The following is a 57,671-nucleotide window of genomic DNA, read 5'->3' on the forward strand; positions in this document are numbered from 1 at the left end:
ATGGTCATCCGGGATATGGGTCTTTCTGTAAACGCCCAGAATAGAACCGTCTGCATCGATCATAGCAACAGAATTAAACAGCCGGTTTACATCTCTTTCATAAAAGCTTACCGGGATCACTACTCCAAGGCTTGCACAGACTCTCTGGAAATATCTCACTGCCGGATTTTCCATTACAGGCGTTGCAAACTGATAGTAATCATATCTGCGCTCCTGGCAGAAATACTGACGTTCAAACAGCTCTGGAAGAAGGATCACCTGAGCTCCTTCCGCTGCTGCCTGACGTACCAGAGCCTCTGCTTTTTCTATGTTTTCTGCTACATTTCTGCTGCAGCGCATCTGGACTGCGGCACATCTTACGTTTCTCAATTTTCGTTTCTCCTTCTTTCACTGGACCCGATATTCCCAAATCCATTTGATCCGTTGTTTTTACAACATTTTATAATGTTTCATCCATTTTTATTTTCGTTGGCAACTTTTGCGGTTACTGCTGGTTGCCGAATTTTACTTTCCACAGCCTGAAGGGATCTGCTGGGTAATACAATGGATATTTCCGCCACCTATGATGATGGCCTGTGCATCAATCGGGCAGATCTTCCGCTCCGGGAACAGCTTTCCTAAAATATCGCAGGCCAGCTTATCATGCTTATCCTGAAACTGAGGAACTAAAACTGCTTCATTTGCAATATAGAAATTTACATAACTGGCTGCCAGCCGTTCTCCTGCTTCTCTGGTATCTTCTCCCGGCTCAAAAGCAAGACCTTTTAAATCTTCTTCCTGGATGCATACCGGCTTTTCAGGAATTGGCAGTTTATGGATCACAAACTTTCTGCCCTTTGCATCTGTCTCATTTTCCAAAATCTGGTAATCTTCCATGGAAAGGGCATACTGTAGATCTTCTTTATCATCGGTCCAGGCTAAAACTACCTCTCCCGGCTTTACAAAGGCGCACACATTGTCCACATGCTCATTGGTCTCGTCCTGCCAGATGCCGTTTTTCAGCCAGATCACCTTTTTTGCACCCAGATATTCACAAAGCTTCTTTTCAATCTCTTCTTTTGTAAGGCGTGGGTTTCTTCCAGGACTTAAAAGACATGCCTCTGTTACTAACAGCGTTCCTTCTCCGTCACTGTGAATGGAACCGCCTTCCAGGACAAAATCTCCTGCATCATATACAGGATAACCAAGAGCATCGCAGACCGCCTCTGCCGCAGCATCGTCCTTTTCCCAGCTTGCATAAAGGCCGTCTACCTCACCGCCCCAGGCATTGAACTGCCAGCTGATGCCCCGGACTTCCTTCCGGGCATTTTTTACAAAGGTAGGTCCTACATCTCTGGCCCAGGCATCGTCTGTTTCTATGGGAAGAATGTGGATGTTTTCTGACTTTCCAGAAAAAGCCGCTTTCGCAGACTCGATGGAAGAAGGACCAGCAAGCATGAAAACATCTTCTCCTTCTGCTATGGCCTCTGCGATCTGTGCAAAAGCTTTTCTGGCATCTCTGGCTCCATAAGCCCAGGAACCGGGGCGCTCCGGCCAGATCATAATGGTGCCTTTGTGAGGTTCAAATTCCCCAGGCATGTGAAATCCATCTGATGCCGGCAATGTTTTTAGCCGTTCCGCCTGCACCGTTTTATTTATCTTATCCATTTCACCGGTCATATCCGTCTTTTCCATCATCTCCATTATGCCAGTCTCCCCTTAAAGTCTTCATATCCAAAAGTGCGGATCATCTCGCAGTCCCCGTCCTCTTTCATCACAGCGATCCCAGGAAGGGGAATACCGTTAAATGTATTATTTTTCACCATGGAATAAATAGCCATATCCTGAAAATACAGCTTATCTCCCACCTGAATCTGTTTATCAAAGGAATAATCCCCGATCACATCTCCCGCCAGACAGGTACAGGAGGAAAGACGGTAGGTAAACTCCTTTTCTCCTGAAACTCCGCTGTCCTTTAATGGCGGTCTGTATGGCATTTCCAGCACATCCGGCATATGGCAGGCAGCAGAAGCGTCAAGGATCAGCACAGAAAGTCCATTTTCCACAATATCCATTACCTCAGTCACCAGATAACCGGCATTTAAGGCAATAGCTTCTCCCGGCTCCAGATACACCTCTACTCCATAAGTATCTCTTATATGACGAATGCATTTTATAAGCAGCTCTCTGTCATAATCATCTCTTGTAATATGATGACCACCGCCCATATTCAGCCATTTTATCTTAGAAAGCCATGGGCCGAACTTTTCTTCCACTGCTTCCAGTGTTTTTGCCAGATCATCTGCATTCTGCTCGCAAAGCGTATGAAAATGCAGGCCGTCCAGAGCCTCAAAAAGCTCCGGCTCTGTTGCAATCTCACAGTCAAATACCTCTTTTGTAACACCAAGTCTTGAACCAGGAGCACAGGGATCATAAATAGCATGATCCCCCTGAGTGGAACACTCCGGGTTGATGCGCAGTCCCAGGCTTTTTCCTGAGACTGCGTCTTTATGGCGGCGAAGCTGGGCAAAGGAATTAAAGATAATGTGGTCACAGATCTCTCCCAGTTCTTTTATATCTGCATCCTTATAAGCCGGGGCAAACACATGGTTTTCTTTCCCCATTTCTTCTTTTCCAAGTCTGGCCTCATACAGGCCGCTGGCTGTGGTGCCGTCTAAATACTGCCCGATCAGAGGATATTCATAAAAGCAGGAAAAGGCTTTCTGGGCCAGCAGGATCTTACAGCCTGCTTTTTCCCGGACATCCCCCAAGATCTCCAGATTTTCTTTCAGTTTCTTCTCATCGATCACATAACAGGGAGTGGGAAGCTGATCCATTCTCATTTTCAAGTTCTCCCTATTCTACGATCTGAGGATCTTCGCATACCTGCCATGGAAGTCCCCACTTATTTAAGGCGTCCATAAATGGATCCGGATCAAATTCCTCTACGTTAAACACGCCGTCTTTTTTCCATGCACCGGTAACTACCATCATAGCGCCGATCATAGCCGGAACACCGGTTGTATAGGAAATTGCCTGGGAACCAACCTCTTTGTAGCACTCCTGGTGGTCGCATACATTGTAAATGTAAATGGTCTTTTCTTTTCCGTCTTTTACACCATTAAAGATACAGCCGATATTAGTCTTTCCTACAGTTCTTGGACCTAAGGAAGCAGGATCAGGAAGCAGTGCCTTTAAAAACTGGATCGGTACGATCTCCTGTCCCTGGAACTGGATCGGGGAAGTGGAAAGCATTCCTACATTTTCCAGGCATTTCATATGGGTTAAGTAGCTCTGTCCAAAGGTCATAAAGAAGCGGATCCGCTTAACTCCCGGGATATTTTTTGCAAGAGACTCGATCTCTTCGTGATGAAGAAGATACATATCTTTCTTTCCTACTTCAGGGAAATCATATTCTCTCTTGATCTCCATTGGCTCTGTTTCTACCCAGTGGCCGTTCTCCCAGTAGGAGCCATTTGCAGATACTTCACGTAAATTGATCTCAGGATTAAAGTTGGTAGCAAATGGATAGCCATGATCTCCGCCGTTGCAGTCTAAAATATCAATGGTATGGATCTCGTCAAAATAATGCTTTAATGCATAAGCAGAAAATACGCTGGTAACACCCGGATCAAAACCGCTTCCTAACAGGGCGGTAAGACCAGCCTCTTTAAAACGGTCATTCAGATCCCACTGCCAGGAATAATCAAAGTATGCAGTAAATCCTTTTTCCTTGCAGCGTTTTTCGTAAATTGCTCTCCACTGTGGATCATCTGTATTTTCAGCCTCATAATTGGCTGTATCAATGTAGTCTACACCTGTACGAAGGCATGCTTCCATAATAGTAAGGTCCTGATAAGGAAGAGCCACGTTTAATACTGCATCCGGCTTATAGGAGCGGATCAGTGCCTCAAGTTCTTCTACCTTATCTGCATCCACCTGGGCGGTTGTGATCACCGTATCTGTTTTTCCTTCTAACTGTGCCTTTAAGGCATCACACTTTGATTTTGTGCGGCTTGCGATCATAAGTTCTGTAAATACACCGCTGTTCTGGCAGCACTTATGTACTGCTACGGAAGCTACGCCTCCACATCCGATCACCATTAATCTGCTCATTTGTTATTTTCCTCCTCTTCTAACAGGTCCTCCACATATTTTGGCAGCATGAACGCGCCGGTATGGAGATTGGTTGTATAGTACCATGTAGGTATATGAAGTTCATTCCACTTTTCCGCCTGAAGATCATTTAACGGATGATACTTCTTTGACGCAAAGCCGAACAGCCAGTAGCCGGACGGACAGGTTGGAATATGGGCCTGATACACACGGCTTACAGGGAAAGAACGGTATACTTTCCTGTGCATGCTACGGCAGGCAGCTTCATCTTCATCATAAAAGGGGCTTCCATGCTGATATACCATGATCCCGTCTTCCCGCAGCGCATTGTAGCAGCTGCCGTAAAACTCCTTTGTAAACAGACCTTCTGTATGTCCAAATGGGTCTGTAGAGTCATTGATGATCAGGTCATAACAGCCTTTCTTTCCACGAAGGAAACGCAGTCCGTCGTCATAATATACATGGACCCGCTCTTCGTCTAATCCGCAGGCTACCTCCGGAAAGATCTCCCTGCACACATCTACAAACATTTTGTCCGTTTCTACTACGTCAATGGACTCAATTCCCGGATACTGGATCAACTCCTTTGCCACACCGCCGTCCCCGCCGCCAATGATCAGCACATTTTTCACATTAGGGTGGACAGCCATAGGCACATGGGTCACCATTTCATCATAGATAAATTCATCTTTTTCGGAGAAAACGATCTCCCCGTCCAAGGCTACAAATTTTCCAAACTCAGCAGACTCAAATACATCGATCCGCTGATACTCACTTTCACCGGAAAACAGCTGACGGTCCACACGGACAGAAAGCTTTACATTTTCCGTATGAAACTCCGAATACCAAAGTTCCATTTTCTTCCTCCTGATGTTCTCCCACAGCGGGAGCAATTTATACTAAAACCATCAGCCGTTCGATCTTCGGGTCTTCTGTTCCCTGCATGGAACATCCTTTTTCCTTTGCATAAAGAATGTACTCCACGATCTCCTGGGTGATCACTTCCCCTGGCGCCAGGATCGGGATACCCGGCGGATAACACATAACAAATTCACCGCTGATCTTTCCTGCCGTCTGTTCAATAGGGAGTGAAACTTTCTGGGCATAAAAAGCTTTCTGTGGGGAACATTCTACTTTTGGTGAAATGTATTCCCCGGTGAGCATGCCCGTCTTATCTTTCCTGTAAAGGCGCTCAATATCTGCCAAAGCTCCCACAAGGCGCTCAATATCCTGAATGCGGTCACCAATGGAAATGTATGCCAGAATGTTGCAGATATCTCCAAATTCGATCTGGATATCATACTCATCCCTTAACAGGTCATAAACCTCGATGCCAGCCAGTCCGATCCCCAGTGTATACACAGAAAGCTTGGTCACATCAAAATCATAGACACTGGTACCATTGACCAGATCTTTTCCGTATGCATAATAGCCGCCAATGGAATTGATCTCATTTCTGGCATATTCTGCCATCTGGATCACTTTCCCAAAGGATTCCTCCCCCCGCAATGCCAGGTTTCTTCTGGAAATATCCAGACTGGAAAGGAGAAGATAGGATGCGCTGGTAGTCTGCGTCAGGTTAATGATCTGACGCACATAATCCTGGTTCATGCCCTTATTTAACAGAAGCATGGAGCTTTGTGTCAGGCTTCCTCCAGATTTGTGCATGGAAACAGCTGCCATATCTGCACCTGCTGCCATTGCATTTACCGGAAGGCCTTTTCCAAAGTACAAATGAGTTCCATGGGCTTCATCTGCCAGCACCTTCATGCCTTTTTCGTGGGCCAGCTTTACGATGCCCTGCAGATCAGAGCAGATCCCGTAGTAGGTGGGGTTATTTACCAGAACTGCTACAGCATCCGGATTTTCTTCAATCGCTTTTTCCACCTTATGAATGTCCATTCCAAGAGAGATGCCCAGATCTCCGTTTACTTCCGGATTTACATAAACCGGAACTGCCCCGCAAAGTACCAGGGCATTGATGGCACTTTTATGTACATTTCTTGGCAGAATGATCTTATCTCCTGCTTTACAGACTGAAAGGATCATCCCCTGAACAGCAGAAGTGGTTCCCCCTACCATAAGAAATGCATGGCTGGCGCCAAAGGCCTCTGCTGCAAGTTCCTCTGCCTCCCGGATCACAGATACCGGATGGCACAGGTTATCCAAAGGTTTCATGGAGTTTACATCTAATCCAACACATTTTTCCCCTAAAAGAGCTGCCAGTTCCGGGTTTCCCCGTCCTCTTTTGTGTCCCGGTACGTCAAAGGGCACTACCCTTTTCTTTCTAAAACGCTCTAACGCCTCATAAATAGGCGCACGCTTTTGTGCTTCCAGGTCCATTTTTCCGCCTCCTCATACTCGCCGTCCCTTTTATCCATAAAAAAACATAAAAAAAACAGGTGACGGCATATTCCATCACCTGCTGTATGTGTTTTGTCTTTAAATGTCTCTGTCCTTTTAACAGACAGAAAAAAAGTGACCCTACTCCCCAGTTCTCTGCTCTGTTTTGCCAGAAGCTCTTATTGACCGTTTCACAAGTGACGTGCCTTTTTGCACTGATAAAATTACGCATACTGCGTATCGACTTATAAAATTTGGGCTCCTAACCCAATCAATAATGTGGTTTCCCACTTTCGGCTTCTGACCCGCCTGTCCGTCTGGGCTTAACTCAATATATTGAGTGGTCACACTTTTTAAATTAACATAGTCTTAACAAGCTGTCAAGAAAATTTTTATGATCACCTTATCATTTTCTCATTCATTTTTACATTTACATCTGGATTTTCATGGCTTATAGTAAGAAAGAATGTTGTTGTACGTCCACGATCTGGACGTATAGTAGTCTGTTACACAGGAGGAAAATATGGAATTAAATATAAAAGGAGCCAGTAAAGGTGAGATCCTTAAAAAGCTCTTTCTCTCAACTCTGTATCTCAGCGCCTTTACTTTTGGCGGCGGATACGTGATCGTTACTTTGATGAAAACAAAATTTGTAAACCAGTATCACTGGATCGATGAGGAAGAAATGCTGGATCTGGTGGCTATCGCCCAGTCATGTCCCGGAGCCATTGCTGTAAACGGGGCTATCGTTGTAGGTTACAAGCTGGCTGGCCTGACAGGAGTCTTATGCTCTGTGGTTGCTACAGTAATACCGCCTTTTGTCATTCTTTCTGCTATCTCATTCTGTTATGCGGCATTCCGTTCCAACCTGATCGTTGGGTGGATGTTAAATGGCATGCAGTCCGGGGTAGGCGCTGTGATCATGGAAGTAAGCTGGGGTATGGCATCTGGTATTGTAAAGGAAAAGCAGTATCTGTCCATTATCATCATGGTTGCTGCTTTCATTGCCAATTATTTTTATAAAGTCAGCGCCATTGTGCTGATCCTGCTGTGCATTGCGTTAGGTGTGATCCTTACACTGTACCGTGAGAAAAAGGCCGGAAAAAACGACCGCAGTACTTCCCAGGATAATGCACAGAAAGGAGGCAGCTTATGATCTATTTACAGCTTTTTATCAGTTTCTTACAGATCGGTGCCTTCAGTTTCGGCGGCGGATATGCTGCCATGCCTCTGATCCAGAACCAGGTCGTACAGCTTCATCCATGGCTTACCCAGTCAGAATTTACAGACCTGATCACCATTTCCCAGATGACACCGGGACCTATTGCCGTCAATTCCGCTACCTTCGTAGGCACCCGTATTGCCGGAATGCCGGGGGCTTTGGCTGCTACTGCCGGCTGTGTTCTGCCATCCTGCATTTTAGTTACATTACTGGCAAAGATCTATCTGAAATACCGGAATTTAAGCCTTCTCCAGGGCGTCCTTAAATCCCTGCGTCCGGCTGTGATCGCCATGATCGCAGCTGCCGGTGTCAGCATCCTGGTCAACGCTTTCTGGGGCGAAACTATGGCTTCCCTGACAACTACGGAACTTCTGCCAAATATCAGCATCCAGGCCGTAGGTATTTTCATCGGCTCCCTGATCCTGTTGGTACGCTTTAAAATAAACCCTATTCATGTAATGCTTTTGTCAGGAGTGGCGGAAGTGGTGCTGCAGCTGATAGGAAAAATTTTTACTTGAGAATTTTATTACATATTTTTCTCTCACTTTGTGGTATGATATAAGTGTTATGACATCAGATCATATCATTCAGACAATAGGAGGTTTTTCATATGGCACTTACACATTTAACATCTGACACATTTGACCAGGCAGTAAATGCCGGTGATGATCTGGTAGTAGTGGATTTCTTCGCTACATGGTGCGGTCCCTGTAAAATGCTGGCTCCAACTGTAGAAAAAATGGCAGAACTCCACCCGGAAGTTCATTTCTATAAAGTTGACATTGACGAAGACATGGATCTTGCAACCCGTTTTAAGGTAATGAGCGTACCAACTCTTCTCTATTTCAGAAGAGGTGTTGTTGCCAATAAGACCATTGGCGTTATCTCTGCTTCTGAAATGGAACAGGCGATTGCTGAGGCGAAGTAACAAAACCAGTTTTTAGCAGAGCTGTATAAAAGCAGCTCTGTTTTTTTCTGCGTAAAACCGCTGTCACTCTTTTTCCACAATCGAAAAAAATTCCAGAAACTCCCAGAATATGATATACTTATATTCAGATATCAAGCCCAAAAACATGAGTAGGAAACCTGAAAACCAACAAGAAAAGCACCAACATTGAAGGAGGTTCCCGTATTTATGAATAAAACATCCAAACTGCTTATACTGGCCGGAGCTGTTTTGGCATCCCTTTTTCTTTTCGTGAGCATTGTTTACAACAATTTTGTCCAAAAAAGTATCTATGAGGAAAATTCCCAGCATCTGCTGTCTACTTATGAGCAGGTAGACAAAACCTTTACTATGTTTGTCCAGCACAACTGGAATGCCCTTTCTGACTGGAGCAATAATTTGCAATACCTGGATGATGCTGAAAATATGAAAACTCTCTGGTATGACTTTGCCAGACGCAAGGATGCCTGGCAATATCAGGATTTTTATATGTTTAATGAGAACTGTGATTTTATAACTGCTGCAGGGCGGGACGGAAATGCCCCAAATATACAGGGGATCTTTCTGGATATGTATGAAACTGGCCAGCCTGTTATTTCCAGCTATATTGCAAGCGATTCCAACCGCCGGATCGTATTTGCGCTTCCCATGGATGTTCCATATACCATAAATGGCATAACCTATTCCGGACTTGCTGTCAGCTATAATAATGATGTAGTGGAAAAACTGATCGCAGGTAATATTTATCAGGGACAAAGTGACTGCTACATCCTTACATCCGATGGCAATGTCCTCCTTTCCCTTGAACCCAAAACAGAATTTCTCCAGAAAATATCTAATCTCTTTGATTTTTTAAACAAGTATACGAATATGACAGAAACTGAGATAACTGACCTGAAAAAGAATATTAAGAATGTTTCTACCGGAAGTCTCCAGTGCCGTTACAACAACAAAAACTATTATCTGGTATACGAACCCACCGGGATCAATGACTGGACCATTGTGGGTATTATCCATGATGATGTTGTAGATGCCAGTATGCGCCGTATACAGTCCATCACCATTGTCCTGCTCCTGATCCTGAACGGATGTATCGCCCTGCTTCTTACGGGCATTGTTTTTGCCCTGATGGATTCCAGGCTGCGCATGAAAGAACATGAGCAAATGATCCTGCTAAAACGCAAAGAGCTTACTGAACAGATGTTTTCAGGACTTGGAAGGATCGTTGACCGTTTTGCTGTAGGCGATCTGAAAAACAACCGCTATGAATATCATGAAAACCTGCTGAAGCACCCCATCTATCCGGAAACCGGATACTATGATGATCTGGTTGAGGATATTTCCCGCCAGTATCTGGTGATGACTGATACGGAAAATAAAAAGATGAACCATCTCCTTACACCAGATTATCTGCGCTGCGTCCTGAAAAAAAAGGATGATATCTTTAAAATTGAATACTACAACCGTTCCGCCGATGCATACCTGATCATGCATGTTGTCCCCGTTGAATGGAGTCCTGAACATGAACTGGAGAAGGTTATGCTTATCACCCAGGATATTGGACAGAAGCATGCCTTAGAGAACCTTGCCAATACAGACGGCCTTACTGGTTTATTTAACGAGCGTTATTTTAACTCCATACTGCATAAAAAGGAGCTTCAAAAGCTCCCTTTCATACTTTTCTATCTGGATCTGGACCATTTTAAATCTGTTAATGACACCTATGGTCATGACATGGGAGATAAGCTTTTAAAAGAAGCTGCCAACCGGCTTCAGTCCTGTATCCGCAGCAATGACTATGCCTTCCGCATCGGCGGTGATGAATTCAGCCTGGTAGTGTGTACTGAATTTGATGAAAGTCTCTGCTGCAGGATCAAGGAACAGATACAAAACCGGCTCTGCGCTCCTTTTGATATTGACGGAAAAACTCTGTATATTGGTTCCAGCTGCGGATATGCCGCCTATCCCAATGATGCATCTACTACTAATGAGATCCGTATCCTTGCAGACCAGCGTATGTATGCGGAAAAGGAAAAACATCACATGTTCAGCAGTTTAAGCAGCTCATCCACTGGAAGTGGTCTGGAAAAATAATATCCCTGGATCATATCTACACCCCAGCTGCTTAACAGACTCATTTCCTCTTCTGTCTCTACTCCTTCTGTAACTATGCTGTAACCCATCCGGTGGAAGGTTTCAACAATACTCTGATAAAACATGGCACGTTTTTTATCATTACATATATCAAAAAGAAGGGTTCTGTCTATCTTGATGGCAGAAAATGGCAGTCTCATGACTGTATTCAGGTTTGCATATCCAGAACCAAAATCGTCCAGACACAGTCTGACCCCGGCAGCCATAAACCCATCTATTACCATTCCTAATCCTGCGTTGTATTCTGTAGCAACTGTTTCTGTGATCTCAAACTGTATCCAGTCATGGTGGATATCCATATCATCCATCATACGGATAAAATGGCTGCTGCAGTCACTGCGCATCAAATCCAGGGAAGACAAATTTACTTTTATATTAAAGAGCTTCTTCATCAGATCCCGGTGTTCATTTATAAACATGCAGACGCGTTTAAATTGCAGATCTGTGATCTGTTCGATCATATGATTTTTTCTGCAATCTGTATAAAGACATCCGGTGCGATCCAGCCTAACTCCGGATGATGCAGACGGCTTAATGCTTCCAGTGTAACAAAATCATTTTTCTCTGTAGAATAAACCGGCTGATAATATACTTCAAAAAGATCCTGGGCAATAGCCGTGTGCAGATACTGCTCTACTTTTTTATTATATAAAAAGCCATCCATGGTCTGCTGATCATCCTGTATCACCTCTATCATGCCATTTTGCAAAGATAATGATTCCAGATACTCTTCATATTCCAGCATCAGCCCGCTGGTGCCAAGCTTTTGCCCATGGACGATCCCACTGAGGATCACAGGCGTTGCAGGTTTACTGCTGTCTGCATCCAACTGCATATCTGTTTCAAACCTCTTCTTTATCTGGGTAATATAATACTCACACTCCTGCAATGACATAGTCAGAACTAAAAAACGTTTTCCCGTAATACGGAAAACCCGGCTTCCACACAGTTCTTCCAGTTTTTTGCTGCAAGCTGCAGAATATGATCACCGCCTTCAACTCTGGCAACTTTATTGATATGCTTTAGCTGGTAAAGGTATATTGTGATGATATGGAAAGATTTTCCTGCTGCGATCAGTTCATCGCTCCTTCTGGTAAGGTAAAGGTGATTATATACTCCTGTAAGGCTGTCCCGGTTCGCATTTGGATTATTGATAGTAAGAAACAGAGCCAGTATTCCAAGACTCATGCCAAAACCTATCATCAGCAGAGGGTAATGCAAAAGCTGGATCACTCCCCCGCATCCGTACAGGATCAGGATAACCAGGATCACCTTTGTTTTCTGAGGGCCAAATTCTTTTCTCCATGAGGTAACAAGGATCAAAATCACTGCCAGATGGAAAAGGGCGCTGTAATACATCAGTCTATACCATGGTCCTTCCACATATCCGGCTGATACATCAAAATAAAACAGTTTTTCAGTAAAGGGATTGGTAAGCACAATACTGGCCAGTAAAATAGTTGCAAGACCCGCCAACAGCATCTTCTTCACCGAAATAAGCTTATTATCATGCAATGTCATAATATAACAAAGAAGCGCATATGGAAGCAATGCCTGAAACAGATAAAAAATAGTTGTAGTCACCACTGCCGCCAGGCCAAAATCCCCATCTCCTGAAGTTATATAATAATTGCTTACTAATTCAGCGATCACATCCAGGATCCCAATAACTGCAAAGAAAAGAAATACCCTGCTATTTAAATCCTCTGCCCTTTTCTGATCCAGGAAATTTCTCAGAACCAACAGCAATATGACCACTGCTGCGATCAGAAAATCTGCATTATACATCATCATAAATAGCCCCCTTTGTTCTTTGCAGCATGTGATCTGCCTGACGTTTCCAGTCACTTACTGTATTTCGTGTACCATCCTCATTTTTCAGATAACCATATCCGAATTGTAAAGAAATATAATACCTGTTTTCCGTTTCCTTTTTCACTTCATTTTCAAGGAGGCATTCCAGCTCCTGCGGCTGTATCTGGGGATCCATTACGATCACTGCAAACTCCGTACCGCCATTGCGGAAACTTTCTATCTTATGCCTCTGGTCACTATCTGCTGCCTTTTGGATACACCGGGCTGTCTGGATCACTGATTCATCTCCTGTTTTCATTCCGTAGACATCGTTGATCTGTTTCAGTCCTGTTATCTCGATAAATAAAAACAATGCATTCTCAAGCCGGATCTTTCCTTCCTGGATCTCCTTTATGTATTTTTCAAATGCTTTCCTGTTTTTTAATCCAGTCATTCTGTCTTCCATTGACATTTTTTCATAAACCAGCTGCTCCATCCTGAACTGACTGTCCCTGGATGTTTTTTGCAGCAAATGCCAGAACAGGATTGATGTATACAAAAAGATTCCTGCCTGAAAGACCATATCATACCAGTAGATTGAATATACCCAGTACAAAATAAGGGCTGTCATACCGCTGACTCCCAATGTGGCAAATACCAGCAGACAAAACAGAATTTCTTCCGCTTCATTTCTTTTTTATTCTTTCCACAGAAGACAGATCATGGATATAACCCCGGAAAACAGCATAATGTGTGTTAAAAACAGCATATACACAAATGGGATATGAAACAGGATATTGAGTATTCCCTGTAAAATGGCATTTCCATAAAGAAGGAAGATCCATACCTGCGGGACCCACCGTACTTTCTCACTTATTGTATTCTGCACAAACCAGAGCATTGGAACTGACATAAGAATAAATGCATAAAAAGAAAGAACCATCCCAACAGCGCCATGCTTTCCGTACATCTGATAAAAACCTGAGTCCAGGTAACACCACAAACCACAGATGAACATAAACAATGATGCATCCAGAAAACGCTTTTCAACAATATGATGGGCTTTCATATACCAGAAAACAATAGCAGAAACAATTCCCGTTCCCCACATTCCAAGGATCATGAGAAATGAAAATACAGATTCCTGGAAATGCTTTTGTGAAACTGCCGGAAAGCTTCCTAAAACAGGTGCCTGTATATAAAGGGAGGCTCTGTTATTGCTTTCATAAACAAGGCAGACCGGCTCTTTTCCTGTATCTTCTGCCAGCCACACATCTGCCCACATTTTTCCCTTCATCTGGTCATTCTTTAAAAAATCGTTTTCTTCATACCAGAACAGACACTGTTTTCCCATCCACACTTCCGGCTGATCCTGAAGACCGTTTATTGACAGGACCTTATTTTTATCTTCCGGAGTCAGTGTATTATTATAAAGCATGATCTTTCCATCCTGATCTGCCTTAACCATGGCAGGAAGATCAAGGGCCTCTTCTTTTTCATCTACTATCTGATACCAGCCACTGCTGACAGAACGGATATCTGCCATTTCTCCATCTGCCCCTGAATTCCATAACATATGTATCAAAACCATCAGGATAAAAAATATACAGATCAAACCGGCCCATTCTGTTTTTTTCCATACATTGCTTTTTTCATGATCACTATTTTCCTCGCCCAAACAGACAATTCATCCCCCCCTACTTAAAAAATTATAACAGAATCTATATTAATTGTCACCATTTGCAGTGCTGGATTTCATTTTTCTATCAACGTAAAAAGCAGTAAAACCATATTGTTCTTTCCGGTTTCACTGCTTTTTTAATGCGTTATATGTCTTTATTTACTTTTCGTGCTTTTTGTTTACTTTCTGTATCAGCTTCTCCACGCCCCCAAGATAATGATCTGCAATAGCCTGTTCTACCTGTGCCGGTGTGCCGGTCTTGCAGGCATTTAACAGCTTTTCGTGGATAAGATACTGACGTTTGATGACCTGTTCACTGTCTATTTCCATATTGTACCCCGTTACAATATTTCCGTAATTTAAGTCTTCCCAGGCTTTTTTCAGGCGCTTGAAACTTACAAGGTCCAGGATCGCTTCATGGAACTCATTATCCAGTTCAAATACCTTGCGGTATTCTTCTTTATGAAGCTGCTTCATCTGCTCTAAAACCTGTTCCATTTTCTCAATGGTTTCCTGGGGAAAAGGAGCATTATACAGTCTTACTGCCATCATTTCATAGTTGGCACGCATGTAGTATATCTCATAAACATCATCCATGCCTATATGCTTTACAGAGCAGCCTACATTTCTGGAATATTCCACCATGCCTTCCTGCTCCAACTGGCGCAGTGCTTCCCGCACCGGGCCACGGCTGATGCCAAATTCCGATGCCAGTTCCTGCTCTATGATCTTATCTCCCGGCTTCATATCACCGTTTAAGATCTTCATCCTTATCTCGTCTGCTACATTTTCCCTTAAAGTCCGATAATCAAGCTTTCCCATAATACTCTGTAAGTCCCTAAAAAATCCCTGGTACATTGTTTACGAAACAATGTACTGATCACTGTCATAAACATTAATACCAACATTTGTTGTTGGTTATTTTACCATAACGCGTTAAACAAGTAAACTAATTTTTCTGCTCTCTCTTTGCGATCTCAGGAAGTACCAGTCCCAGAGCGGTCAGTACAACAGGTGTGATCACATTTAACGCATCTGTCGGGCCCGCCATATACTGGCGAGCCCATATTTAATAGGATCTGTAAATATACATTCTATCTATTTTTCCTCTTTTAACAGTTCTTCCATGGTATGCCATCCCAAAACAGCACATTTTACTCTGGCCGGCATATGGGAAATATCCTGTAATGCCCCTGCTTCTTCTAGGGCATCCATATCTTCCTCTGTTGCGTTTCCCTTGATCATCTTTAAGAAACTTTCTGCCAGTTTCACGGCTTCCTCTTTCTTTTTACCGATGATCAGATCCAGCATGATATCTGCGGACGCCTGGGAAATGGCGCAGCCATCACCTACGAAACCACCGTCTTTGATGATGCCGTCTTCTACTTTTAACTTTAACCAGATGTGGTCACCGCAGCTGGGATTTAAGCCTTCCAGTACCAGATTGGCATCCGGGATATCTTCTTTGTGGACCGGATGCAGATTGTGGTCCGTTAATATTTCATTGTAAAAATTTCTACTCTCCATAACCCATTCTCCTTCTTACCGTCTTCATGCTTTCTACAAAAGCATCGATCTCTTCTTCTGTATTGTAGAAGAAAAGGCTGGCTCTTGTGGTAGTAGAAACGCCCAGATACTCCATCAGAGGCTGTGCGCAGTGATGTCCGGCACGAACGGCAATTCCGTCTGCGTCTAAAATGGCGCTTACATCATGGGGATGTACGCCGTCTATGGTAAATGTAAGGATACCGCAGTGTTCCTCTGCTTTTTCAGAACCTAACACATGAACATGTGGGATCTCTTTAAGGCCTTCTAAGGCTCTGGAAGTCAGCGCCTCTTCCCGGCGCTTTATCTCATCAAAGCCAATCTGCTGCAGATATTCAATGGCTGCTTTCAGTCCCCATGCGCCCGCTGCATTAACGGTACCTGCCTCAAATTTGTGAGGAAGTGGAGCAAATACAGCACCTGTACGGCTGACGGAGTCGATCATCTCTCCGCCTGTAAGGAATGGAGGCATTTCTTCCAACAGCTCTTTCTTTCCATAGAGAACACCGATGCCCATAGGTCCCATTAATTTATGACCGGAAAATGCCATAAAATCCACCTCCAGGTCTTTTACATTAATTGGCATATGTGGCGCACTCTGTGCTGCATCCATGACAACTACGGCACCATGTTTTCTTGCCAGTTTTACGATCTTTTCAATGGGAGCAGTCCGTCCCAGTACATTGGATACCTGGGCAATGGCTACCAGGCGGGTCTTATCTGTAATGGCATTTTCCAGTGTTTCATCACTTAAAAATCCGGTCTGGTCACATTCCAGAAATTTAAGCGTTGCACCGGTCTGACGGCATACCATCTGCCATGGAAGGAGATTGCTGTGATGCTCCATAATGCTTACCAGCACTTCATCTCCTGCTTTTAAATGGCTGAAACCATAGCTGTAAGCCACCAGATTTAAGCCTTCGGTAGTATTTCTGGTGAAAATGATCTCTTCTGTGCTTCCTGCGCCAATGAACTTGCGGACCGTTTCTCTTGCTTCTTCGTAGCAGTCTGTGGCTTCTACACTAAGCTCATAAAGGCCTCTTAATGGATTTGCGTTGTATTTTTCATAAAACTGTGCCTCTGCCTGGATCACAGCCTCCGGCCTCTGGGAGGTGGCTGCATTGTCTAGATAGATCACCTTATTATTTTCCAGAAGAGGAAAATCTTTTCTGTATGGGTTGCTGCTCATGTTATTCCTCCTCTAAATAGTCCTGTACCAGCTTTTCTAACTGCTCATCGCCGATCTTCTGGCAGACTGCATCCATCCTTGCTCTGGCGATCATCTTGCTGGCGCTTTCTGCGCTCATACCTCTGGAAGACAGATAGAACAGCATTTCTTCATCTAACTGTCCAATAGAAGCACCGTGGTTTCCTTCTACATCTTCCTCTGCACAAAGGATCAGAGGAATGGTCTGGTTGACTACATAGTCCCCCATAAGGAGTACGTCTTCCTTTTCGTCTCCCTTGGAGCCGGAAGAACCATTTTTGAAATCAATGGTTCCACGAAACAGCTTAAATGCCTGATCATCCAGAATGCCGTCTGCGTTCATTTCACTGACGGTTTTTTTGCCCTTATGGACTGCCACATAGTTCATATCATAGCGCTGGCTGCCTTTTCCCTGATAACCGATATCTGCTTTAAAATGGCTTTCTTTTCCTAAAAGATCTGCCTGACAGCCGGAATAGGTTTTGCTGCTTCCTAAAAACAGCTGTAACACTTCAAACTGGGCCCCATCTTCACACTGGGCGCCAATATCATTTAATAATGTATACTCATTCCCTAACAGCTGCACCTGAACCAGACGTACTTTTGCCCCTTTTTCAATGTGAAGCTTTGTCTGGATAGCTGCCAGACCGGAAGATGTTTTTTCCGGGGAAGTGTAGTCCATAAGGACGTTTACTTCTTCTCCCTCTTTTGCCAGGATTTCCACTTTCTGGAAACTCTTTTTATTATCTTCACAGGAAAAATGAAGACGAACCGGTTCAGATCCTCCCTCAGACTTTGGACTGCTTTTTATCATGATTGCCTGTGATCCGGCCATTTTTCCTAAACGGTCCATATCCGGACCCATTCCTGTGTGGATATGGGAAAAAACTTCCTGATTTTCAGCTGTGCCCTTTGTCAGACCAGCTATTTCTTCGGACTCTCCGGCTACTTCTTTTACATCCCAGGTATCTCCTGCTTCTATCTCTTTTAACTTACTCTCATTCATTTTCAGCCAGTTCCATGTTCTGGAAGGAAGGCTGTTTACTGTCATATCAAGTCCCTGACTCATATGGGACCTCCTTTCCTTTAACCAGTACCCCTTTGCTTAACCAATGCTTCCCTTCATCTCCAGACGGATCAGGTTGTTCATCTCCACTGCATACTCCAGAGGAAGTTCCTTGGAAACATTGTCTGCAAATCCGCTGACGATCATGGCACGGGCATCTTCTTCGCTTAAGCCTCTGGACATAAGATAAAAGACTGCTTCATCGCTGATGCGTCCGATCCGGGCCTCATGGCCGATATCTGCATCTTTGGTACGGATATCCATAGCCGGGATTGTATCGGATCTGGAAATGGAGTCTAACATCAGAGACTGGCAAGAAACGGAGGATCTGCTGTTTTTTGCCTCTTTTGTTACAGAAACAGAGCTTCTGAAGGTGCTGACACCACCGTCCTTGGAAATGGAACGGGTATTCATAAAGGATGATGTATCAGGTGCTGCATGGACTACCTTGGCGCCTGTATCCAGGTCCTGGCCTTTTCCTGCAAAGGTAATCCCTGTAAATTCCATTTTTGCCCCACGGCCCTTTAAGATGCTCATTGGGTACAGATAGGAAACATGGGAACCGAAGGAGCCGGATACCCATTCAATAACGCCGCCTTCTTCTACCTGTGCACGCTTGGTATTCAGGTTATACATGTTCTTGGACCAGTTTTCAATGGTGGAATAACGCAGTCTTGCATTTTTTCCAACAAACAGCTCCACGCAGCCTGCATGAAGGTTAGCCACGTTGTATTTCGGTGCGGAACATCCTTCGATAAAGTGAAGGTCTGCGCCTTCATCTACGATGATCAGTGTATGTTCAAACTGTCCGGCGCCTGGTGCATTTAAACGGAAATAGGACTGCAATGGTATCTCAACAGATACATGAGGCGGTACATATACAAAGGATCCGCCGGACCATACAGCTCCGTGAAGAGCAGCAAATTTATGGTCTGTTGGCTTTACCAGCTTCATGAAATGTTTTCTTACCATGTCTGCATAAGGACCGGTCAAGGCGCTTTCCATGTCAGTGTATACAACGCCCTGCTCTTCCACTTCTTTACGAACATTGTGGTAAACCAGCTCAGAGTCATACTGGGCTCCTACGCCAGCCAGTGATTTCCGCTCTGCCTGGGGAATTCCCAGACGTTCAAAGGTATCCTTAATATCCTGCGGGACCTCAGACCATTTTGCAGTCATTTTTGTATTTGGACGGACATAGGTGGCGATATTGGACATATCCAGTCCTTCAATAGAAGGGCCCCAGTCCGGTACTTTCATTTCATTGTAGATCTGAAGAGATTGCAGACGGAACAGCTCCATCCATGCCGGATCATGTTTTTCCTTGGAAATTTTCTCTACGATCTCCGGAGTCAGACCTGCCTGGATCCTGTAGGCGTCTTTTTCTTCATCTTTTATGTCATAAATACTTCTGTCTATATCATTGATCTGTGTTTTTTCTTCCATATGCTTTCGATTTCCTTTCCGGAAACTGTTTATAATCTGACTTATAATCTGCTTTGCAAACTGCCTGAGGGCATATTTACATTTTCCTTTTACTTAAGAAATTCCTCAAATCCGGTCTCATTGATCTGGTCTACCAGAGAGCCGTCTCCTGTTTTAACGATCTTTCCATCTACCATTACATGAGTGTAATCTACATGGAGCGCTTCCAGGATACGGGTGCTGTGGGTGATGATCAGTAAAGAGCCATCTCTGTCTTTCTGATACTCTTCCACGCCCTTTGAAACAGTGCGGACTGCATCTACGTCCAGACCTGAGTCTGTCTCGTCTAAGATTGCCAGATTTGGCTTTAACATAAGCATCTGCAGGATCTCAGCCTTTTTCTTCTCACCGCCGGAAAAACCCACATTCAGATCTCGGTCTGCATAAGACGGATCCATCTGCAAAAGTTCCATTGCCTTTGCCAGCTCTTTTCTGAAATCCCAGAGACGGATGCGCTCTCCTCTTCTCTGCTCTAAAGCACTGCGGATAAAGGAACTTAATGACAGTCCCGGTACTTCCAGTGGGCTCTGGAAGGATAAGAACATGCCAGCTTTAGCTCTTTTATCTACCGGCTCCTCGTTGATCTTCTTTCCCTGAAACCAGATCTCACCATTTGTCAGCTGATATCTTGGATTTCCCATTAATGCATAGCCTAAAGTGGACTTACCTGCACCATTTGGTCCCATTAATACATGGGTCTCTCCTTTTCCAATCTTTAAGTCTACTCCATGAAGGATCTCTTTATCTTCTACATTTACAAATAACTGTTTTACATCCAGTAATTCCTTTGCCATGACCGTACTTCCTTTCTCATCATATTCTCCCATGATCAGGAGGACATTTTTATAAACCTACTCATGTAATTGGTTTATTTAGCACATTTATAATAGTATTATAAACCTAGTTTGTCAATAGGTATTAATTTTCATATCAGCTTGCTAAGTATATGCTTTCTGGTGTATACTATATGGTAATCTTCAAAGAGATAGAAAGATATGTGTTTAAAGAATTACTATAAATAACTATAATAACTATTTTGAATAAAGGAGAATTCGATAATGATCGTTTCTACAAAAGGCCGTTATGCCCTGCGGGTCATGGTAGAACTGGCCCAGCATCAGGGAGACGGCTATGTTCCTCTGAACGTGATCGCCGAACGGCAGGACATTTCTGAAAAATATCTGGAAAGTATATTAAAGGTACTGGTACAGGATAAACTTCTCACCGGACTCCGGGGCCGTGGCGGCGGCTACCGCCTGACAAAAGCACCGGAAGATTATACGCTGGGTGAAATACTCCGGCTCACCGAAGGTTCCCTGGCTCCCGTAGCCTGCACCGATGATGGCGAACACGACTGCCCCAGAAAAGGGATCTGCCCCTCCCATCCGGTATGGCAGAAACTGGACAATATGATCAATGAATTTTTTGACGGGATCACATTGGCGGATCTGATACAGACTGCGCCTCAATAGTCTCTCCCGTTTTCCTTCAACCATGCCCGTCTTGCCTTATAATCTGGCAGCACTTTTTCTACTTCTGCCCAGAAAAGGGGCGAATGGTTCATCTGCTTTCTGTGGGCCAGTTCGTGGACTACTACATAGTCTAAGATCTCCAGCGGCATGAGGATCAGTTTCCAGTGAAAGTTTAAGTTTCCTTCCCCGCTGCAGCTGCCCCAGCGTGTTTTTGCAGCGCGGATGCTGATGCGGCCGTAGGTGACACCCATGATCTTTGCATACCAGGCAGTTCGCTCTATGATCTTCTTTCTGGCAGCACGGCGGTAAAAGGCCTCTACTTCCGGATTTCCCTCATAATCTGGCTTTGGAGCCTCTGCCTTTTTGCGGCGGTGCTTCTCAATCAGGAACCATTTTTCCACGATCCATTCCTGACGGTCATTTACAAAATCCATCAGCACTTTTTTAGTGATCCCTTTTGGTGCGCGGATCAGCACTTTTCCATCTGCCTGCACTTCCAGCCCAATGGTCCGCCGTTTGGAATATACCACATCTACCGGGATCGTTCCCTCTTTTTCTCCCTGGCGCCAGCCAACTTCGATCCTGCTTACCACCTTATCACCTCATTCCTGTCCTGCAAACATAACATATCACAAAAACGCATATCCCTCTGCAAAATTTGATTTTTAAAAATACCCCCGGCACAAAATGAATATAATTTCTTTTTGTACTGAGGGTATAATCTTCCTTTTTCTGCCTGTCACCAGGCACATTTTCCGCTTACAGCCTACAACACATCTGAAAAATGCGGCCGCAGCTTCTTAAACATCTTAAGTCCCACTCCAAACACCAAAAGAGTGAAGACCCAGTAATAAATGGTCAGTTTCGGTCTTTCCCAGAACCAGTTGCCTGTGATCATACTGTCCTTATAACCGGTTACAATGTAATAAAATGGATTGATCTTAAATAATGGTTCGATCCATGGTAAGCGGTTGGTAAACATGGACTCATGATACATGATCGGAGCCATCCAGATACCGAACTGAAGGCAGATACCTACGATCTGGGACATATCCTTGAAAAATACATTTACAGAGGATGTAAAATATCCAAGTCCCAGTGCCAGCATGGACGCCGCAAAGCTGTAGTAGATCACCTGGATCCAGGACAGCATAGGCATTCTTCCTGCCACCAGATACATGATCATCATAATGAGGACGAAAAATCCATGTACCAGCAGACAGGAGATCAGCTTGATCATAGGCAATATCTCTACTTTAAAGACTACCTTTTTCACCAGATAACTGTATTCCTGAAGACACCCCGTGATCCCGTTTAAGGCTTCTCCGAAGAAAAACCATGGAACAATACCCGGTACCAGCCAGATCACATAGCTGACTCCCGGAACAGGCGGCGGTGATTTAAAGCCGATACCAAAGATAACTGCATAGATCACAATGGTAACTACCGGCTGGATGAACATCCACACAATACCGAAATAGGAGCCTACAAAACGCTTGCGAAAATCTGCTTTTCCCAGATCCCATACCAGTTTTCTTTTTTTAATGATCTCTTTTAAAAGAGACAATGCATAATTCATAAATTCGTTTCCTTATACTTTTTTCCCGGCAGAACTGTCTTAGAACTTAAAAGTATCCTTTAAACCGCTCCACTTTTTGTCCTTATCGGAGATGATCAGCTCCATACCTGGTTCGATCGGCCAGTCAACACCGATCTCAGGATCGCTCCATAACAGACCGCCCTCATCGCCTGGATGATAGAAATCAGTACACTTATAAGCAAACTCAGCCTCATCAGATAATACTAAGAAGCCATGTGCAAAACCTTCCGGAATATAAAACTGCTTTTTATTCTCAGCAGATAAGGTTACACCAAACCACTTTCCATAGGTCTTGGAATCGGAACGCAGGTCTACTGCTACATCAAATACAGTTCCGCGGACAGCACGTACCAGCTTGCCCTGTGGATACTGCTTCTGGAAATGAAGTCCTCTTAAAACGCCCTTTACAGACATAGACTGGTTGTCCTGAACAAAAGTCATGTTCAGACCAGCTTCCTTAAAATCATTCTGGTTGTAAGTTTCCATGAAGTAGCCTCTTTCGTCTTTGAATACAGTAGGCTCGATCACATAAAGTCCTTCAATATCACAGGTTGTTACTTTAATCTTTCCCATAATGTTTCTCCTTTATCTTCTTTATTTTTCTAATTTTGTGTTTCTATTTATCGATTATAAATTTTCCACATTCATCTGGAAATTTTACCACGTTATCAACAAGTCTGCAACTGTTTATCCCCTTGCCGGCAACATGTTCACCGCATGTTATCTGCTGTACAGGGTTAAAATCCTTACAATCTCAGGCACACCACTGCAAAAATACGCAGGATCACATACACATCTGCAGCCATCATAGTATACAGGACCAGCCGGTCATCTGTTCCTGTCCGCACTACCTTTTGATTTTTAAGGGTAAGCAGCAAAACAGGAAGCAGTGGAAGCATGTATCTTCCCTGGACTCCCTGGACCATGTTGGAGCTTTTGGGCGTCCATGCAAGAAGCATGGAAAACATCAGTGCTGCGAAGATCACCAGACAGATAAACCAGATCCAGAGCCGTTCTTTTATTTTCATAAAGATCTCTTCTCCCGGCTTTTTAAGGACCAGGATCACCAGGCATGCTGTAAGTAATAAAATGACCACATAAGGGGTATTTAACACTGCATCCCGGTTGCCTAAGGACTCTCCTAACATTCCCGAATACAGGCTTTCTCCCTGCCATGCAACTGTATTATAAAACAGCTGCAGTACGCGGACCGGCTGGTGGAGCAATTCTGCAAAGGAATATCCCGCTTCTTCGGCCCAGGCAACATAGCTGTCACTTTCCTGTGTATACATGGCAACCGTCCTTAAATTTACCACTGCCATTGCTGCTAAAAAGCTTCCAAGAACAGCTGCTGCTGAGACCGTCCATTTTCCCCAGTTGCCAAACTTCTTTACCGGGATCAGCAGACAGAAGCCTGCAATGGCACCATATACCATTTTACAGGGACCCATAACTGCCATGACCACAGCCAGAGCGATCACATCTTTCACTTTCACTGTGTCCGCTTTATAGGCCAGATCCAGGCACACTGCTGTAAAATATCCTGTAAATGCCAGGATCACAACATCATAAGATAAAGAAGCCGCCAGATGAAGGCTCATTGGTAAAATGGACACGCCGAAAAATACATTTTTTCCAAAGGGAAGCCTTTTTATGGTCAACACACCAACTGCCGCAAAAAGCAGGAGATTCAAAAACCGGCCCAGATATAAAAGGGCGATGCTGTTAAGTCCAAGTACTCTTGCCAGAGTAAAACCCAGAGCCTGAGGTACATAGGCCAGTGGGGTGGTCCGAACGGACGGCTGGCGGGAAACCCTCAGACCGGCTGTTTTGCCACTGTTGCCTGCGCTTTCACCAGCCACAGACTGTTCTGCGCTCTGATCACTGACCGCGCCCCCGTCATGGATTGCCGCATAAGTTTCTTCTTTTAAGGTCTGTCCCAGAATAATAGGTTTTCCTGCCTCAGTCTCCCCATTTTCCCCGTTCAAAGACTCTTGCTCACTTTTTTCCTTCCAGTCCCGAAATTCCTGGTTCACATCCTCGATCCAGTCATCTTCTGCCCGGATGTAAATATAACCGTCTTCATCCGTTCCCGGCAGTCCTAAGAAGCGGTTGGAAAGCTCATAGGCGCTGATATAGTGGCTGACTTCATCCGGTGCTGAAAGAGGCGCCAGGACCAGCATATACAAAATACCAAGGCACATGACCACTCCAAAGTACAGACCTGGAAGTTTCCAGCATTCTGTCTTTGAACCAGATTCTTTCCGTGAGACAAGTTCTTTCTTTAAAACCAGTGCATTCCCGCATCTACTGGAAACGCTGTCAAAAAATCCCCAGTTTTTTCCAAATATCAACACCCCAAAGCCGACCAATATCACCATACTCACGAAAAACAGGCCCCCATACCAGCCATAAAGCCAGTGGTGGCCTGTCTCTGTTACAGATGCCCGCACATCCAGCAAATGCCATATTCCCAGAAGAAACACGGCGAAAGGCCATAAAAGCCAGACAGGTAATTTCTTTTTCATCATTTCTTTCCCTTTTATCTTTTACTCACCTTTCCCGCAGGTTTCTAACGCAGCTTCCCGTTCTTCCAGCTCTGCCTCTTTTTCTTCCAGGAATTTCTGCTCCAGAGCCATTTTCTGGATCAGCTCCCTCTGCTTGCTCTCAAGCTGGGACAACTGGATGGTCATACCAAATGCCTTTACGATCAGCAAAAAGATCATAAACAGGAACAGAAAGTTTGGTGTGGAATAAATGCCTAACAACCTTGCGCAAAGATCCGCAGCTCCTGGAACCACTGCAAATACTACTAAGATCAGCGCCATGATCACCCAGAACATGGCAGCTTCGATCTGAACTTTTGCCTGGCGTATCTTGCGCATCATAAATGTCATGGTGATAACAGAAACCACGATCAGCACCACGCGAAGCATCATTGTCATCATCGTCTGTCACCGCCTTCTTTTTTCTCCAGCCAGTATTCCCGGTTCATGGTACATTTCATGACCAGCCACTGGGGAAGCATGTGATATGCCTTTCCCATACGGTATCCCATGTACTTAAAACCGCTTTTTACAAACATTCCCGGGATCAGCCATGGTTTATGCTGTTCTGACAGATAATGGGCTGTCTGCTTCACCAGACGGATGCCTTCACTTTCTGAGCGAATACCGCCAAATACCTCCGGGTGGTCTGCCTGGGACACAGCCAGGTCAAAGTTTCTCTTAAACTGCTGGGTGCAGTTATAATTGTGGGAATGGATCACCTTTGCGTCAGCCACATAGGCAATGGCATAATCGTCTTCCATGACTGCCTTTCCTGCAAATATCATATCTTCATTGAAAATGGCATTTTTAATAAATCCGCCCTGGAACCAGAATTTCTCCCGGTCATAGGCACAGCATACATTGGAAGCAAAGAAGGTTTTAATGCCCAGACGCTTTAAATCTGCCTTTGTCTTTAAGCAGCTTTCCTCCGGATAGTTAAAGGAACGTGTATACCGCTCTGCCAGAGGACAGTCCTTATCTGGAAGCTGTCTGGCATAAGCCATGATCACCGCTTCTCCTTCCGGACCTCTCTGGTCAAATGCTCCCACCAGCTTTTCAATTAAAAATTCATCTGCCGGAACTGCGTCATCAGTCATAAACACCACAATATCAGCCCGTGAAAAACGCATTCCCCTGTTTCTTGTGGCACCATGGTCAAATTCCGCCTTTGTCAGGTGGTGGACCTGAAGATTGCTGATCCCTTCAAAGCCCTTTTCATTCCAGAATGCCTTTTCTGTATTCATTACAATGATCTTCCCTATGGGATAGGTCTGTTTCTCCAGCATTTTTAAAAGTCTGGAAAATTTCTTACCTGGTTTATAGGTAGGAATCACCACATCGACCCGTGGCTTGCGAAGAGCATTTTCACTCTTTCTTTCCTCTGTCATTGTCTTGTCTCCTTTTCCTCACTCCTGCAGGATCTTACAGTGCAAAATCCAAAACCTGCCGTTTCTCCTGCCATCAGCAGCAGATAACACAGCGCCGCCCCGTTAATACCAAAAGCCCCAACAAGGCCTCCTGACAGGAAAAACGCTGCTACAGCTGCCGCTGCGTATACAAAAAACACGGTTCTCTGCTTTCGCATGATCACCAGTGCGTAATACATCAGATTTGCCAGTGCATAAAAACCGCCTCCAAGGACGATCCCTGCAAATGCCCCAAAATAAACGGTCAACGTTCCCTTTTCGCCTCCCATAAGAAGCTCCATAATGGAAAGTGCCCATTTTCCTAAAACAAGTGTACCTGCCACTGCAAGTACAGTAAGCCCTAAAATAACAGCCGCAATACGCACCAGTGTCTTTTTAAACTCAGCAATCTTTTCTTCTGTCCAGAGATTTGTAAGTGTGGTCAGGTACGGACGTATCACGAAATTGGCTACCATATAAATAACAGAGGTAGGCATAAAAATCAAGTTAAAATATCCCGATGCCGCATTGTTCATCCGGGCGTCAATGGCATATTTTGCACAAGAGAAAATGTAAAAATCCAGGAATACAGAGATGAATAAAAATCCCGTATTTTTAAACAGCTTCGTCACTTTGCCCTTTGTAAAGGTCCAGTCCACGCCATCTAATGCATGGATCACATCCAGGTTAAATAAGAACACACCCATAGCCTGGGCTGCCACTGCCATGAGGCAGGCAAACAGCAGATGTTTAAATGCCCCCAGCGTCACTGTAAACACTGCTACAGAAAAAACAGTCCTGAAAAAGTTAGACTTTCCTGTAAGATATAAACATCCCTGACGCTGAAATTCCGACTCATACACATCTGCATATCCGTCAATGACCTTATAGATCACAAGAAGAAGCAGGATCATACATTTTCCCGCTGTATAATCCCCGATCCCTTTACGGAAAGCAATGGTCCTTGCAGTGAGAAACAGCGCACCTGCAACCAGTGCAAACATACAGGTTATATTTCTATGTTCTCTGTATTCCTTAAAGGAATACTCTCCCTTTCCGTCTGTGATCTGGAAAGGCCGGATGCCAAAATAGGCCACTAAAAACAGCTGCTGGCCCAGCGTAGAATAACCAAAGGAGAAAATACCGCCTTTTTCCTCTCCTGCCATGCGGATGACCAGAAAAGAAAGGACCATACTTGCAAAAGCATAGACAAAGCTGCCTGCAATATTCCACACGACATTGGCTCTTGCAACATTATCTCCCTTATATAATAACTGCTTCGTAAGATTTTTCATATCTAATCCCTTATATTTAACGCTTTCTGAAATTCTGGATGACCAGTATGGATAACAGCATGCGCACCATATAACTTGCAGCTGTCAATGGTTTCAAATAGCTTTCTCCTGCTGTACGGTCATCAATAGTGACCTGCACCTCTGCGATCTTCGCTCCCTGGCGGATCAGGAAAGATACAGTATCCGGTTCCGGCCCATAATTTAAGTTCCAGGCAAATTCACCGATCATCTTCCGGCTGAAAAGACGCATCCCGGAAGTAGGATCTTTGATCTTTGCCCCTGTAGTCAGCCAGATTGCCGTTCCGATCAGGCGGCTTCCAAACATACGCATGGACCAGCTTTTCTTCTCTGTTACAAAACGGGAACCAATGACAATGTCATATCCTTCATCCATTTTTTCTTTCATTGCCTGAATGTATTCCGGGCGGTGCTGTCCGTCGCCGTCAAACTGTACTGCATAATTATAGCCTTTCTGCCAGGCATATTTCATACCGGTCTGAAAGCAGCCAGCCAATCCTAAATTTACCGGCAGGTCAATAAAATTATAGCCACGCCTGCGACAGATATCGGCTGTATCATCTTTGGAGCCGTCATTGACCACCACATAATCCAGTTCCGGAAAATCGTTTTTAATGTGGTCTACCACCCTCTCAATGTTTTTTCCTTCATTGTAGGCCGGTATGACCAAAAGTACCTTATCCATTGTCTCTGTTCCTCAATACTCTGTTACAGTTCAGCCATGCGCTGATTTGTAACACTTTCCCTTTTATCCTGATATCCATTATCCATCATTACCAGCGCATCTTCAAGACACCTGTGAGAAATTTTACTTCTGTAAGGACCACCGCCAGAAATGCTTTTGCCACAGCCAGTTCCATTTCTCCCAGTTTCAGGTAATGTTGGTAGTAATATAACTTGCTCTTATGAAGGAGCTTCTGTTTATCACTTATCTTTGTATAGCTTTTATCAATGCTTACAGAATGTGCATGTACATAATAAGCATCTGTCACTAAAAGCTCTTTTAATCCCATTTGTTTTAATTTCTGTCCTAATATTTTCTCTTCATAATAGAGAAATACATGTTTATCAAACAGTTCTTTTAAATCTCCTGGCGTAAAACAGCCTGTTTTCACCATGAAAAAGGAGCCTGGAAGAGCCCCCACCATACGACTGACACCATCTGCTGCCAGAGGCAGCTTTTCTAACGGCGTTTTCAAAAAGGCACGGAACAGCCTCCTGGTCACAAGACCGGTATCTAAAAGATCCAGCCACACAGACTGGAGATCCCAGTAGCTGAAAGAGGACTGTCCCTTTACATCCACTACCATGGCAGAAGCTACAGCTCCGTCCTCCTGCTTCTCTAAAGCATCTGCCACACGCAGGATACAGGCGTCACTGACCTGCACATCCGGGTTTGCGATGATAATATAATCCGGTTCCAGATACTGGACTGCATAATCGATCCCCGCCTGGTTTCCGCTTCCGTAGCCACCGTTTTCTGTTGTCCTGAAAAGGTGAAGCTGCACTTTATCTGGATCATCCGGATGATCTGAAGCAAATTCTTCTTTAAATTCTCCCAGTTTTTCCCAGGAGTCATCGGTAGAACAGTTATCTACAATAATGATATTCCGGATCACTTTGCTGTTTTTCCAGCTTTCTGTAAGTTTCATGGTTGTCTGTGCATCATTATAATTTAATATTACGGCACATATATTCGTGTCTGCGTCCATAGTCCCTTTCTCTCACTGTTTTTTCTTTTAATTTTATATTCTTCAATATCTTACTTTTTCTGATGTTTCTTCCGGTTGTCAATAACTTTCATCCCCAGCCGTTTGCTGATGGCCAGCCGCAGAGCCGGACATACCCTTGTCATCTGGTTAAAGCACCACCAAAGCTGCATATACCAGAACTTACCCTTTTGCATAGGCATGTCCTTCCATGGGGTCATAGCCAGATATTTCCGATACCATTTTCCATAATAATTGTGGTTGCCACCGATCCAGGGCCGCTCATCTCCCAGAAAATGAATGATCGTTGGTCTTCTCTTAGCTGCAGCAAACTCTTTTTTACCTACCGCCCGGTAAGCATCACAAAGCTGCACCAGTGTATTATAACGGAAATACCGGTAATTGGTAAAGAAATTATACCTTGGGGAAAGAGGTAAAATGCGCCCATTTAATGCTCCGTTAATGGTATCCTGATCACAGGCAAAAAGGCTTCCTGCATGATCCCCGTAAAAATCCAGCAGTTTCTTCAGCACATTTTCCCTGCGCCAGCCAGCCAAGTCCATTAAGATCACACCGGAGTTAAAATAGGCATCATCTTTATCCATATCAATGGACTCTTTCATTTCTTTATAGACCGTGGGCTCCATGATCATGCCTGCCAGACAGTCTCCCAGCGGTGTTTCATACATTTTTTCAATGGAACTGCAGACAATGGTATCACAGTCCAGGTACAATGCCTTAGTCACAGTCTCCGGCAGTACTTCTGGCGCAAAAAGCCGCCCCATGGCACTGATATCAAAGCCTCTTGTATCTATTTTATAAGGAAATCTTTCTTTCAGATCTCCCAGTTCCACCGCATAAAGCTGACGTCCAAAACCGGCTGCCAGCGTTTTAAGCCGGTTTTGAAACGCTTCACACATCTGGGCAGAAAGCACATATATATCCAGATTTTTTATATGGCGGTTATTGTCCAGCAAAGAGCACAAAGATGCCGCCAGATGTCCAGCATAGCCGTCATTGGAAGCATAGATAATGTGGACCGCCTGTTCTTTCGTTTTTATAGTCTTTACAGCCTCTTTCATTGTCTTTTCCATTCTCATGTTTTATTCATGATGATGTCGCCTGCCGACGACAGATCCTTCTGTTCCATAATACATTTAATTTCTTACATTCCATGGTCATTTTATTTACGATTTTACAATACGGGTCCTAAAATGTAAATCCTATATGGCATTTTTCCCCCAATTATGATAAATTAAAGGCAGTATGGTTATTGTTCTCATTTTATGCAGACAATAACATGTAACTAACCGTAGGAGGTTCTATTATGCGTAAAACTTTTAAACATCTGGCAATGGCTGCTCTTGCCTCTGCACTGATCGCAGGACAGGCTACCACTGCTTTTGCATTCAAAAATGACACCAACAATGGTCCTGGTTCAGGAAAATCCACTGAAGTATCTTTACAGGCACCTGGGGATAACAGTGACAGTTCCCAGTCATCTGGAAACAATACTTCCCCAACTACCATTGTAGAAGAGTCTTCCCAGTCAACAGACACTTCCCAGTCTGAGACCTCTCAGACCACGGAAACTACTACAGAAACAACCACAGATACTACTACTGCAGCAGAAACCGTTACAGAAGACACTTCTGCCCAGGTTCCGACCAACCAAGCTTTCTTACAGGTACAGCTTCTTCGTGCCTCTGACCAGGTATGGAGTGATCCGGTCCGTGATGACTCTGTTCTTTCTGTGGGTGATGCAGGATTTTTAAGTATGTGCATCTATGCAAACAATCTTCCAGGTGATGTCCTTTACCGTACCTACAGCAGTTCCCGTGGCTGGACCAACTGGGCCATGAACGGCGGACATACAGACTGGTCAGCTGACTGCCCTGTAGAAGCCGTACAGATCCGTTTAAATGGTATTTTCGGCGACCGTTTTGATGTTTATTACCGCTCCAATCTTTCTGACGGAACAGAATGTGACTGGTCTAAAAACGGCGGCACCAACGGCGCTATGGCCTGCGGCCGCATTATCACCGGCATGCGCTTCTCCATGTGGGGCAAAGGAGTTGACGGCGCTGCTTACAAGATGGACAATCCATTAGTATCCGCTGCTCCTGACGGCATCCAGTTTGTAAACGGCACTCCTGTATTCAGCAATGGTACTGGCGACAACTTTACCGGATGGGTATGGAATGACAGAGACCGTTATTATGTAGTTGACAATGCCATTGTAACCGGATGGCAGTACATAGATGGCTACAAGTACTATTTTGAAGGTGACGGCAAGCTGGTAACTGACCTGGAGCCTTACTTAAATTATCAGGGTCAGTTTAAGATCAAGATCAACAAGCAGATGAACTGCCTGACCATTTATATTCCAGATGGTGATAATGGCTATATCATCCCGTACAAGTCCTTCCTGTGCTCCACCGGTGATGATACTCCTTTAGGTGAGCACAAGACTCCTGAGAAATATCGCTGGAGACTGATGAACACCGATGAGTACTGCCAGTACCTGACCCGTCTGGATGCAGGTATCCCGATCCTTCTTCACTCTGTTATTTATGAGAGACCAGATCCGTATACCTTAAAAGCATTTACTTACAACTATTTAGGCGCTACCAAGTCTCACGGATGTATCCGTCTGACTACCGCAGATTCCCGCTGGATCTACGAACACTGCGCACTTGGAACTTCCATCACTGTATACGAATCCCCGATCCCAGGTCCATTTGACCGTCCGGTCATCAAGACCATGATCCCGGATACACAGACCTATGATCCTACTGATGCAAATGTACCGGAGAATGGATTACAGTAATATCTGTTAGCAGTTGATAATAACAGATCTTGTATGTATATAAAAATACCTCCTGAGGCAGATGAACATTATGTTATCTGTACCGGGAGGTATTTTTTATTATTTTATTATCCTGATCATTTCGTAAAATATAATGAAGCAAAATAAGAACTCAAACGCTGTGCCTCATCTTTCGATATATCTTTTGGGATTTTAAATGACACTTCAAAATCTGCACGTAACGGATAAGTAACTTCTATATAGTCCGTAGTTACAGCCAGCTTTTCTCCCTTACAAAGAGCTTCGATCTCATCTATATGATGTGATAAATTTGCTGTCGTTCTGTGAACCTTAAGTGATGAACGCAGTTCCATAGACAGATCTTTTCTGGAGGTATTGGTGATCCATTTTGCCGTTCTCTGGTGGGGATATCCTTCTTCATTGCTGTCTACTGCTGCATCTAAATAATAATCACTGGTTACTTCTCCCAAATAAATATCCTCGCCATTTGGCATAAGCAGCAGATCGCCTACTTCCATTTGATTTACGAAAATATCAATAGTTGCGTATGCATTTCCAAGAGCTAAACCCGTAAGACTGTATGGCGGCAGAGAGAGCAGATGCTTCAAGTCTTCCCTTGACTTACCTTTTAAATTTCCAATACAGGGCCAGCCAACAGCAATGATCCCCTTCTCTTTAAACTCAGTTACTCTTGGAATACCATGTGGTACAGGACGGATAAGCCATGCGTTTCTCATAAGATACCTCCTTAGACTTTTTCGATAAATCTTGTTGTTATCTACTTCATATCTTTATAATACTTATATTTTATCCAAAAGTCAAGTAGATATCTTCTAGAAATCATTTTTTTAGATTACACCGTAATTTCAATCTGATTGCCCTCGATCGCAACAATGCAGCTTTCGTAATAGCCATCTCCCGTGGTCCGCGGTCCACTGACTACTTCATATCCGTCAGCTTTTAACTGAGCAGTCAAGGCATCTACCTTTTCCTTACTTCCCACACTGAAAGCAATATGCGCATATCCGGTGCGTACCAGATCTTTCGGCAGATCCGTCATTTCCGGTTTATTCATGATCTCAAGTCTTGCGCCATCATCAAATGAAAGAAAATAAGAGCGAAAATTGGTTCTCGGATTGTGATACCCATCATTTGACTGTGCACCCAGATATTTCATAAAGAATTTCCTGGCTCCTTCCAGGTCATTTACATAAAGTGCGATGTGTTCGATCTTCATAACTGCCTCCATGACTTCTTACAATATTTTACTGACATCTTTCCAAATATTCCCTCAACATCTGTTTCACATATGTCTGTATTTCATCTATGATCTTTTCACAGCTTCCCTTTTTCATGCCTGCCGCAATTCCAACTACCAGAAGTTCTTTTCTTCCCGGATCTCTTCCATTTCCATCAACCGTAGTTGTATGTTCTCCATAATAGGTATTGCTGTAGGTAAGATCATACGCAGGACTTAAATGCCATTTATCTTCCTTGTCATCATATAAATATGTGAAATTCTTTGAATGATCGTCCCGGTTATGGGCAAATACATTAAAACACATCCTACGAAACATATTTTCCATATCTTCTGCGTTATCTCTTGTCAGTATTTTTGTCAGCTTCATCAAACTATGATAATCCAGACTTGGCTGTTCAAAATCTAACTCTAAAAGTGCCGCCGCTGTCAGCATATGGAGCCTTTTTCCATCTGGTCTTCGGTCAAATCTTTTTGTTCCAAAATATCCTTTGCACTTGTCAGAAGGAAATAATCTTGTTTCACTCATAACAATACCACATTGTCTGGCACAGCAGGAATAATCATACTCCATTTTTCCTGTATCTTTCCCATCTACGTGGGCAGGAAATTTTATGATCCATTCTTCCCCATTGATCGTAGTCATGATCTTTGGTCTTGTTCCGCCACTGGTGCCACCCAGACGGTACAGTTCATCCAACTTATCTGAATATTCTGTATTCAATATTTTCTGACATTCTTCTGCCAGTTCATCTAAATCCAAATTCCCTGTCTGCTCAGAAAAACTCTTTTCAGGATAATAAGTCAGCGCTCCCATTCCTGACTTTCCAACGATTGCCAATCGATCTAAAACTGTCAGTTCGTCTGGAGCCTGCTTATGTGCCCGGATCAACCGGTCTAACAACAATCTTCCCCAATTATCCGGAAGACTGTCTGCAAACACTCCAAAAAGACCTGAAAAATAATCTTTTGTTGGTAAAAATACCTGTTTTTTCAGTGGAAGTGAAAAAGGACTGATAGAAAAACCATTTTCCAGCCATTTTTCATCATACTGAAAAGCCGCTTTATGATCCGCTGTCAGCGCCAGAATTCCCACACGCTTTTCCTCATAGTATACCTGGAGCACATTATCTTCTTTCATTTATAACCTCCTGGATATCTCTGTACGGTACCTGCGTAAAAATATTTCTCAGTTCATCTGCTATATCCAAAGCCATAGCAATCTTCGTCAAAGATATCAATGAGATCTGTCCTGTCGCTTCAAATCTCTTGATCGAACCATAGCTTACACCGCTTAAAGATGCTAATTTCTCCTGGGAGATCAAGCGGCGTTTCCTGATATTACGCACTCTCTGCGCAAGTTTCTGATCCAGTTCTTCTGCTGTTTCCCATATAAGCTGTTCCATAGACACCCCATTTATCTTTCTGCTAATATTTTATCCAAAATATTAGTTTTATATTAAAAACAGATAATATTTTATCTATTTCATTTTATCACTTATTTTTGTTGCATACAATATATTTTTCACCTAATTACTGATAAGCAACAAAAAAGACAACTGCGTTGCTAAAAACGTCAGTTGTCCTTTTATGATCTTGTTCAAATATTAATGCGAAATTTTACTGTATATCCAGATACTCTTTCCTGGTTGGCGGCGGATATGCCTGGTCGATAGCGTTATAATCTTCTTCTGTCAGCTGGATCTGATCTGCCTGTGCATTAAGAAGTGTATGCTCCGCACGGCCGCTTCTTGGAATGGCAATGGTATGTCCGTCCCGGATATTCCAGGCAAGCATGACCTGCTCTACGGTGGCATTATACTTTTTAGCGATCTCTTTTAAAACCGGGTTGTTTAAGATGCCCCTTCTTAAAGTCCCAGCCTGTGCCAGAGGACAATAGGACATCAAGGCCACATCATGCTCTCTCATCCACGGCAGAAGGCTGTATTCAATGCCTCTGGAACCGGTATGATAAAGAACCTGGTTTACCAGGCAGTTTCTGCCTTCCGGGATCTGCCACAGTTCTTCCATATCATCAATATCAAAGTTGGAAACGCCCCATTCTTTGATCTTTCCTGCTTTTTTCACACGATCCAGCTCTGCTACGGTTTCTTCCAGAGGATAGTTTCCTCTCCAGTGATACAGATAAAGATCCAGGTATTCCACGCCCATCCGCTTCATGGAATTATCTAGCGCCTGTTCCAGTCGGTGTTTCCCCGCATTGTTTGGCAGAACTTTAGATACCAGAAAAAGATCATCCCGTTTTTTATCAGAAATGACCTCTTTTATAAGACTTTCCGCTTTTCCATTTCCATACATTTCTGCAGTATCGATCAGCGTCATACCAGCAGAAATGCCAGTGCGCAGACTTTCCATTTCCCGCGCTCTTGCTGCTTTATTTTCCCCAAGGAACCAGGTTCCAAGCCCTAAGGCCGGAACCTGCACTCCGTTTCTTAATGTAACTGTATGTTTCATATTAGATCAGACCTGCTTTTTCCATTTCTTTTTTCATCTTATCATAAGACGCACCTTCTGGTGTTGGAAGATTTGGTAAATATGGTTTTCCAGCTGCCTGTCCACGCATGATAGCCATATCCTTTGCAGCTACCGGGAAGCTTGCACCATCCATTGCCAGACGAACTGGATTTAACTTATACTGGGCTGCCAGGGAACCTTTCAGATCTCCGGCCACGTATTTATTGTAAATATCTACGATCAGCTCCGGCATAAAGTTTCCGGCTGTACACACACCACCTACAGCTCCAATACATAAGCTGGCATATAACAGTGTGTCCTTTCCGCCAAATACCTTAAAACCTACATCTGCATTTCTGCGGATAAATTCCTCTGTCTGGGTAATGTCACCGGAGGTATCTTTCATACCTACGATATTTTTCACCTCATGGGCCAGTTTTTCTACCAGATCTGCACTTAAGGTATAACCAACTCTTCCAGGATTATTATACAACAGAACCGGAATTTCCGGAACTGCCTCTGCAATTGTTTTAAAATGCAGGAACAATTCGTTAAAATTGGGTTTTAAGAACATAGGTTGTAAAATGGAGATGCCTGCTGCACCGTTTGCTACTGCCATTTTTGCAAGGCGGACGCATTTTTTCGTATTGATCGCGCCGATTCCAAAGTAAACAGGAACTCTTCCCGCTGCCTGGTCTACCATGATCTTAAATCCACGTTCCATTTCCTCTTCTTCGATCTGGTAGAACTCACCGTTGGAGCCAAAAGCAAGGATACCGTGAAGGCCGCCATTAATCACATAGTCTACCTGTGCCCGCATAGCTGCTTCATTGATTTTTTCCTCTTCGTCAATAACTGTAATAATAGGAACGATAACGCCCTTGATAAAATCTGTATTCATAACATTTCCCTCTTAGATCAATAAAGAATTATTTTTCTTTTACAATAGAAACACCGGTCATTCTCTCATAGTAACGGATAATGTCATCATGGTCGCAGCTGCCTTCGTCATGGTTCTTTAATTCCTGCATTACTTCCATCATATGTGCGGTCATTGGTACTGGCATATTGATGGCATGGGAAGCGTTTAATGCATTATTTAAGTCCTTGATATGCAGGTCAATTCTGAATCCAGGTTTATAATTTCCCGCTAACATCATAGGAACTTTGGCATCCATAACCGTAGAACCTGCTAATCCGCCGCGGATCGCCTGATATACTAACTCTGGATCTGTTCCCATCTTTTTCGCAAAGGTCATTGCCTCTGCGCAGATTCCGATATTCGCTGCAACTACCATCTGGTTGGCCAGTTTTGCCACGTTTCCGGAGCCGATCTCACCTACATATACAACAGAGCCTCCCATTGCTTTTAACAGATCGGTGTATTTGTCAAATATTTCTTTCTTGCCGCCGCACATGATAGATAAGGTTCCGTCGATCGCCTTTGGCTCTCCGCCGGAAACAGGGCAGTCTAACATTTCCATGCCGGTTCTTTCTTTCAGTTCTGCTGCGATCTTCTTAGATTCTACTGGATCAATGGAAGACATGTCGATAACTACCGTATCCTCATCTGCGCCTTCAGCGGCACCATCTTTTCCTAACAGGGCTTCTCTTACATTTGGTGAGTTTGGCACCATGGTAATGATCACATCTACGCCTTTTACTACTTCCGCGTTGGTTGCACCTGCTGTTGCGCCTGCGGCTACCAGTTCTTCTACTGCTTCCTTTTTAAAGTCATTGACACAAACCTGATGACCTGCCTTTAAAAGATTCTTTGCCATTGGCTTTCCCATGATTCCTAATCCAATAAATCCTACTTTCATTTTTGTTTCCTCCTGTTATTGAAATTTGAATTTTAATGTACTTGATCCTCTGCCCTTGTCTCCGCTTATGCAGGGGGAGATTTTTAATGCATCATATATTTGTCTACTACATCCCAGTTAAGTTCTATTCCCAGTCCCGGCTTATCTGTCACCAGATAGTTCATGTGACCATCTGTTTCGATTTGGGCCCTTAATAACTCTGTACGCAATGGATTTTCATTTTCCTCTGCCTCAATAAACGGTATATTTACCTGGGACGCTGCAAACTGGATGTTAGCAGCTGTCATAACGGCTGAGAAAAAGGAATGTGGTGTATACAATTTATCAAAAACCTGGGCCGTTGAAGCGATCTTGCGGCAGCCAGTAAATCCGCCGGCCCAGCCAAGAGATGCCTGGACCACATCCATAGTGTCCGTTGCGATCATCTCCCCAAATCTGGAAACTCCTTGTTCTGATTCGATTCCAGCTACCCGGATTCCTCCCATTTCTCTTGTAAGACGTCTGTATCCGGCAATATCATCTGAACGGGTCGGTTCTTCGATCATAAAAATATCATTTTTTTCAAAAAACGATCTGGCACGAAGTACATCATCCACATCCCAGGTGCAGTTCATATCTACCATTAAGGTCTTATCCGGTCCAATAGTCCGTCTTACCAGCTCGATCCGGGCCTTATCTTCCTCATTGGTAAGATAAAAATCTCCGTTTTTCATATATTGGAGACGCATTTTATAGTTATTGGCAGTTCTGCCGATCTTCATTTTAAAAGCGGTAAATCCTCTATCCAGATATCCTTCGATTTCTTTTTGCAGATCTTCCAAGCTCTTTCCCTTTGCATAAAATCCAGCACTTGCATATCCCTGCACCCGGTCTGCCACCTGGCCCAAAAGCTTGCAAACTGGAAGTTTGGCTGCCTTTCCCAACAAATCCCAGAGAGCCACGTCAATGCCGCTGATCGCGCCCATAACCATTCCCTGTCTGCCGTTTGCCCAGCAGTTCCACAGCATCTTCTGATGGAGGAATTCGATCTTAGACGGATCTTCTTCTAAAAGCAGCGGCTTTAACTGCTTTTCTACAATCGATTCCATAGCTTCCATAGAGCTTCCAAAGGTTGCTGCTTCTCCAATACCTGTCAGTTCCGTATCTGTTTCAATGAATATAAGAAAGGCACCTCTGGCACCGCAGCTTCCACAGCCGTCAACAATCCAACTTTTATAAGGATAATGCAGCTTTATGGTCTTAATATCTGTAATTTTCATAAAACGCCTCTTTCCATGATCCTGATCTTCAGGATCTTATTTTCCATTATTTTCCAAATAAGTTTACAAACAACAGTGAAAGCTAAGGCACATAGGTAATAAACAGAACACCTGCAACCAGTGCCGCAAAATAGCGAACCAGATACGGAAACATTCCTTCAATCTTTACTTTTGCTGTATCACATACCACATACAGATTTACACCAATCGGAGGTGTCATCATACCGATCGCCAGATTGGACATCATGATAATACCGAAATGTACCAGATCGATTCCCAATGTCTTCGCTACCGGAGCTAACAGCGGTGCCAGGATTACCATGGCGCACCTGCTTCGCAGAACATACCGATAAAAAGGAGAAGCAGGTTGACTAACAGCAAGAACACATACTTGCTTGCGGAAATTCCCAAGAATCCAAATGACATTTTAAGCGAAATGATGTTAATGGAAGAGATCGACGCAAGCCGCACGCCCATCCGTGAAGCCTTAAATATGCTGGCCCAAGAGCAGTTAGTCCAGATCATTCCCAAAAAGGGGATCATGGTCCTGCCGCTGACCATGAAAGAGATCGCCATGACCTTTGAAGCCAGACTGCTCATGGAACCCTATATTATTGAAAACTACAGCAAATATATTGATATGGATAAACTTCTTGAATTAGAAGAACAGACAAATAAGATCTTAAGCAGTGAGATCTTAGAGCGGAAAGACGCCGTTATCTTCTGCAATATTGACGATGCCTTACACCGCACCATTGCCGACGCCTGTAAAAACAAATACCTGAACATGAACCTGTCCCAGATCTACGACCAGAATATCCGCATCCGCATTCTGGGTGAGCAAAACATCCGGGAACGCCACAAAGTAGCCGCCATGGAACACTTAGAGCTGATCAACTACATCAAAAACCATGACCTGCCAAGCGCAGTGGCTTCTATACGGGTGCATCTGATACATTCTAAAGAAGCGGCGGTGGCATCGTTTTTAAGTTGATCCAAGATCAAAGCCATTTTATGATCCATGATAGACCAGATCATAAAATGGCAGCTTTTTAGTTCTTAGATCAATCATCATTTGCCTGTATGGTATTTTCCATAGTTTCTGTTGGATTCTTCTTTGATTTTAATATATCTGATATCAGTGGCCATACTAAACAAACCAGAGAAATGATCAGTAAAACGCAGGATATCGGACGCGTAAAAAATTCTTTATAACTTCCATGGGCGTAGCTGATACCTTGGCGGAAATAACGTTCCAATTTACTTGAAAGGATAAATGCCAGTACCAACGGAGAAGTCGGCAGTCCCGCAATACTCATAAAGATAGCCAGCACACACCATGCCAACATAACATAAATATTAAACATAGTATTGGAAATTCCATAACCACCTATATAACAGATCACAAGAATAACTGTGTATAAATAGTGATACGGAACTTTCAAAATGTATGGAAACCACCTTTTTGTTAAAATCTGTATTACATAAGTAACAATTGCCGACACCAAAACACACGCAAATATCAGCATGGCCAAATCTGGCTGTTCTGTCATGAATAGCGGTCCCGCCTGTAATCCATGAATCGTCAGACCTGCGATCAGCATCGCTGTAATTCCATCTCCAGGAATTCCTAGTGCCATCATTGGGATCAACGCACCACCTAAAGATGCATTGTTTGCAGTTTCTGATGCCCATACACCTGCTGGATTTCCTTTTCCAAAACTATCTGGATCTTTACTGATACTTTTTGCATATCCATAAGCCACCATATTAGAAATACCAGAACCCATGCCTGGAAGAAAACCAATCCACAGACCGGTTGCAAAAGCAAATAAAATAGTCTTGATATTGTCAAAAATATCTTTCAACCCAATACCAATCCCCTTCATATTCACTACATCTGCTTCCGGCATCTTTCCTTCTCCCAATGCAGAATCACGGATGATCTGACACATAGCAAACATTCCCAACATCTGCGCTACTGTACTGAGTCCAGAACTAAGGTTTACACTTCCAAATGTAAAACGCTGTGATCCATTAATAGGATCCATGCCTACACATCCCATAAGCAGCCCAATACCTGCAGCCATGATCCCTTTAAAAATATTTCCTTTTGATAAAGAAGCAATCAATGTAATGGCACAAAAACACAGTGAAAAATATTCCCATGGTCCCAGATGAAGCGCAAATTCTGCTATAACCGGAGATAATACAGTTGCAATGATAACGGAAACCACCGTTCCTATAAAGGAAGCCGTCATACCAATTCCTAATGCTTTTCCCGCTTGCCCTTTCTTTGTCATAGGAAAGCCGTCAAAACAAGTGGCAATAGCGGAAGAAGACCCCGGAATACCGATTAAAACCGCCGAAATAAAAGTTCCCGATACTCCGCCGATCCAAATGGCAAGAAGTAATACAAAAGAAGTTTCCGTAGAAAGGCCAAATGTAATAGGAAGCAATAAAGCAATACCAAGGGTAGCTGAAAGTCCTGGAATTGCGCCAAATACAATTCCTAATGAAACCATGGCTATGATCAACAGGAAATTGACTGGCTGCAGACAGATCAGCAATGCATTCATATAATCCGTCATTTTTCTTCTCCTCTCTTCTACTCAAATAGTATGCCAGACGGCAGTTTTATCTGAAAACCATAAACAAACATTGCATAGAGACTGGCTGTAACTACCACAGAAATAATGATTGCCGTAACCAGCCGCACCTTACTTTCTCCCTTAAGATCATAAATAAATGCAAAAGTAGCAAAGGGCGTCGTAAATAAAAATCCCAGATAATTCATAGCAACAGCATAAAGAAGAAGTTTCATAAAGCTTAATGTTATTTTACAGATACCTCCCTTGGGAAAATATGGCTTTTCCTCCCTTTTTCGTTCTATGACCCCTTTGATCAATAAAGCTAGAGAACTGACCGCAATAAGAAGCAGTGCTACATATGGCACGATCCTTGGTCCTGGTTCCAATAATTTAGCCGGTTGTTTGATAAACCGGGTAAAATACAGAAAAAAAGCACTTCCCACCAGACCTGTAATACCGGTGATCGTATCTCTGTGCATTTTCATATTCCCAATCTTCTCCTTTCTAAAATGTCCTGAGAGAGATCCCTCAGGACATCCTTTTCCATTATTCCACTTCACATACACCTAAGCTTTTTGCAATGTCTACAAACTGTGCATATTCTTTATCATGAATCTCCTTAGACTCTTCCAAATCATGCCAGCCTGGAATGCAGCCAATGCTCGCAATACCGTCTTTTACAGTTGGATCTTCTGCTACCGCTTTCATAGCCTCATTCATTTCAGCTACCATCTTTTCATCCATACCTGCAGGTCCTAAAAGATAATGATATATAGACATTGTACAATTCTCGTATCCCTGTTCCTGTAATGTCTTATAATTATCCGGTAATTCTTCCGGGTAATCTCCAATCGTAATTCCATCTGATGCAACAGTGCCAATTACTTTTAACTTTCCTGCTTTTTCATACTCTACTGCATTTCCAACGCCAACAACACCTACATCAATGAATCCGCCTGCAAGATTGGTAAGACGGTCTGCTTCTGATGCACACTCAACAGAATTCAACTCAATACCAAGTTCTTTACTTAACATTCCAAATAAAAATGTATTAGAGCCAGATGCAGGCATGCCTGCATTTAATTCTCCCGGATGTTCCTTAGCATACTCTACAAAACCTGCAAAATCATCATAAGGAGCATCAGCCGGAACTGCTAACGTAAGAAATCCATTATCCTGAAGGCATGCGATCAATGTGAAATCTTTGTTCGGATCAATATCAGTATTACCCGTAATATACTGTATATTTAAAGCAGACGTTGCCACTGTAAGAGTTGTTCCATCAGGCTTTGCATTTGCTACTGTCTGATGCCCCACCGTATTACTGTCATAATTGGTAACGGTTGTTTTAAGTCCATATAATCGATTCAATCCTTCACTGTAATAACGGATTCCCAAATCAGAGCCGCCACCTGCTTTTCCAGGAACAACCAGTGTGATCGTTTCATCTTTTGGGAAACCAATTTCTGTATCAGCAGCCGCCTTACTGTCATTTTTCTGCGTTTCCGCTTCAGAAGCTGCCGCAGTAGAAACTGTTTCATCTTTTTTTTCAGAACAGCCTGCCATTCCTGCTACCGCTGCCAGGATCACACCTGCCGCTAAAAAACGATACAAATTCTTTCTCATAGTTTTTCCTCTCCTTTTTCATATCATATTTAACAGAGCAATCTTTCGCTCTGTTATTTGCATTTTTAGCAATTTTGCTATATTTTTTCGCTAAGTGCTTTTATGTTTCGTATTATATACTTAGTTTTTGCATTTTACAAAGCCATTTTGATTATAGTATTCATATCATTTTAGTTATAATAAACTCATTTTTTCTTGACACTCATTAGATTTTGTCTATAATTTAAAAAAACAACAAGAAAGGGGTGGATCTCACATGACAACACGACAGCTTTATTATCTTACTGTTATATCTGATTTCGGAAATCTCTCAGCAGCAGCACAGGCATTGCAGATTTCTCAGCCTGCACTCAGCAAATTTCTTACTGAATATGAAACCTCACTGGGCTTCCAGATCTTCCTTCGTTATCACAGACAGTTGGTGCCTACTTCTGTAGGACGCTATGTAATCGAATATGCACATAAAATCGTAAATGAACAAACAAGACTTTCCCAGTCACTAAGAATGATCACAAATATGGATCATTCCTGTATCCGCCTGGCAACCGGCCCCAATCGCGGATCCATGATATACAGCCGTATTTACCAGTCATTTATAAACCGTTATCCCAATATTTCATTATCTTTAACAGAGCTTTACTCTAATGAACAAACGAACGCTGTTTTGCATGGGCAAGTAGATCTGGCAATTGGTTCTGGAAAAGCCTCTGATAAAGTAACAGATATTCCCATTGCCTATGAAGAGCTTCTGGTTGCACTTCCTGCAGCTCATCCATTAGCCACTTCCAGCAAGATCCGTCTGGCTGATCTGAAAGATACCCCATTTGTACTACAGGGGCTCCGACACAACATTCGCATCCTTGCAGAAGAACTTTTTAAGGAAGCAGGCTTTGAACCTGTGATCACTTTTGAGTCAGATAATGTGATTCTTGTTGATTCTATGCTCCATCACGCAGCTGGAGCAGGTCTTGTATCCAAAACATATGTCACACCTTGTAATGAGCTGGTGTTCCTTCCTTTAGATCCACCTGTTCACCAGGTCACACATATTCGTTTTCCTCTGGGGTATAAACTGACAGAACCGGAAAAATATCTCGCATCTTTACTGATCAAGGATCTGCAGTCTGATCCAGATCAACACTTTGAGATCATTCCATCCTCACAGGTCAACGATCTGCTTCTGGCTGCTGACCTGTCATTCGGAAATAAAGGTTCAGGTATTTCTGCACCAGATATCCCTGGTACTTTGGCATCCACACAAAATCCTCCTGAATTAAATCTGAATCCACAACTGCTGCGTTACGTTATTGCCATTGTTGATGAAAAAAGTCTGACAAAAGCTGCCGAAAAATTTTATCTTACCCAGCCTGCTCTTTCCCGGTATCTGCATTGTATGGAAAAAATGCTTTGTACCAAATTATTTACCCGCGAACATAATACACTGCTCCCCACCAATGCTGGAAAGGTATTTGTCAACTTCGCCCGTAACATCCTGCAGATTGAAGCCGAAATGTCCGAACATATTAAAGCTTATCAGCAAGGACATGAGGGAAGTATTTACCTGCAATGTGATCCCAGTCTGATACATATTATACAAACTCAGATTGTTTCTACTTTTCAGGAACAGCATCCAGATATCCAGCTTCATATCACCTGCGGTAACCGTGAACAAATCCAGGAAGCTCTTTTAAATGCATCCGCAGATTATGGCATCTATTTTTCCTGTGAAGAAGAGCATCCCATTTTAGACAGCCGTATTCTGGATGAAGATGAACTAGTATATTGTTCTAAAAACGATATTGCTTCCTGTTCTTTAGAATCTGCGAAAGCTATGATGGTCCCTCAGACAAATGCGCTGCACCGCGAACAGGAACGTTTATTCCAACAGATATGTCCGGCCTGTGTATCCTCCATTTGTGAGGCTATTCCATCCATCCTGCATTTTCTGGAAAAAAATGGAATTGGCAACACGATCCTTCCATCAAAGATTTTTGCTGACACTCCTAATGATATTCATTCTTTTACACCACCTCAGGGATATTTTCTGATCATGGCCCATCATCCGATCCGCGCCATGCCCCCTGTGACCCGAGATTTGGAAAATTTGCTTTATGACACATTTGAAACCTATTTTGAACATTATGAGGAGGTATTTTCATGAACTATCTTTTTAACTATCCAGATGTCCTTAAAATCAAAGAAGCTATATTTTATGATGTAGCACCTATTCCACTTCCAGTTCCTTTTAAAGACGGAACTGGCGGGATCCGTCATGCATCCTTTTTCCAGGGCTGGCTAAAAGTATATGACGAAGATGGTTTCTGTGGTCAGGGCCCAGCTTCCCGTATCATGGTAGATTTCTTTGTCCCAAGACTATTAGAGCAAGGCGGAAAAACCAATAGTGAATGGACTCATTACTTCTGGTGGGAGATCCGCAACTTTGGCTATCAAAGCCCTTATGTTGCAGAAATGTTTAATCTGGACTGGATCCTTTTAGACCTTTTAGCCAACCGGGCCCAAAAGCCACTTCATCGTTTTCTTGGTGCCACAAAAGACTGGGCCAGCGTCTATAAAGGCGGCGGTTCTGTGCTTCTTAGCGATGAAGCCCTTTTAGACGATCTTCTCCGCTTCAAATCAGAAGGTTTCAAAATCACCAAATTTAAGATTGGTGGAAATGGCAATGACTGGTCTGCAGATGTCCGCCGTCTTGAAAAAGCCCGACTGGCTCTGGGTGATGATTTTGGCATTGCTGTAGATGCAAACCAAGCCTGGGATGCTGATACCGCTTTTGAATTTGCAAAAGCTGCTGCTCCTTATAATGTGGAATGGTTTGAAGAACCTGTCCATGCTTTTGACATGGAGGCGCTTCGCTCTCTGCGCGACCAGATGGATAATGCCGGTATTTCCATGGAAATTGCTATGGGTGAATCTGTCAGAAGTTATCATGCTCATGTGGATTATGCAGAACATGGCGTAGATCATCTCCAGCCTGCCCGTTTATACTGCCTTGCTGAAATCATGCGTGTACGGGATTATGCCCACCAACATAACTGCCGTATTTCTACTGGCGGCTTTCCATTTATAAATGCCGCTTTAGGTGCCCTCTATTCCGAAAATGAACTTCTGGAATTCCATCAGCCATTAAATGAAGTATTGATTCCTTACTTTAAGGTTGTATCCCAGATCAAAGACGGGCGATTCTACCTTCCAGATATTCCAGGCATTCCTGTTCAGCTCGATTTTGACCATCTGGAAACAGATGGACTCTTAAGAGGTATCCAGTATTATTACAGAAAAAAATAGGTTTTCTCTGTTTAAATAGATAATAACAGTCCATTTCCAAAAAGAAAACGTATTCATCTCGTATACAAGATAAAGATAACCGGCAGAATCTTTGCAATTATAATATGCGAAGTTTCTGCCTGTTTCGTTCTACTATATATGCTAAACCAGATAATTATTTGGCAGGCGCACACTTCTCCTGCATCTCTCAGGTTTCCCTTGTCTGTACCAACAGCGTGGGGATCGTGCGAAATTTTCCACCTCAAATAATTACCTGGGTAAAGCCCTATCAATTTTCTCTTTTTAAATATTCCGTATATGGCACATCCGGATCCAAGATCAGTCCCCCATGCATAGTCGGGGCTTTGGCCGGTTTCATATAATCACCATATTCGGCGGTGAGTCTGCCGTCATAGCCTACAGGAACAGGTATCTTACGGTTTTCAAAGGGCATGTAAACAGCTTCTTTGAACCACTCCCGCTTCCAGGTGTTTTTTTCCAGATAGCGGATAAATACAGTGTCGCAGACATATTCCGTATCTTTGCCTTTGAAGCGGGTACACAGTTTTTCATAACCCTTATATGCCTTGACCATGGGAACATGGAGAAGCATTCCAATGCCATGGAGAAGTTTTCCAAAAACCGTTGCATTTTCATAATAATCAAAGCGGTACCAGGTATAAAGCACGGTCCAATAAAACTGGATCTTTTTGGCCCAGCTTTTTCTTTCTTTTTCCGTTTTCGGCATACCGTCCAATGGAAAAATATCAATAAAAATGCCGCAGTTATATCCCGCCTTTTTATCTTCTTCATTGCAGCCGCAGGTCTTGCTGTTTCGGATCTGGGCGTGGCCGCGAAGGTAATTTTTCTCTGTATACACAGTCTGAAGCACCAGATCTTCTTTCAGCCATTTCGGGGCAATCTGCACAAATTTATCATAATCTTCCCGCAGCATGACCAGGTCAATATCGTCATCCCATGGAATATATCCTTCATGGCGGATAGCACCGATCAAGGTTCCGCTGTCAGCAAAATATTTAAGCCCATTGGCTTTGCAGATGCGCTCCACTTCATCTAACATTTCCAGCTGCACCGCCCATACACGCTTCGTTTTTTCATCTACCGTGTATCCGCAGCGTATTTCCTCTTTATAAAATTCCGGCTTTTCTCTCAGCATGTCCCAATAATCAATCCTTCCAAACTGTTTTTATCTCACATAACATGGCATTCCTGTGATTTTTTTATGGCTGTCCCGTCAGCCGCCTGTATATTTTCCCTAAATACTGATACAGGAACGGATCACGCATTACCAGAAGCACCAGTAAATACACCACTGCGCCTGCACCGATCTGAACAAAAGTGGTGATAGGTCCCAGGCCACGGACCTGTTCCAAAAACTGTCCCGTCCACACCACAGCTCCCAACATAATAACAGCCGCCACAAGACGCCTCCAGCCATAACGCACCAGCATTTTCAGCTTTATAAAATCTCTTCCCAGCCACAGATAAAGGGAGGTGATAAAACATTCTGCTGCTACTGACGCTGCTGCTGCTCCCAACGCTGCAAAATGAGGGATCAGAAGGAAATTTAAACAGGCATTGACCATAGCTCCTGCTACGATCACTTTGCCGCTCTGGGCCCTTTTTCCACCAGGCGTTAAAATCTGGCTGCCGATGCAGTCACTTAAACCTACCACCAGCACCAGAGGACTGCATACATACATTAAAAATGTCACCGGCAGATACCCGTTTCCCAAAAACCAGGGAATAAACTGGGCTGCGATCCCCGCCAGACCCAGCATAATAGGCATTGCCATTAAAAGGACAAAATCCAGTGAGTCCTGGAAACGCTTATGGATCTCTTCCATCCGTCCAGTTCCAAATAAATAGGACATACGGGCGGACATAACTGCATTAAAAGACATGATCAGTATTTTCGCCATATTCACAAAACCGGTGGCATATTCATAATAACCGTTCTGTGACTTATTTTCCCCGGAAAACCAGCCAAGCATAGTCTTATCCAAAATGGTATAGACGGAAGTGGCGATGGTAGGTATAAAGTAAACCAGAGTCTCTTTTAAATGGCGCAAAGGACGCAGTTCTTTTAAAACCGGCTTTTCCACCTGCCCCTTTAAATATCCCCACATGGAAACATTTCCCAGAAGTCCGGTTGCCGCAGTCAATGCCACATACAGCAGAAGATCTTCTTTTTCCCGGATAAATAAAAACAGCATGGCAATGCCCACAAGCTTCACTGCCGTATTTCGCAAAACGATCAGGGAATACTGCTCCAGCCCCCCATAAAACCAGGAAATATCAAAAGCAACTGCCAGCAGTGTCATCGTCAATACCACATAATAAGGCCTGTATTCCCTGGCAAAGCCGATCACAAACAGCCAGATAATAAGACATGCTGCGGTCGTTGCCATACAAAGCACCTCGATCTCCCAGAAAAGCCGGCTGCGTATCTTTATCTCATCTCTGTGTCTTGCGATCTCCCTCTGCCCATAAGAAGCCGTTCCCAGAGCCGCCAGTATGGCAAAATACTGGACTACGGAATTGGTATAACTCTGTACTCCCGTTCCATCTGCCCCCAGAACGCGGGAAATATACGGGGTCGTGATAAATGGGGTGATCAGCGTCATCACCTGGTAAATTAAATTGTATATATAGTTTTTCCGAACACTGGGTGCTTTTGCCATAAGATCTTCTCTATACTCCATTTATATTTATGTTCTCTTAAAATCTTTTTTGTCTCTTGGCTCATTATACCCATGGAAACCTTTTTAAGCAAGGCAAAAAATCCGCAACAATGCCAGTACCGGCATTATTGCGGATTTTCCAGATAAATCTGTCTGCAATGTTCTAATCTTCCATCATATGATCATATTTCTCTCTTGTTTCTTCCCGTTCCAGATTCAGCACATAAGAAAGACCTTTTAATTTCGTATTCAGGATCAGCTTTTTCGGAAATTCGCAGGCCTCTAACATTTCCTTTGCCCGATCCAGGTTTCCTATATCGTAAAATATGTGAGCATCACTGTCCACGATCACCGGCACCTTGTATTTTTTACAGAAAGACAGCATAACCGGAAGATTTTTGTCTGCATTCAGTCTGCCGGTACGGGGAGAAAAAGAGCTGTTGTTTACTTCCAGCGCCACCTTTTCTTTTGCTGCCGCTTTTACCAGTTTTTCATAATCCAGAGGAAAACGGTCATCATCTGGATGTCCGATGATCTTCACATATGGATTTTTCATAGCTCCGATCAATGCATTGGTATTTTCCTCTCTGGTTCCTGCTTTTACACAGGGAACATGAAGACTGGCAATCACATAGTCCATTTTCTTTAAAACAGCTTCTTCCGCATCCAGTTTTCCTTCCAGATCTATGATATTGGCTTCCATACCGGTAAAAATACGGACTCCCAGTATTTTCTCTTTGATCGCCTTAAAATTAGTAAAATAAATAGGCTGCGCAGATCCCGGCATGGCACTGTAGTGATCTGATGTTCCCATGGCTTTTAATCCTTTGGCCGCTGCCTCTTCTATATTTTCTTTTAATGTGCTAAATGCATGACCACTGGCCACTGTATGTGTGTGAAGGTCAAATAACAGCTTCATTTTTTATTCCTCTTTTCTTATGATGCCTGGTAAACCAGCTTTACCTGTTCTCCCGGCTCATACTGTTCTCTGCTTCCTGCGTATACCGTAAATGTATCTTCCCCGCATTTTAAGGAATAATGGATCTCCCTGCCGCTGTACTGCCTGTTGGTTACAGTTGCCGGAATACCTTTTCCTTCTTTTACAATGTGAAACTGCTCCGGACGTACAGGAAACAGACCATGGTTTTTAAAAGCCTGTGCTACTTCCGGTCCATCATATATAAGGGACTGATCCATTACTTTAAAATAGGAATCATTCCATTGTCCTCTGACAAAATTACATTTGCTTACAAAGGACGCTGCAAATTCAGTCTGTGGATGTAGATAGATCTCCTCAGGTGTTCCTACCTGTTCTATCTTTCCATTTTTCATAATGAGGATACGATCTGCCATGGCAAGAGCCTCGCTCTGGTCATGGGTCACATAAATAATGGTCGCCCCGGTCATACGGTGAACATCCTGGATCACCCGGCGCATACTGATCTTTAATTCTGCATCCAAAGCACTTAAAGGTTCATCCATTAAAAGAATGGATGGCTTTCCCACAATGGCTCTTGCAAGAGAGACTCTCTGCCTTTGTCCACCGGAAAGTTCTCCCGGATACCGGTCTTCATAAGGCTTTAATCCCATATTTTCAATGGCTGCATCTACGGCTTCTTTTTTCTGTGCCTCTGTCAGGTGTTTCTGCTTTGGACTCTTCATTGGAAATTCTACATGCTGGCGCACTGTCATATTGGGCCACAAAGCAAATGACTGAAATACCATTCCCAGGTCACGCTGCTCTACCGGAACCATTTTTCCATTTCCGGAATAGATCACATCATCCATCCGTATCTTTCCCTCTGTAGGTTTTGCAAATCCGCCGATCGCCCGCAAAAGAGTGGTCTTTCCACAGCCGGAAGGTCCTAAAATAGCCAGAAACTCCCCATTTCGTATTTCCAGATCAATGTCATTAAGCGCCAGTGTTTGCCCGAACCTCTGGGTTATATGCTCTAAATAAAGACTCATGTTCTTTTCCTCTCTTCTTTTTTTCTGCCGGTTTTAAAGCCACCAGACAGTAACCTGTAAGAACCATTACAACGATCACAGCTGACATAGCTGCCGACAGATTGTAATCTCCAGACTGCTGGAAGTTAAAAATAGTAAGTCCTATGGTCTTTGTTCCTGCACTTGCAAGCATAGATGACAAAGTAAGTTCTGTAAGTGATGATACAAAGATCAAAAAGGAACCGGATAAAATAGGACGTACCAGCATAGGAAGCAATACCTGCTGCCAGAGAGCTCTTTTGCCTCTGCCACAGGCACGTACTGCTTCTTCCAGTTCCGGGTTCACAGACATAAGAGCTGTGGTGCTCTCTTTGATCTGAAGGATCAGATATCTGGTTATATAAGCGATCACCAGGATCCATATGGTTCCGTATACTCCCGGACGGATCCCGGGAAGCGGCTCTACCCAGTGGAAGATCATTGCCAGAGAAAGAACGATACCTGGAATGGCATAGGTCAGAGAAGCACATTTTTCCATGGTCACAGCCCCTTTACTGTTTCTTCTCACTTTCATATAGGCTGCTGCAGTTCCCACAACAATACAGACTCCACAAGTCACAAGTGCCAGAAGGATACTGTTTCTGACAGCGGCAAGAACACCTCTGTTTGTAAATACAAAAGCAAAATTTTTAAGGGACAGATTATCCAACGTCATTTTCAGGCCATATGTTTTTAAAAATGCGCTTTTTATCATTACCAGAATGGGAACCAGATTTAATACACCTAATGTTCCCAACAGCCCCCATTCTAATAGCCTCCGTTTTGGTCCTTCCAGCTCAATACGTACCGAATAATCTTCTTTAATGCTTTCTGATTTTCCATTTTTTCCCACTAATGCTGTTTCCATCAATGTACCGCCTACTGCGATCACAGATAAAAGAACAGAAAGAGCAGCTGCCAGAGGGAAAGCGTCTGGTCCAAATCCAATTGCTTTTTCATAAATATAGGTGCTGAGCACCGGGATGCCAGAAGAGATACCTAAAAATGCCGGCACAGAGAAGTTATCAATGGCTGATAAAAACGCCAGAAGCCCGCCTGCAATGATCGCAGGAAGCACCTGCACCAGATCCACATGGATCAGTGTATAAGAAAGACCAAATCCGCAGGCTCTGGAAGCCCATTCCAGGTCTCTTGGAATACGCCGAAGCATATGGATCACGCTCATGTATACAACAGGGATGTTGCAGATACCGATCACCAGTAAAATACCGCCAATGGAATAAATATTCACCGGACCGATCCCCACGGCCCCAAGGATCTGGTTTACGATCCCTTTTTTACCTAAAAATCCGCTCCAGGAAAGAGTAATAATATAAGAGGGGATAATGAAAGGAAGCAGCACCAGTAATTCTAAAAGCCTTTTTCTTTTTATATTGGTATAAGCTGCTGCCAGAGCCAGTCCGCTTCCTGCCACGATGGCGATCATGGTAGAGGAAGCAGCGATCAGGATCGTATTAAAGATCGCTTCTCTGGTCCGTTTTTCCTGTAACAGGACCTGATAATTAGAAAGTCCATAACCATCGCTTCCTTTCAGGCTCATAAACAGTAAACGGACGATCGGCGCTATAAATACCAGGAAGACTCCCAGGTAAAACAGCAGCAGACCTGTACTGCCTAAGACTTTTTTATGTTTCATAACAATGCTGCCCCTTTCTGCCTGTATACCTGCTGTTACTGGAAGATCTCAGAAAATTTCTCTTTATCTGCGTCACGGCTGCTGTAAAGTTCTTTTGTATCAGCACTGATGGTCTTGATCTGATCAATGGATTTTAATCCTTCTGGTGCTGCTACACCCTCTTTTACAGGTGTATAACCAATAGAAGCTGCCAGTTCCTGTCCTTCATCAGAAAGAACGAAATCTACAAATGCTTCTGCTGCTTCCTGGTTCCTGGAGTCTTTTAACACACCAATTGGTTCGGTAATGGCTGGTGAACCTTCTTCCGGATAAACAAACTCTACCGGGGCACCATCATTTTTAGAACGGTTTGCCATGTAATCGACCAGGATACCGCAGGACTTTTCTCCTGCCACTACTGCCTTCTGTATTGCTCCGTTTCCTTTATCTACTGTAATTCCGTTATCCTTTAATCCCTGGAAGAAATCCCAGCCTAATGTTTCATTGCGGCTGAGTACCCCCAGATTGTAAGCTGCTGCACCGGAATACAACGGGCTTGGCATGATCACTGCATCTTTAAATGCCTCTCCTGTCAGATCTGCAAATCCCTTTGGCGCATCTTTTACCAGATCTGTGTTGTATGCAATACCTGTTGTGATCACCTTTGTTCCTGTATACATATGGTCTTTATCAATGTATTCTTCCGGAATGCCTTTCAGTTCCGGTGACTCATAAGGTAAAAGCATATCCTGTTCTTTTAAAGTTTCAAATGTAACACTGTCTGCTACTAAAAGCACATCTGCCTGAACAGCACCTGCTGTCTGCTCTGCCAAAACCTTGCTGACTACTTCTTCTGTTCCGGAACGGAATACATCTACTGTTACATCCGGGCACTCTTTGTTAAAGCCATCGATCAGCTTCTGTGCATCTTCCTCCGGCTGGGAAGTATATAATGTGATCTTTCCGGAAACATCTTTCTTTTCTGCCTCTGTGGAAGCTTCTGTCGTCTCTGCCTTTGCCTGTGTAGCCGGTTCTGCTGTGGTCTTGGCAGGCGCTGCTGTTGTTTCTGTTTTATCAGTCTGTCCGCTGCATCCTGCAAGTCCCATAACTGCTGCTGTTGTTAAGATCAATGCCATTTTCTTATTCATTTTTAAAGTCCTCCGTTTGTTTTTAAAAAAGCTGTATTCTCTGTAAATATATGAAAATCCCTGCTGTCATCATAGCCTTCTGTTACCAGAGGGAGTCCATATGCTAAAAGTTGGGGAAGCATTTCTTTAAATGAAAAATCGCCGTTTCCTAAAGGAGTATGGTAACATTTTCCTTTCCGGTTGCTGATATGGATCTTGGAGATCCGTTTCAGCTGGTCTAATATGTGAAATGGTTCTTCTTCGCTGTCACAATGTGCTATATCCAGAGTATAAAAAAACTGTTTTTTTCTGCTTCCTGCTGCTTCTTCCATACTCTGTGCATCTGTTACAAATTCTTTTGGGATCTTTTCCATGATCTCTAAAGAAACATCTACTCCGATCCGGTCAGAAAGCCTTCCGATCTGTTCTAACGAGTCCTGAAGAAGTTTCATGCTCTCTTCTCTTCGTCCCGGAAGTGTCATATGTCCCGGATGAACTGTCAGTTCCATTGCTTCTAACTCTGCTGCCAGCCTCATAGATGCTTCCACCTGTTTTATGGACATTTCCCGGATCCCCTGATTCATGGAAGCCAGATTTAAATCCCAGCTGCAGCTGTGTACACAGGTTCTTAAAGGGTATAATGCCTGAAGACGCAGATACTCCTGTGTGTCATACCCTCTTGCAAAAAACTGCTGCGCCCAAAGTTCGATTCCATCAAATCCATTGTCATATACCCGCTGGAACATTTCTTCCAGCCCGGCATTCCAAAGCAGAGTCGATGAAACAAATATCTGTTTCATATCCATGCCCCTTTCCTGTTGAACTGTTTGCATTATACGGTCTGGAATGTAAAATTCAAAAGCAGGGAAATGTAAAATATGAGTAATATTTTTCATTTATTATAATTATGAAATTTTATTTGCATTTATGATCACCAAATGATAAAATAACTCATATAGATGATCATTTTCAGCCATTCAGATCAAAAAAGGAGTTGTATTCTCAGATGCTTCAGGAATTATATGAACAATATAAAGATACATTTTCAAAATCGGACCATAAACTGATACAGTATCTTCTGCGAAACGAAGAACAGCTTCAGTATCTCACTTCAGAAGAACTTTCTGCACACACAGGCATCAGTCCTGCCACGGTTTCAAGATTTTGGAAAAAAATAGGATTTCAGAATTTAAAAGAACTGAAAATAAAGCAGCGGATCCAGGATACCGCTACTCCCAGTTCCCGCCTTACTTCTGCACTGAAGCGTTTTGAAGAAACCGCTTCCCTTACAGAAGACCTGAAAATGCATTTTGGAAATAATACAGCAAAAACGCTGGACCGTATGGATCCAGCACTTCCAGCCCGTGCAGCAGACCTTTTACTGCAGGCACAGCATGTTTATATCTATGCCCCGGATGCTTCCTGCGGACTGGCATCCATTTTTTGTTATCGCGCAAGACGATTGGGGATCCAGCCTGTTCTCTTAGAAGGTGGATCTGCCATTTATGAATATATGGTCAACATTACCGGCAATGATCTGGTCCTTCTTTTCAGTTTCTCACGTCTTTTAGGTGAAACACGGATCCTTTTAAATCACTGTAACAAGATAAACTGCCCGGTTATCCTTTTTACAGACCTTTTTGCGACTCAGGAAGAAATGCCGTCCAGACTGACTTTTTACTGCTATCGCGGCGAACCAAATGAATATCATTCTATGACGGTTCCTTTACTGGTCCTTGATCTGATCATTTTAAATCTGATGCAGGCAAGCAAAAACAGTCTCACCTCCAGCCATTATCTGGAGAAACTGCGGGCCGAATATGCACAGATCATACGGAGATGACCTCAGCCATTGACAAATCACCGTTTTTGTGCCTATTCTATACTTATAATGTAACCATAATAAATACAGATCCACAAATGATCATAAGGGGGAGTACAACTATGAAAAAGCCATTGGCTGTTCTTATCACTGCTTTCAGTCTTTCTTTGGTACTTACGCCTGCATTTACCGGAATATCCGGAAATCTGATTATAGAGGCTGAGGCACATCAAGGCCGGACTGATGCAAACGGCGGACATCATGATTATAAAAACAAAAGCGGTCTTGGAAGCTATCACTATCACTGCGGAGGCAATCCTGCTCATCTCCATCCAAACGGGGTCTGCCCTTATGCAGGCGGTTCTTCTGGTAATTCCGGCTCAGCTGGTGGTTCTTCCTCCAAAAATCCGTCTTCTTCCGGAAATCAAAATCAAACAGAAACAGCAGCCGCTCAGGTTTCTACTGGTTGGCAGAAAGATGATCATGGCTGGTGGTACCGCCTTTCTGCAGATACCTACTATGCTGACGGTATAGCTGACATCGACGGCGCCACCTATCTATTTAACAGTGACGGCTATATGCTTACCGGTTGGCAGCAGTTAAATGGACACTGGTACTATTTTAACGCAAGCGGTGCCATGGTAACTGGCGGACTGACCATAGATGGGAAATATTACTACTTTGACTCTGACGGCGTACTGGACGAGACCGATTACGATGCCGTAGATGAACCAGGAGACGAAACATCAGATGATGACACAGAATATGACTACGATTATGATTACGACTTAGAAGAATATTAACAGGCAAAGCACAAACTGTCGCAGGTTCATCTCAAACAGATGTTCCTACGGCAGTTTTCACTTTTTACATAAAAGCATATAGGATTCCTCTGTACCTCTTTTGAAATTCAGTCGAATTGACTACGATATAAGATACTTAATAGAAATAGATTCTGCCATTCAGGCAAAACGGCTCACATGATATGAGCCGGACTTTTTTATTCATAGAATTTATAATCATTGATCTTTATTTTGGCCATTAAAAACCAAACTCCTGCAATAACTGTTCCAGATATACAGGATCCTTCAGTGCACGCTGCAGATCATCTGCACGATCCGATGTCAGAAGGCAGGAATATAATTTATTCAGTCTGGTAGTAGCTTCTGCACGGCCTTTCTGTAAGCCTTCTGCACGACCTTCCTGTAAGCCTTCTGCACGACCTTCCTGTAAGCCTTCTGCACGACCTTTCTGTAAGCCTTCTGCATGGCCTTCTGCCAATCCTTCTGCCCACGCTTCTTCCCGGATCTCATCTGCATGTTCCTGAACATACTCTTTCATATACTGTTCAAACATCATATAGCGTTCCCCCATCTTCCGGCTTCTTTTGATCTGGCGCATGGACTCCTGAAGCCGTTTGACCAATGCATCTTCATAATCAGCTTCACTTCCAGCCAGATCAGCCTTAACAAAATCAAGTAATGCTACCAGTTCCTTTGGTATTTCCTCACGATTTTTTCCATTTGTATTAAGAAAAACAGTGCAGACTCCGTCACCAAATACATTTCCCGTTTCTTCACAGTATCTGCGGATGGTATAACGGCATTTTTTCTGCCCCAGGGGATCAAAGTTACAAATGAAAATGACATATGTGTCTGCCAGCT

General features: G+C 43.5%; 58 protein-coding genes (2 of these 58 cut by a window edge). 11 read left to right on the forward strand and 47 right to left on the reverse strand.

Features of this window, described 5'->3' with window-relative positions; genetic code table 11:
• From aguB to DW251_RS02150, 6 genes are all read right to left on the reverse strand, one after another.
• Window positions 1-369, reverse strand: the beginning of a protein-coding gene (gene aguB, locus DW251_RS02125; RefSeq protein WP_118300071.1) for an N-carbamoylputrescine amidase. It extends 504 nt beyond the left edge of the window; only the first 369 of its 873 coding nucleotides appear in the window; it begins with the start codon at window positions 367-369; its stop codon lies off the left edge, out of view.
• A gap of 135 nt (window positions 370-504) precedes the next feature.
• Window positions 505-1,683, reverse strand: coding sequence for an agmatine deiminase (gene aguA / locus DW251_RS02130; protein WP_347474603.1), 1,179 nt, complete (start codon window positions 1,681-1,683; stop codon window positions 505-507).
• A complete protein-coding gene (gene nspC / locus DW251_RS02135) occupies window positions 1,683-2,822 on the reverse strand; it encodes a carboxynorspermidine decarboxylase (protein WP_118300072.1) in 1,140 nt (379 codons plus the stop codon). The genes aguA and nspC overlap by 1 nt, the downstream gene beginning before the upstream one ends.
• Window positions 2,823-2,835: 13 nt before the next feature.
• On the reverse strand, window positions 2,836-4,095 hold the full coding sequence (locus DW251_RS02140) for a saccharopine dehydrogenase family protein (protein ID WP_021868901.1): 1,260 nt from the start codon (window positions 4,093-4,095) through the stop codon (window positions 2,836-2,838).
• Entirely contained in the window at window positions 4,092-4,952 is an 861-nt protein-coding gene (gene speE / locus DW251_RS02145) for a polyamine aminopropyltransferase (protein WP_118300073.1), read from the reverse strand. Before speE ends, DW251_RS02140 begins: the two co-directional genes overlap by 4 nt.
• Window positions 4,953-4,989: 37 nt before the next feature.
• Complete coding sequence (locus DW251_RS02150; RefSeq protein WP_118300074.1) at window positions 4,990-6,438, reverse strand: aminotransferase class V-fold PLP-dependent enzyme; 1,449 nt, start codon at window positions 6,436-6,438, stop codon at window positions 4,990-4,992.
• Between the two features lie 523 nt (window positions 6,439-6,961).
• Here DW251_RS02150 and DW251_RS02155 point away from each other — a divergent pair.
• The 4 genes from DW251_RS02155 to DW251_RS02170 all read left to right on the forward strand — a co-directional run bounded on the left by DW251_RS02155 (window position 6,962) and on the right by DW251_RS02170 (window position 10,700).
• Window positions 6,962-7,594: a chromate transporter gene (locus tag DW251_RS02155; RefSeq protein WP_118300075.1), complete on the forward strand. Its 633-nt coding sequence runs from the start codon at window positions 6,962-6,964 to the stop codon at window positions 7,592-7,594.
• A complete protein-coding gene (locus DW251_RS02160; RefSeq protein ID WP_118300076.1) occupies window positions 7,591-8,178 on the forward strand; it encodes a chromate transporter in 588 nt (195 codons plus the stop codon). The genes DW251_RS02155 and DW251_RS02160 overlap by 4 nt, the downstream gene beginning before the upstream one ends.
• A gap of 92 nt (window positions 8,179-8,270) precedes the next feature.
• Complete coding sequence (trxA, locus tag DW251_RS02165; protein ID WP_118300077.1) at window positions 8,271-8,588, forward strand: thioredoxin; 318 nt, start codon at window positions 8,271-8,273, stop codon at window positions 8,586-8,588.
• A 207-nt stretch (window positions 8,589-8,795) separates the two neighbouring features.
• Window positions 8,796-10,700: a sensor domain-containing diguanylate cyclase gene (locus DW251_RS02170; RefSeq protein WP_118300078.1), complete on the forward strand. Its 1,905-nt coding sequence runs from the start codon at window positions 8,796-8,798 to the stop codon at window positions 10,698-10,700.
• On the opposite strand, the gene DW251_RS18140 is transcribed toward DW251_RS02170, so the two are convergent.
• From DW251_RS18140 to sufC, 11 genes are all read right to left on the reverse strand, one after another.
• Complete coding sequence (locus tag DW251_RS18140) at window positions 10,646-11,221, reverse strand: EAL domain-containing protein (RefSeq protein ID WP_243034844.1); 576 nt, start codon at window positions 11,219-11,221, stop codon at window positions 10,646-10,648. The genes DW251_RS02170 and DW251_RS18140 overlap by 55 nt on opposite strands.
• Window positions 11,218-11,595: an EAL domain-containing protein gene (locus DW251_RS18145; protein ID WP_243034846.1), complete on the reverse strand. Its 378-nt coding sequence runs from the start codon at window positions 11,593-11,595 to the stop codon at window positions 11,218-11,220. Before DW251_RS18145 ends, DW251_RS18140 begins: the two co-directional genes overlap by 4 nt.
• 68 nt (window positions 11,596-11,663) lie before the next feature.
• Window positions 11,664-12,554 carry a diguanylate cyclase gene (locus DW251_RS18150; RefSeq protein WP_243034847.1) on the reverse strand — a complete coding sequence of 297 codons (891 nt, stop codon included), beginning with the start codon at window positions 12,552-12,554 and terminating at the stop codon, window positions 11,664-11,666.
• Window positions 12,541-13,185, reverse strand: coding sequence for a GGDEF domain-containing protein (locus DW251_RS02180; protein WP_118300079.1), 645 nt, complete (start codon window positions 13,183-13,185; stop codon window positions 12,541-12,543). The genes DW251_RS18150 and DW251_RS02180 overlap by 14 nt, the downstream gene beginning before the upstream one ends.
• A gap of 66 nt (window positions 13,186-13,251) precedes the next feature.
• Window positions 13,252-14,100, reverse strand: coding sequence for a hypothetical protein (locus tag DW251_RS02185; protein WP_147352208.1), 849 nt, complete (start codon window positions 14,098-14,100; stop codon window positions 13,252-13,254).
• 294 nt (window positions 14,101-14,394) lie between these two features.
• Window positions 14,395-15,057, reverse strand: coding sequence for a GntR family transcriptional regulator (locus DW251_RS02190; protein ID WP_118300081.1), 663 nt, complete (start codon window positions 15,055-15,057; stop codon window positions 14,395-14,397).
• A gap of 276 nt (window positions 15,058-15,333) precedes the next feature.
• Window positions 15,334-15,762, reverse strand: a complete 429-nt coding sequence (sufU, locus tag DW251_RS02195; protein ID WP_021869304.1) for a Fe-S cluster assembly sulfur transfer protein SufU — start codon at window positions 15,760-15,762, stop codon at window positions 15,334-15,336.
• Complete coding sequence (locus DW251_RS02200) at window positions 15,752-16,969, reverse strand: cysteine desulfurase (RefSeq protein ID WP_118300082.1); 1,218 nt, start codon at window positions 16,967-16,969, stop codon at window positions 15,752-15,754. The genes sufU and DW251_RS02200 overlap by 11 nt, the downstream gene beginning before the upstream one ends.
• A 1-nt stretch (window position 16,970) precedes the next feature.
• Window positions 16,971-18,056 (reverse strand): SufD family Fe-S cluster assembly protein, encoded by a 1,086-nt coding sequence (locus DW251_RS02205; protein WP_118300083.1) that lies wholly within the window; start codon window positions 18,054-18,056, stop codon window positions 16,971-16,973.
• A gap of 36 nt (window positions 18,057-18,092) precedes the next feature.
• Window positions 18,093-19,499 (reverse strand): Fe-S cluster assembly protein SufB, encoded by a 1,407-nt coding sequence (gene sufB / locus DW251_RS02210; protein WP_118300084.1) that lies wholly within the window; start codon window positions 19,497-19,499, stop codon window positions 18,093-18,095.
• Between the two features lie 89 nt (window positions 19,500-19,588).
• Complete coding sequence (sufC, locus tag DW251_RS02215) at window positions 19,589-20,332, reverse strand: Fe-S cluster assembly ATPase SufC (protein WP_118300085.1); 744 nt, start codon at window positions 20,330-20,332, stop codon at window positions 19,589-19,591.
• Window positions 20,333-20,596: 264 nt separating this feature from the next.
• On the opposite strand from sufC, the gene DW251_RS02220 reads away from it, so the two are divergent.
• Window positions 20,597-21,010 (forward strand): Rrf2 family transcriptional regulator, encoded by a 414-nt coding sequence (locus DW251_RS02220; protein ID WP_021869309.1) that lies wholly within the window; start codon window positions 20,597-20,599, stop codon window positions 21,008-21,010.
• Here DW251_RS02220 and DW251_RS02225 read toward each other — a convergent pair.
• The 10 genes from DW251_RS02225 to DW251_RS02270 form a co-directional block, all read right to left on the reverse strand.
• On the reverse strand, window positions 21,004-21,603 hold the full coding sequence (locus DW251_RS02225; RefSeq protein ID WP_118300086.1) for a SprT family zinc-dependent metalloprotease: 600 nt from the start codon (window positions 21,601-21,603) through the stop codon (window positions 21,004-21,006). The two genes, DW251_RS02220 and DW251_RS02225, sit on opposite strands and share 7 nt — an antisense overlap.
• Window positions 21,604-21,776: 173 nt before the next feature.
• The gene (locus tag DW251_RS02230; RefSeq protein WP_021869311.1) at window positions 21,777-22,589 is read right to left on the reverse strand and encodes an ABC transporter permease; all 813 of its coding nucleotides are present in this window, start codon (window positions 22,587-22,589) and stop codon (window positions 21,777-21,779) included.
• A 39-nt stretch (window positions 22,590-22,628) separates the two neighbouring features.
• Window positions 22,629-23,183, reverse strand: coding sequence for a dTDP-4-dehydrorhamnose 3,5-epimerase (gene rfbC / locus DW251_RS02235; RefSeq protein ID WP_021869312.1), 555 nt, complete (start codon window positions 23,181-23,183; stop codon window positions 22,629-22,631).
• Window positions 23,184-23,356: 173 nt separating this feature from the next.
• Window positions 23,357-25,138, reverse strand: coding sequence for a DUF2142 domain-containing protein (locus DW251_RS02240; RefSeq protein WP_243034849.1), 1,782 nt, complete (start codon window positions 25,136-25,138; stop codon window positions 23,357-23,359).
• Between the two features lie 21 nt (window positions 25,139-25,159).
• Window positions 25,160-25,558 (reverse strand): DUF2304 domain-containing protein, encoded by a 399-nt coding sequence (locus DW251_RS02245; protein WP_021869314.1) that lies wholly within the window; start codon window positions 25,556-25,558, stop codon window positions 25,160-25,162.
• Window positions 25,555-26,547, reverse strand: a complete 993-nt coding sequence (locus DW251_RS02250; protein WP_021869315.1) for a glycosyltransferase — start codon at window positions 26,545-26,547, stop codon at window positions 25,555-25,557. The genes DW251_RS02245 and DW251_RS02250 overlap by 4 nt, the downstream gene beginning before the upstream one ends.
• Window positions 26,544-27,860 carry an oligosaccharide flippase family protein gene (locus DW251_RS02255; RefSeq protein WP_021869316.1) on the reverse strand — a complete coding sequence of 439 codons (1,317 nt, stop codon included), beginning with the start codon at window positions 27,858-27,860 and terminating at the stop codon, window positions 26,544-26,546. The genes DW251_RS02250 and DW251_RS02255 overlap by 4 nt, the downstream gene beginning before the upstream one ends.
• Before the next feature lie 16 nt (window positions 27,861-27,876).
• The gene (locus tag DW251_RS02260; protein WP_118300087.1) at window positions 27,877-28,563 is read right to left on the reverse strand and encodes a glycosyltransferase family 2 protein; all 687 of its coding nucleotides are present in this window, start codon (window positions 28,561-28,563) and stop codon (window positions 27,877-27,879) included.
• An 88-nt stretch (window positions 28,564-28,651) separates the two neighbouring features.
• Complete coding sequence (locus DW251_RS02265; protein ID WP_021869318.1) at window positions 28,652-29,590, reverse strand: glycosyltransferase; 939 nt, start codon at window positions 29,588-29,590, stop codon at window positions 28,652-28,654.
• 50 nt (window positions 29,591-29,640) lie between these two features.
• A complete protein-coding gene (locus DW251_RS02270; RefSeq protein ID WP_243034850.1) occupies window positions 29,641-30,681 on the reverse strand; it encodes a glycosyltransferase family 8 protein in 1,041 nt (346 codons plus the stop codon).
• Between the two features lie 233 nt (window positions 30,682-30,914).
• Here DW251_RS02270 and DW251_RS02275 point away from each other — a divergent pair, with 233 nt between their 5' ends.
• Entirely contained in the window at window positions 30,915-32,417 is a 1,503-nt protein-coding gene (locus DW251_RS02275; RefSeq protein ID WP_118300088.1) for a L,D-transpeptidase, read from the forward strand.
• Between the two features lie 116 nt (window positions 32,418-32,533).
• Here the strand turns inward: DW251_RS02275 and DW251_RS02280 are convergent, their stop codons facing one another.
• The 9 genes from DW251_RS02280 to DW251_RS02320 form a co-directional block, all read right to left on the reverse strand.
• A complete protein-coding gene (locus DW251_RS02280) occupies window positions 32,534-33,154 on the reverse strand; it encodes a hypothetical protein (RefSeq protein ID WP_021869321.1) in 621 nt (206 codons plus the stop codon).
• Between the two features lie 116 nt (window positions 33,155-33,270).
• Window positions 33,271-33,654, reverse strand: a complete 384-nt coding sequence (locus DW251_RS02285) for a VOC family protein (protein ID WP_118300089.1) — start codon at window positions 33,652-33,654, stop codon at window positions 33,271-33,273.
• A 28-nt stretch (window positions 33,655-33,682) separates the two neighbouring features.
• Window positions 33,683-34,816, reverse strand: a complete 1,134-nt coding sequence (locus tag DW251_RS02290; RefSeq protein WP_118300090.1) for a type II toxin-antitoxin system HipA family toxin — start codon at window positions 34,814-34,816, stop codon at window positions 33,683-33,685.
• Window positions 34,803-35,081 carry a helix-turn-helix domain-containing protein gene (locus DW251_RS02295; protein ID WP_021869324.1) on the reverse strand — a complete coding sequence of 93 codons (279 nt, stop codon included), beginning with the start codon at window positions 35,079-35,081 and terminating at the stop codon, window positions 34,803-34,805. Before DW251_RS02295 ends, DW251_RS02290 begins: the two co-directional genes overlap by 14 nt.
• Window positions 35,082-35,295: 214 nt before the next feature.
• Window positions 35,296-36,150 carry an aldo/keto reductase gene (locus DW251_RS02300; protein WP_118300091.1) on the reverse strand — a complete coding sequence of 285 codons (855 nt, stop codon included), beginning with the start codon at window positions 36,148-36,150 and terminating at the stop codon, window positions 35,296-35,298.
• A 1-nt stretch (window position 36,151) separates the two neighbouring features.
• The gene (locus DW251_RS02305; protein WP_118300092.1) at window positions 36,152-37,051 is read right to left on the reverse strand and encodes a dihydrodipicolinate synthase family protein; all 900 of its coding nucleotides are present in this window, start codon (window positions 37,049-37,051) and stop codon (window positions 36,152-36,154) included.
• Between the two features lie 28 nt (window positions 37,052-37,079).
• Window positions 37,080-37,973 (reverse strand): 2-hydroxy-3-oxopropionate reductase, encoded by an 894-nt coding sequence (garR, locus tag DW251_RS02310; protein WP_118300093.1) that lies wholly within the window; start codon window positions 37,971-37,973, stop codon window positions 37,080-37,082.
• Between the two features lie 83 nt (window positions 37,974-38,056).
• Window positions 38,057-39,232, reverse strand: coding sequence for a mandelate racemase/muconate lactonizing enzyme family protein (locus DW251_RS02315; RefSeq protein ID WP_118300094.1), 1,176 nt, complete (start codon window positions 39,230-39,232; stop codon window positions 38,057-38,059).
• Between the two features lie 82 nt (window positions 39,233-39,314).
• Window positions 39,315-39,653 carry a TRAP transporter large permease subunit gene (locus DW251_RS02320; RefSeq protein ID WP_347474610.1) on the reverse strand — a complete coding sequence of 113 codons (339 nt, stop codon included), beginning with the start codon at window positions 39,651-39,653 and terminating at the stop codon, window positions 39,315-39,317.
• Between DW251_RS02320 and DW251_RS02325 the strand changes: the two genes are divergently transcribed.
• On the forward strand, window positions 39,600-40,226 hold the full coding sequence (locus tag DW251_RS02325) for a GntR family transcriptional regulator (protein WP_118300096.1): 627 nt from the start codon (window positions 39,600-39,602) through the stop codon (window positions 40,224-40,226). The two genes, DW251_RS02320 and DW251_RS02325, sit on opposite strands and share 54 nt — an antisense overlap.
• A gap of 70 nt (window positions 40,227-40,296) precedes the next feature.
• On the opposite strand, the gene DW251_RS02330 is transcribed toward DW251_RS02325, so the two are convergent.
• The 3 genes from DW251_RS02330 to DW251_RS02340 all read right to left on the reverse strand — a co-directional run bounded on the left by DW251_RS02330 (window position 40,297) and on the right by DW251_RS02340 (window position 43,449).
• A complete protein-coding gene (locus DW251_RS02330) occupies window positions 40,297-41,823 on the reverse strand; it encodes a tripartite tricarboxylate transporter permease (RefSeq protein WP_118300097.1) in 1,527 nt (508 codons plus the stop codon).
• Window positions 41,824-41,840: 17 nt separating this feature from the next.
• On the reverse strand, window positions 41,841-42,308 hold the full coding sequence (locus DW251_RS02335; protein ID WP_118300098.1) for a tripartite tricarboxylate transporter TctB family protein: 468 nt from the start codon (window positions 42,306-42,308) through the stop codon (window positions 41,841-41,843).
• Window positions 42,309-42,369: 61 nt separating this feature from the next.
• Window positions 42,370-43,449: a tripartite tricarboxylate transporter substrate binding protein gene (locus tag DW251_RS02340; RefSeq protein ID WP_118300099.1), complete on the reverse strand. Its 1,080-nt coding sequence runs from the start codon at window positions 43,447-43,449 to the stop codon at window positions 42,370-42,372.
• A 256-nt stretch (window positions 43,450-43,705) separates the two neighbouring features.
• Here DW251_RS02340 and DW251_RS02345 point away from each other — a divergent pair, with 256 nt between their 5' ends.
• Together DW251_RS02345 and DW251_RS02350 are read left to right on the forward strand one after the other, a co-directional pair.
• Window positions 43,706-45,610, forward strand: coding sequence for a LysR family transcriptional regulator (locus tag DW251_RS02345; protein ID WP_118300100.1), 1,905 nt, complete (start codon window positions 43,706-43,708; stop codon window positions 45,608-45,610).
• Window positions 45,607-46,752 (forward strand): enolase C-terminal domain-like protein, encoded by a 1,146-nt coding sequence (locus DW251_RS02350; RefSeq protein ID WP_118300101.1) that lies wholly within the window; start codon window positions 45,607-45,609, stop codon window positions 46,750-46,752. Before DW251_RS02345 ends, DW251_RS02350 begins: the two co-directional genes overlap by 4 nt.
• 268 nt (window positions 46,753-47,020) lie before the next feature.
• On the opposite strand, the gene DW251_RS02355 is transcribed toward DW251_RS02350, so the two are convergent.
• The 7 genes from DW251_RS02355 to DW251_RS02385 all read right to left on the reverse strand — a co-directional run bounded on the left by DW251_RS02355 (window position 47,021) and on the right by DW251_RS02385 (window position 54,985).
• On the reverse strand, window positions 47,021-47,908 hold the full coding sequence (locus DW251_RS02355) for a LicD family protein (RefSeq protein ID WP_118300102.1): 888 nt from the start codon (window positions 47,906-47,908) through the stop codon (window positions 47,021-47,023).
• Between the two features lie 64 nt (window positions 47,909-47,972).
• A complete protein-coding gene (locus DW251_RS02360) occupies window positions 47,973-49,457 on the reverse strand; it encodes an oligosaccharide flippase family protein (protein ID WP_021869337.1) in 1,485 nt (494 codons plus the stop codon).
• A 142-nt stretch (window positions 49,458-49,599) separates the two neighbouring features.
• Window positions 49,600-50,355, reverse strand: a complete 756-nt coding sequence (locus tag DW251_RS02365) for a phosphatase (RefSeq protein WP_118300103.1) — start codon at window positions 50,353-50,355, stop codon at window positions 49,600-49,602.
• 17 nt (window positions 50,356-50,372) lie between these two features.
• Window positions 50,373-51,404: an ABC transporter ATP-binding protein gene (locus DW251_RS02370; protein ID WP_021869339.1), complete on the reverse strand. Its 1,032-nt coding sequence runs from the start codon at window positions 51,402-51,404 to the stop codon at window positions 50,373-50,375.
• Window positions 51,349-53,079, reverse strand: a complete 1,731-nt coding sequence (locus tag DW251_RS02375; RefSeq protein ID WP_118300104.1) for an iron ABC transporter permease — start codon at window positions 53,077-53,079, stop codon at window positions 51,349-51,351. The genes DW251_RS02370 and DW251_RS02375 overlap by 56 nt, the downstream gene beginning before the upstream one ends.
• A 35-nt stretch (window positions 53,080-53,114) precedes the next feature.
• Window positions 53,115-54,206, reverse strand: coding sequence for an ABC transporter substrate-binding protein (locus DW251_RS02380; protein ID WP_118300105.1), 1,092 nt, complete (start codon window positions 54,204-54,206; stop codon window positions 53,115-53,117).
• A 2-nt stretch (window positions 54,207-54,208) separates the two neighbouring features.
• Entirely contained in the window at window positions 54,209-54,985 is a 777-nt protein-coding gene (locus tag DW251_RS02385) for a sugar phosphate isomerase/epimerase family protein (protein WP_182433558.1), read from the reverse strand.
• 206 nt (window positions 54,986-55,191) lie between these two features.
• Here DW251_RS02385 and DW251_RS02390 point away from each other — a divergent pair, with 206 nt between their 5' ends.
• Together DW251_RS02390 and DW251_RS18470 are read left to right on the forward strand one after the other, a co-directional pair.
• Window positions 55,192-56,028, forward strand: a complete 837-nt coding sequence (locus DW251_RS02390; RefSeq protein ID WP_118300107.1) for a MurR/RpiR family transcriptional regulator — start codon at window positions 55,192-55,194, stop codon at window positions 56,026-56,028.
• Window positions 56,029-56,129: 101 nt separating this feature from the next.
• Complete coding sequence (locus DW251_RS18470; protein ID WP_118300108.1) at window positions 56,130-56,810, forward strand: YHYH domain-containing protein; 681 nt, start codon at window positions 56,130-56,132, stop codon at window positions 56,808-56,810.
• A 238-nt stretch (window positions 56,811-57,048) separates the two neighbouring features.
• Here DW251_RS18470 and DW251_RS02400 read toward each other — a convergent pair whose 3' ends face one another.
• Window positions 57,049-57,671, reverse strand: partial view of an Rpn family recombination-promoting nuclease/putative transposase gene (locus tag DW251_RS02400; protein WP_118300109.1) — the 3' portion only. 325 nt of this gene lie beyond the right edge of the window; the window shows 623 of its 948 coding nt (coding positions 326-948); the start codon falls outside the window, past its right edge; it ends in the stop codon at window positions 57,049-57,051.

The sequence above is a fragment of the Clostridium sp. AM22-11AC genome (assembly GCF_003473545.1).
GTDB lineage: Bacteria > Bacillota > Clostridia > Lachnospirales > Lachnospiraceae > Enterocloster.

What these genes read in the sequence shown, in the direction of transcription:
- DW251_RS02300 (WP_118300091.1), bottom strand. Translation starts at nt 36,150, where the DNA reads ATGAAACATACAGTTACATTAAGAAACGGAGTGCAGGTTCCGGCCTTA.
- DW251_RS02330 (WP_118300097.1), bottom strand. Translation starts at nt 41,823, where the DNA reads ATGACGGATTATATGAATGCATTGCTGATCTGTCTGCAGCCAGTCAAT.
- DW251_RS02380 (WP_118300105.1), bottom strand. Translation starts at nt 54,206, where the DNA reads ATGAATAAGAAAATGGCATTGATCTTAACAACAGCAGCAGTTATGGGA.
- sufC (WP_118300085.1), bottom strand. Translation starts at nt 20,332, where the DNA reads ATGGCAAAGGAATTACTGGATGTAAAACAGTTATTTGTAAATGTAGAA.
- DW251_RS02205 (WP_118300083.1), bottom strand. Translation starts at nt 18,056, where the DNA reads ATGAGTCAGGGACTTGATATGACAGTAAACAGCCTTCCTTCCAGAACA.
- DW251_RS02240 (WP_243034849.1), bottom strand. Translation starts at nt 25,138, where the DNA reads ATGAAAAAGAAATTACCTGTCTGGCTTTTATGGCCTTTCGCCGTGTTT.
- DW251_RS02365 (WP_118300103.1), bottom strand. Translation starts at nt 50,355, where the DNA reads ATGAAGCTGTTATTTGACCTTCACACACATACAGTGGCCAGTGGTCAT.
- DW251_RS02265 (WP_021869318.1), bottom strand. Translation starts at nt 29,590, where the DNA reads ATGGACGCAGACACGAATATATGTGCCGTAATATTAAATTATAATGAT.
- DW251_RS02155 (WP_118300075.1), top strand. Translation starts at nt 6,962, where the DNA reads ATGGAATTAAATATAAAAGGAGCCAGTAAAGGTGAGATCCTTAAAAAG.
- DW251_RS02355 (WP_118300102.1), bottom strand. Translation starts at nt 47,908, where the DNA reads ATGCTGAGAGAAAAGCCGGAATTTTATAAAGAGGAAATACGCTGCGGA.
- DW251_RS02280 (WP_021869321.1), bottom strand. Translation starts at nt 33,154, where the DNA reads ATGAGAAACGCATGGCTTATCCGTCCTGTACCACATGGTATTCCAAGA.
- DW251_RS02180 (WP_118300079.1), bottom strand. Translation starts at nt 13,185, where the DNA reads ATGACAGCCCTTATTTTGTACTGGGTATATTCAATCTACTGGTATGAT.
- DW251_RS02170 (WP_118300078.1), top strand. Translation starts at nt 8,796, where the DNA reads ATGAATAAAACATCCAAACTGCTTATACTGGCCGGAGCTGTTTTGGCA.
- DW251_RS02345 (WP_118300100.1), top strand. Translation starts at nt 43,706, where the DNA reads ATGACAACACGACAGCTTTATTATCTTACTGTTATATCTGATTTCGGA.
- trxA (WP_118300077.1), top strand. Translation starts at nt 8,271, where the DNA reads ATGGCACTTACACATTTAACATCTGACACATTTGACCAGGCAGTAAAT.
- DW251_RS02150 (WP_118300074.1), bottom strand. Translation starts at nt 6,438, where the DNA reads ATGGACCTGGAAGCACAAAAGCGTGCGCCTATTTATGAGGCGTTAGAG.
- speE (WP_118300073.1), bottom strand. Translation starts at nt 4,952, where the DNA reads ATGGAACTTTGGTATTCGGAGTTTCATACGGAAAATGTAAAGCTTTCT.
- DW251_RS02220 (WP_021869309.1), top strand. Translation starts at nt 20,597, where the DNA reads ATGATCGTTTCTACAAAAGGCCGTTATGCCCTGCGGGTCATGGTAGAA.
- garR (WP_118300093.1), bottom strand. Translation starts at nt 37,973, where the DNA reads ATGAAAGTAGGATTTATTGGATTAGGAATCATGGGAAAGCCAATGGCA.
- DW251_RS18470 (WP_118300108.1), top strand. Translation starts at nt 56,130, where the DNA reads ATGAAAAAGCCATTGGCTGTTCTTATCACTGCTTTCAGTCTTTCTTTG.
- DW251_RS02305 (WP_118300092.1), bottom strand. Translation starts at nt 37,051, where the DNA reads ATGAATACAGATTTTATCAAGGGCGTTATCGTTCCTATTATTACAGTT.
- DW251_RS02290 (WP_118300090.1), bottom strand. Translation starts at nt 34,816, where the DNA reads ATGAAAGAAGATAATGTGCTCCAGGTATACTATGAGGAAAAGCGTGTG.
- DW251_RS02390 (WP_118300107.1), top strand. Translation starts at nt 55,192, where the DNA reads ATGCTTCAGGAATTATATGAACAATATAAAGATACATTTTCAAAATCG.
- DW251_RS02200 (WP_118300082.1), bottom strand. Translation starts at nt 16,969, where the DNA reads ATGAGCAGCAACCCATACAGAAAAGATTTTCCTCTTCTGGAAAATAAT.
- nspC (WP_118300072.1), bottom strand. Translation starts at nt 2,822, where the DNA reads ATGAGAATGGATCAGCTTCCCACTCCCTGTTATGTGATCGATGAGAAG.
- DW251_RS02190 (WP_118300081.1), bottom strand. Translation starts at nt 15,057, where the DNA reads ATGGGAAAGCTTGATTATCGGACTTTAAGGGAAAATGTAGCAGACGAG.
- rfbC (WP_021869312.1), bottom strand. Translation starts at nt 23,183, where the DNA reads ATGGGAAAGATTAAAGTAACAACCTGTGATATTGAAGGACTTTATGTG.
- DW251_RS18140 (WP_243034844.1), bottom strand. Translation starts at nt 11,221, where the DNA reads ATGATCGAACAGATCACAGATCTGCAATTTAAACGCGTCTGCATGTTT.
- DW251_RS02385 (WP_182433558.1), bottom strand. Translation starts at nt 54,985, where the DNA reads ATGAAACAGATATTTGTTTCATCGACTCTGCTTTGGAATGCCGGGCTG.
- DW251_RS02260 (WP_118300087.1), bottom strand. Translation starts at nt 28,563, where the DNA reads ATGGATAAGGTACTTTTGGTCATACCGGCCTACAATGAAGGAAAAAAC.
- DW251_RS02160 (WP_118300076.1), top strand. Translation starts at nt 7,591, where the DNA reads ATGATCTATTTACAGCTTTTTATCAGTTTCTTACAGATCGGTGCCTTC.
- DW251_RS02360 (WP_021869337.1), bottom strand. Translation starts at nt 49,457, where the DNA reads ATGGAGTATAGAGAAGATCTTATGGCAAAAGCACCCAGTGTTCGGAAA.
- DW251_RS02255 (WP_021869316.1), bottom strand. Translation starts at nt 27,860, where the DNA reads ATGAAAAATCTTACGAAGCAGTTATTATATAAGGGAGATAATGTTGCA.
- DW251_RS02250 (WP_021869315.1), bottom strand. Translation starts at nt 26,547, where the DNA reads ATGACAGAGGAAAGAAAGAGTGAAAATGCTCTTCGCAAGCCACGGGTC.
- DW251_RS02245 (WP_021869314.1), bottom strand. Translation starts at nt 25,558, where the DNA reads ATGATGACAATGATGCTTCGCGTGGTGCTGATCGTGGTTTCTGTTATC.
- DW251_RS02275 (WP_118300088.1), top strand. Translation starts at nt 30,915, where the DNA reads ATGCGTAAAACTTTTAAACATCTGGCAATGGCTGCTCTTGCCTCTGCA.
- aguA (WP_347474603.1), bottom strand. Translation starts at nt 1,683, where the DNA reads ATGGAGATGATGGAAAAGACGGATATGACCGGTGAAATGGATAAGATA.
- DW251_RS02285 (WP_118300089.1), bottom strand. Translation starts at nt 33,654, where the DNA reads ATGAAGATCGAACACATCGCACTTTATGTAAATGACCTGGAAGGAGCC.
- DW251_RS02315 (WP_118300094.1), bottom strand. Translation starts at nt 39,232, where the DNA reads ATGAAAATTACAGATATTAAGACCATAAAGCTGCATTATCCTTATAAA.
- DW251_RS02350 (WP_118300101.1), top strand. Translation starts at nt 45,607, where the DNA reads ATGAACTATCTTTTTAACTATCCAGATGTCCTTAAAATCAAAGAAGCT.
- DW251_RS02340 (WP_118300099.1), bottom strand. Translation starts at nt 43,449, where the DNA reads ATGAGAAAGAATTTGTATCGTTTTTTAGCGGCAGGTGTGATCCTGGCA.
- sufB (WP_118300084.1), bottom strand. Translation starts at nt 19,499, where the DNA reads ATGGAAGAAAAAACACAGATCAATGATATAGACAGAAGTATTTATGAC.
- DW251_RS18145 (WP_243034846.1), bottom strand. Translation starts at nt 11,595, where the DNA reads ATGCAGTTGGATGCAGACAGCAGTAAACCTGCAACGCCTGTGATCCTC.
- DW251_RS02370 (WP_021869339.1), bottom strand. Translation starts at nt 51,404, where the DNA reads ATGAGTCTTTATTTAGAGCATATAACCCAGAGGTTCGGGCAAACACTG.
- DW251_RS02375 (WP_118300104.1), bottom strand. Translation starts at nt 53,079, where the DNA reads ATGAAACATAAAAAAGTCTTAGGCAGTACAGGTCTGCTGCTGTTTTAC.
- DW251_RS02230 (WP_021869311.1), bottom strand. Translation starts at nt 22,589, where the DNA reads ATGAATTATGCATTGTCTCTTTTAAAAGAGATCATTAAAAAAAGAAAA.
- DW251_RS02295 (WP_021869324.1), bottom strand. Translation starts at nt 35,081, where the DNA reads ATGGAACAGCTTATATGGGAAACAGCAGAAGAACTGGATCAGAAACTT.
- DW251_RS02185 (WP_147352208.1), bottom strand. Translation starts at nt 14,100, where the DNA reads ATGGCAGATATCCGTTCTGTCAGCAGTGGCTGGTATCAGATAGTAGAT.
- DW251_RS18150 (WP_243034847.1), bottom strand. Translation starts at nt 12,554, where the DNA reads ATGATGATGTATAATGCAGATTTTCTGATCGCAGCAGTGGTCATATTG.
- sufU (WP_021869304.1), bottom strand. Translation starts at nt 15,762, where the DNA reads ATGGAGAGTAGAAATTTTTACAATGAAATATTAACGGACCACAATCTG.
- DW251_RS02140 (WP_021868901.1), bottom strand. Translation starts at nt 4,095, where the DNA reads ATGAGCAGATTAATGGTGATCGGATGTGGAGGCGTAGCTTCCGTAGCA.
- DW251_RS02270 (WP_243034850.1), bottom strand. Translation starts at nt 30,681, where the DNA reads ATGGAAAAGACAATGAAAGAGGCTGTAAAGACTATAAAAACGAAAGAA.
- DW251_RS02335 (WP_118300098.1), bottom strand. Translation starts at nt 42,308, where the DNA reads ATGAAAATGCACAGAGATACGATCACCGGTATTACAGGTCTGGTGGGA.